57 protein-coding genes (2 of these 57 running past the window's edge) are annotated in these 56,690 nt (G+C 63.8%); 4 read left to right on the top strand and 53 right to left on the bottom strand.

Features of this window, described 5'->3' with window-relative positions; genetic code table 11:
- The 15 genes from HU751_RS25490 to ccmA form a co-directional block, all read right to left on the bottom strand.
- On the bottom strand, positions 1-122 hold the 5' end (the start) of the coding sequence (locus HU751_RS25490; RefSeq protein WP_186732943.1) for a histidine phosphatase family protein. The gene continues 541 nt to the left of window position 1, outside the view; the window shows 122 of its 663 coding nt (coding positions 1-122); it begins with the start codon at positions 120-122; the stop codon falls past the left edge of the window.
- A 723-nt stretch (positions 123-845) separates the two neighbouring features.
- Positions 846-1,184 (bottom strand): FKBP-type peptidyl-prolyl cis-trans isomerase, encoded by a 339-nt coding sequence (locus HU751_RS25485; RefSeq protein WP_186715347.1) that lies wholly within the window; start codon positions 1,182-1,184, stop codon positions 846-848.
- A 73-nt stretch (positions 1,185-1,257) separates the two neighbouring features.
- Positions 1,258-1,671: a GFA family protein gene (locus HU751_RS25480; protein ID WP_186732944.1), complete on the bottom strand. Its 414-nt coding sequence runs from the start codon at positions 1,669-1,671 to the stop codon at positions 1,258-1,260.
- An 849-nt stretch (positions 1,672-2,520) separates the two neighbouring features.
- Positions 2,521-3,309, bottom strand: a complete 789-nt coding sequence (locus tag HU751_RS25475) for a PhzF family phenazine biosynthesis protein (protein ID WP_186735505.1) — start codon at positions 3,307-3,309, stop codon at positions 2,521-2,523.
- 50 nt (positions 3,310-3,359) lie between these two features.
- Positions 3,360-4,298, bottom strand: coding sequence for a 2-hydroxyacid dehydrogenase (locus tag HU751_RS25470; RefSeq protein WP_186735503.1), 939 nt, complete (start codon positions 4,296-4,298; stop codon positions 3,360-3,362).
- A 147-nt stretch (positions 4,299-4,445) separates the two neighbouring features.
- Entirely contained in the window at positions 4,446-4,868 is a 423-nt protein-coding gene (locus tag HU751_RS25465) for a hypothetical protein (RefSeq protein WP_186735501.1), read from the bottom strand.
- A 12-nt stretch (positions 4,869-4,880) separates the two neighbouring features.
- Positions 4,881-6,068 carry a c-type cytochrome biogenesis protein CcmI gene (gene ccmI / locus HU751_RS25460; protein WP_186735499.1) on the bottom strand — a complete coding sequence of 396 codons (1,188 nt, stop codon included), beginning with the start codon at positions 6,066-6,068 and terminating at the stop codon, positions 4,881-4,883.
- Positions 6,061-6,537, bottom strand: a complete 477-nt coding sequence (locus HU751_RS25455) for a cytochrome c-type biogenesis protein (RefSeq protein WP_186735497.1) — start codon at positions 6,535-6,537, stop codon at positions 6,061-6,063. Before HU751_RS25455 ends, ccmI begins: the two co-directional genes overlap by 8 nt.
- On the bottom strand, positions 6,534-7,070 hold the full coding sequence (locus tag HU751_RS25450) for a DsbE family thiol:disulfide interchange protein (protein ID WP_186735495.1): 537 nt from the start codon (positions 7,068-7,070) through the stop codon (positions 6,534-6,536). The genes HU751_RS25455 and HU751_RS25450 overlap by 4 nt, the downstream gene beginning before the upstream one ends.
- The gene (locus HU751_RS25445; RefSeq protein WP_186735507.1) at positions 7,067-9,040 is read right to left on the bottom strand and encodes a heme lyase CcmF/NrfE family subunit; all 1,974 of its coding nucleotides are present in this window, start codon (positions 9,038-9,040) and stop codon (positions 7,067-7,069) included. Before HU751_RS25445 ends, HU751_RS25450 begins: the two co-directional genes overlap by 4 nt.
- An 11-nt stretch (positions 9,041-9,051) precedes the next feature.
- The gene (gene ccmE, locus HU751_RS25440) at positions 9,052-9,507 is read right to left on the bottom strand and encodes a cytochrome c maturation protein CcmE (protein WP_186735493.1); all 456 of its coding nucleotides are present in this window, start codon (positions 9,505-9,507) and stop codon (positions 9,052-9,054) included.
- Positions 9,504-9,680: a heme exporter protein CcmD gene (ccmD, locus tag HU751_RS25435; RefSeq protein ID WP_011534872.1), complete on the bottom strand. Its 177-nt coding sequence runs from the start codon at positions 9,678-9,680 to the stop codon at positions 9,504-9,506. The genes ccmE and ccmD overlap by 4 nt, the downstream gene beginning before the upstream one ends.
- Positions 9,677-10,444, bottom strand: a complete 768-nt coding sequence (locus HU751_RS25430; protein WP_186735491.1) for a heme ABC transporter permease — start codon at positions 10,442-10,444, stop codon at positions 9,677-9,679. The genes ccmD and HU751_RS25430 overlap by 4 nt, the downstream gene beginning before the upstream one ends.
- Positions 10,445-10,490: 46 nt before the next feature.
- The gene (ccmB, locus tag HU751_RS25425) at positions 10,491-11,159 is read right to left on the bottom strand and encodes a heme exporter protein CcmB (RefSeq protein WP_028691018.1); all 669 of its coding nucleotides are present in this window, start codon (positions 11,157-11,159) and stop codon (positions 10,491-10,493) included.
- On the bottom strand, positions 11,156-11,788 hold the full coding sequence (ccmA, locus tag HU751_RS25420) for a cytochrome c biogenesis heme-transporting ATPase CcmA (RefSeq protein ID WP_186715329.1): 633 nt from the start codon (positions 11,786-11,788) through the stop codon (positions 11,156-11,158). Before ccmA ends, ccmB begins: the two co-directional genes overlap by 4 nt.
- Before the next feature lie 186 nt (positions 11,789-11,974).
- On the opposite strand from ccmA, the gene fliK reads away from it, so the two are divergent.
- From fliK to HU751_RS25400, 4 genes are all read left to right on the top strand, one after another.
- Positions 11,975-13,537 carry a flagellar hook-length control protein FliK gene (fliK, locus tag HU751_RS25415; RefSeq protein ID WP_186735489.1) on the top strand — a complete coding sequence of 521 codons (1,563 nt, stop codon included), beginning with the start codon at positions 11,975-11,977 and terminating at the stop codon, positions 13,535-13,537.
- On the top strand, positions 13,534-13,878 hold the full coding sequence (locus HU751_RS25410; RefSeq protein WP_186735487.1) for an EscU/YscU/HrcU family type III secretion system export apparatus switch protein: 345 nt from the start codon (positions 13,534-13,536) through the stop codon (positions 13,876-13,878). The genes fliK and HU751_RS25410 overlap by 4 nt, the downstream gene beginning before the upstream one ends.
- A gap of 120 nt (positions 13,879-13,998) precedes the next feature.
- Positions 13,999-16,707, top strand: a complete 2,709-nt coding sequence (locus tag HU751_RS25405) for a dermonecrotic toxin domain-containing protein (protein WP_186735485.1) — start codon at positions 13,999-14,001, stop codon at positions 16,705-16,707.
- A gap of 116 nt (positions 16,708-16,823) precedes the next feature.
- Positions 16,824-19,532 carry a dermonecrotic toxin domain-containing protein gene (locus HU751_RS25400; RefSeq protein ID WP_186735483.1) on the top strand — a complete coding sequence of 903 codons (2,709 nt, stop codon included), beginning with the start codon at positions 16,824-16,826 and terminating at the stop codon, positions 19,530-19,532.
- 32 nt (positions 19,533-19,564) lie between these two features.
- Here the strand turns inward: HU751_RS25400 and HU751_RS25395 are convergent, their stop codons facing one another.
- The 38 genes from HU751_RS25395 to fliD form a co-directional block, all read right to left on the bottom strand.
- Positions 19,565-19,960, bottom strand: a complete 396-nt coding sequence (locus HU751_RS25395; RefSeq protein WP_023630608.1) for a DUF2802 domain-containing protein — start codon at positions 19,958-19,960, stop codon at positions 19,565-19,567.
- Between the two features lies 1 nt (position 19,961).
- Entirely contained in the window at positions 19,962-20,441 is a 480-nt protein-coding gene (locus tag HU751_RS25390; RefSeq protein ID WP_003254393.1) for a chemotaxis protein CheW, read from the bottom strand.
- 67 nt (positions 20,442-20,508) lie between these two features.
- Positions 20,509-21,429, bottom strand: coding sequence for a CheW domain-containing protein (locus HU751_RS25385; protein WP_186735481.1), 921 nt, complete (start codon positions 21,427-21,429; stop codon positions 20,509-20,511).
- Positions 21,429-22,217 (bottom strand): ParA family protein, encoded by a 789-nt coding sequence (locus HU751_RS25380; RefSeq protein WP_028691011.1) that lies wholly within the window; start codon positions 22,215-22,217, stop codon positions 21,429-21,431. Before HU751_RS25380 ends, HU751_RS25385 begins: the two co-directional genes overlap by 1 nt.
- A 78-nt stretch (positions 22,218-22,295) precedes the next feature.
- A complete protein-coding gene (gene motD, locus HU751_RS25375) occupies positions 22,296-23,153 on the bottom strand; it encodes a flagellar motor protein MotD (protein ID WP_186735479.1) in 858 nt (285 codons plus the stop codon).
- Between the two features lie 3 nt (positions 23,154-23,156).
- Complete coding sequence (locus tag HU751_RS25370; RefSeq protein WP_186735477.1) at positions 23,157-23,897, bottom strand: flagellar motor protein; 741 nt, start codon at positions 23,895-23,897, stop codon at positions 23,157-23,159.
- Entirely contained in the window at positions 23,897-25,021 is a 1,125-nt protein-coding gene (locus HU751_RS25365) for a protein-glutamate methylesterase/protein-glutamine glutaminase (protein ID WP_186735475.1), read from the bottom strand. Before HU751_RS25365 ends, HU751_RS25370 begins: the two co-directional genes overlap by 1 nt.
- Positions 25,022-25,066: 45 nt before the next feature.
- Positions 25,067-27,295, bottom strand: coding sequence for a chemotaxis protein CheA (locus HU751_RS25360; RefSeq protein WP_186735473.1), 2,229 nt, complete (start codon positions 27,293-27,295; stop codon positions 25,067-25,069).
- Between the two features lie 12 nt (positions 27,296-27,307).
- Positions 27,308-28,096, bottom strand: coding sequence for a protein phosphatase CheZ (locus tag HU751_RS25355; protein WP_186715311.1), 789 nt, complete (start codon positions 28,094-28,096; stop codon positions 27,308-27,310).
- 19 nt (positions 28,097-28,115) lie between these two features.
- Positions 28,116-28,490, bottom strand: coding sequence for a chemotaxis response regulator CheY (locus HU751_RS25350; RefSeq protein ID WP_023630863.1), 375 nt, complete (start codon positions 28,488-28,490; stop codon positions 28,116-28,118).
- Positions 28,491-28,593: 103 nt separating this feature from the next.
- Entirely contained in the window at positions 28,594-29,334 is a 741-nt protein-coding gene (gene fliA / locus HU751_RS25345; protein WP_050706656.1) for an RNA polymerase sigma factor FliA, read from the bottom strand.
- Positions 29,331-30,164 carry a flagellar synthesis regulator FleN gene (gene fleN / locus HU751_RS25340; protein ID WP_016393812.1) on the bottom strand — a complete coding sequence of 278 codons (834 nt, stop codon included), beginning with the start codon at positions 30,162-30,164 and terminating at the stop codon, positions 29,331-29,333. The genes fliA and fleN overlap by 4 nt, the downstream gene beginning before the upstream one ends.
- Before the next feature lie 114 nt (positions 30,165-30,278).
- Positions 30,279-31,592 carry a flagellar biosynthesis GTPase FlhF gene (flhF, locus tag HU751_RS25335; protein ID WP_186735471.1) on the bottom strand — a complete coding sequence of 438 codons (1,314 nt, stop codon included), beginning with the start codon at positions 31,590-31,592 and terminating at the stop codon, positions 30,279-30,281.
- 11 nt (positions 31,593-31,603) lie between these two features.
- A complete protein-coding gene (gene flhA / locus HU751_RS25330) occupies positions 31,604-33,733 on the bottom strand; it encodes a flagellar biosynthesis protein FlhA (protein ID WP_186735469.1) in 2,130 nt (709 codons plus the stop codon).
- Between the two features lie 1,019 nt (positions 33,734-34,752).
- Entirely contained in the window at positions 34,753-35,895 is a 1,143-nt protein-coding gene (flhB, locus tag HU751_RS25325; protein ID WP_050706660.1) for a flagellar biosynthesis protein FlhB, read from the bottom strand.
- A gap of 2 nt (positions 35,896-35,897) precedes the next feature.
- Positions 35,898-36,674 carry a flagellar biosynthetic protein FliR gene (fliR, locus tag HU751_RS25320; protein WP_186734742.1) on the bottom strand — a complete coding sequence of 259 codons (777 nt, stop codon included), beginning with the start codon at positions 36,672-36,674 and terminating at the stop codon, positions 35,898-35,900.
- Positions 36,675-36,681: 7 nt separating this feature from the next.
- On the bottom strand, positions 36,682-36,951 hold the full coding sequence (fliQ, locus tag HU751_RS25315) for a flagellar biosynthesis protein FliQ (protein WP_050706662.1): 270 nt from the start codon (positions 36,949-36,951) through the stop codon (positions 36,682-36,684).
- 21 nt (positions 36,952-36,972) lie between these two features.
- Positions 36,973-37,728: a flagellar type III secretion system pore protein FliP gene (gene fliP / locus HU751_RS25310; RefSeq protein ID WP_186714830.1), complete on the bottom strand. Its 756-nt coding sequence runs from the start codon at positions 37,726-37,728 to the stop codon at positions 36,973-36,975.
- On the bottom strand, positions 37,728-38,174 hold the full coding sequence (fliO, locus tag HU751_RS25305; RefSeq protein WP_050706664.1) for a flagellar biosynthetic protein FliO: 447 nt from the start codon (positions 38,172-38,174) through the stop codon (positions 37,728-37,730). Before fliO ends, fliP begins: the two co-directional genes overlap by 1 nt.
- A complete protein-coding gene (gene fliN, locus HU751_RS25300; protein WP_050706705.1) occupies positions 38,175-38,639 on the bottom strand; it encodes a flagellar motor switch protein FliN in 465 nt (154 codons plus the stop codon).
- A 46-nt stretch (positions 38,640-38,685) separates the two neighbouring features.
- Positions 38,686-39,654, bottom strand: a complete 969-nt coding sequence (gene fliM / locus HU751_RS25295; protein WP_110738568.1) for a flagellar motor switch protein FliM — start codon at positions 39,652-39,654, stop codon at positions 38,686-38,688.
- Between the two features lie 10 nt (positions 39,655-39,664).
- Positions 39,665-40,162, bottom strand: a complete 498-nt coding sequence (gene fliL, locus HU751_RS25290) for a flagellar basal body-associated protein FliL (RefSeq protein ID WP_050706666.1) — start codon at positions 40,160-40,162, stop codon at positions 39,665-39,667.
- A gap of 146 nt (positions 40,163-40,308) precedes the next feature.
- Positions 40,309-41,655 carry a flagellar hook-length control protein FliK gene (locus tag HU751_RS25285; protein WP_186734743.1) on the bottom strand — a complete coding sequence of 449 codons (1,347 nt, stop codon included), beginning with the start codon at positions 41,653-41,655 and terminating at the stop codon, positions 40,309-40,311.
- Between the two features lie 67 nt (positions 41,656-41,722).
- Complete coding sequence (locus HU751_RS25280; protein ID WP_186734744.1) at positions 41,723-42,070, bottom strand: Hpt domain-containing protein; 348 nt, start codon at positions 42,068-42,070, stop codon at positions 41,723-41,725.
- A 50-nt stretch (positions 42,071-42,120) separates the two neighbouring features.
- Positions 42,121-43,812 carry a fused response regulator/phosphatase gene (locus HU751_RS25275; RefSeq protein WP_186734745.1) on the bottom strand — a complete coding sequence of 564 codons (1,692 nt, stop codon included), beginning with the start codon at positions 43,810-43,812 and terminating at the stop codon, positions 42,121-42,123.
- 8 nt (positions 43,813-43,820) lie between these two features.
- Positions 43,821-44,126: an STAS domain-containing protein gene (locus tag HU751_RS25270; protein ID WP_050706670.1), complete on the bottom strand. Its 306-nt coding sequence runs from the start codon at positions 44,124-44,126 to the stop codon at positions 43,821-43,823.
- A 79-nt stretch (positions 44,127-44,205) separates the two neighbouring features.
- The gene (gene fliJ / locus HU751_RS25265; protein ID WP_186734746.1) at positions 44,206-44,658 is read right to left on the bottom strand and encodes a flagellar export protein FliJ; all 453 of its coding nucleotides are present in this window, start codon (positions 44,656-44,658) and stop codon (positions 44,206-44,208) included.
- Between the two features lie 6 nt (positions 44,659-44,664).
- Entirely contained in the window at positions 44,665-46,020 is a 1,356-nt protein-coding gene (fliI, locus tag HU751_RS25260) for a flagellar protein export ATPase FliI (protein ID WP_038706560.1), read from the bottom strand.
- Positions 46,010-46,783, bottom strand: a complete 774-nt coding sequence (gene fliH, locus HU751_RS25255) for a flagellar assembly protein FliH (protein WP_186734747.1) — start codon at positions 46,781-46,783, stop codon at positions 46,010-46,012. Before fliH ends, fliI begins: the two co-directional genes overlap by 11 nt.
- 177 nt (positions 46,784-46,960) lie before the next feature.
- Positions 46,961-47,980 (bottom strand): flagellar motor switch protein FliG, encoded by a 1,020-nt coding sequence (fliG, locus tag HU751_RS25250; RefSeq protein ID WP_023631000.1) that lies wholly within the window; start codon positions 47,978-47,980, stop codon positions 46,961-46,963.
- Positions 47,973-49,751, bottom strand: coding sequence for a flagellar basal-body MS-ring/collar protein FliF (gene fliF, locus HU751_RS25245; RefSeq protein ID WP_050706673.1), 1,779 nt, complete (start codon positions 49,749-49,751; stop codon positions 47,973-47,975). The genes fliG and fliF overlap by 8 nt, the downstream gene beginning before the upstream one ends.
- 15 nt (positions 49,752-49,766) lie before the next feature.
- The gene (gene fliE / locus HU751_RS25240; protein WP_050706674.1) at positions 49,767-50,099 is read right to left on the bottom strand and encodes a flagellar hook-basal body complex protein FliE; all 333 of its coding nucleotides are present in this window, start codon (positions 50,097-50,099) and stop codon (positions 49,767-49,769) included.
- Positions 50,100-50,206: 107 nt separating this feature from the next.
- Positions 50,207-51,583, bottom strand: coding sequence for a sigma-54-dependent transcriptional regulator (locus tag HU751_RS25235; protein WP_186734748.1), 1,377 nt, complete (start codon positions 51,581-51,583; stop codon positions 50,207-50,209).
- Positions 51,580-52,797, bottom strand: a complete 1,218-nt coding sequence (locus HU751_RS25230) for a sensor histidine kinase (protein WP_186734749.1) — start codon at positions 52,795-52,797, stop codon at positions 51,580-51,582. Before HU751_RS25230 ends, HU751_RS25235 begins: the two co-directional genes overlap by 4 nt.
- A gap of 165 nt (positions 52,798-52,962) precedes the next feature.
- On the bottom strand, positions 52,963-54,438 hold the full coding sequence (fleQ, locus tag HU751_RS25225; protein WP_186734750.1) for a transcriptional regulator FleQ: 1,476 nt from the start codon (positions 54,436-54,438) through the stop codon (positions 52,963-52,965).
- Positions 54,439-54,604: 166 nt separating this feature from the next.
- Positions 54,605-54,901 (bottom strand): flagellar protein FliT, encoded by a 297-nt coding sequence (gene fliT / locus HU751_RS25220; RefSeq protein WP_186714840.1) that lies wholly within the window; start codon positions 54,899-54,901, stop codon positions 54,605-54,607.
- A 14-nt stretch (positions 54,902-54,915) separates the two neighbouring features.
- The gene (gene fliS / locus HU751_RS25215; protein WP_186734751.1) at positions 54,916-55,311 is read right to left on the bottom strand and encodes a flagellar export chaperone FliS; all 396 of its coding nucleotides are present in this window, start codon (positions 55,309-55,311) and stop codon (positions 54,916-54,918) included.
- A 131-nt stretch (positions 55,312-55,442) separates the two neighbouring features.
- Positions 55,443-56,690: the 3' portion of a flagellar filament capping protein FliD gene (gene fliD, locus HU751_RS25210; RefSeq protein ID WP_186734752.1), read on the bottom strand. It continues 156 nt past the right edge of the window; only the last 1,248 of its 1,404 coding nucleotides appear in the window; its start codon lies off the right edge, out of view; the stop codon is at positions 55,443-55,445.

Here is a 56,690-nt window from a genome sequence, read left to right as displayed (position 1 = left end):
GTGCCATCCACGGGTTGCGCGCGACTCTCGACCACAGCCAAGGCCAACGGCACGGCCGCAGCGGCGAGCGTCAGGCTCAGCAACAGGTGACGACGACGGCGAAGGAAGGTGGGCAGCTTCATCTGGGACGGACTCTTGTGGCAAGGGGTACTGGGTTGCCCCGCCACATGGTCCGGCAGCCTTGGCTGCTGGTCGTCCCTGTCGTGAATGCCATCCGTGGCAGCGAGTGAGGGTCAGAGTGCCCTCGACCCGTTTGGTTCCTCCCTGGGCGCACATGCCGTTCCATCGAAAAAGGCCACGTTATCGCATGTGTGTTGCTGAATTATTGCTCGTTGCTCAATCGTCGCGGGTCAGCACAGTTCCGGTCTATCGCAGGACCGGTGAGCCCCGAATGCTTAAGTCAAAGTGTTGGGAGCAACGTCACGTCGCATCCTTGTAGCGGTCGCTGAATACAATCAGGCATACACCCAGCACGATAGCGAAAGACTTCCACAGCACCACATCAACACCATTGAGCGTTTCACGGTGCAAGAACAGCATACCGAGCCCCCCATAGTGAGAAGACTCACGCCAAGCCAGGTACGCAGCCGGGGTGACCTCAACCAGCGATCAATCGCAAAGCCTATGAACAGCGACAGGGCGATCTGAACAGGATCCTCGTACATCAATGGCTCTCAGGCAGTTAGGCTCTGGACAAAGAGCCAGGAGAACCTGGGACGATACCTGTGGAAATACCACTCCATATGCCAGCCAACGCCTGACAAGCAGGTAGGAAATTTCCCAGATCAAGCAGCCAATACTCCAGCACAAGGTTTTCATCACCCGGTTCCCAACCATCGTGCGCCTCAATCGTCCCGGGTCAGCACCTCCAGCAGCTCGATCTCGAAGGTGAGGTCCGAATTCGGTGGAATCGAACCGACCGAGCGCTCGCCGTAGCCCAGGTGCGCCGGCACCAACAGTTTGCGTTTGCCGCCCACGCGCATGCCCATCAGGCCCTGGTCCCAGCCCTTGATCACCCGGCCGGTGCCGATCACGCACTGGAACGGCTTGCCGCGCGACCAGGACGAATCGAACTCGCTGCCGTCGGCCAGGGTGCCGCGGTACTGGGTGGTGATCAACGCGCCCTTGACCACGGCCTTGCCGTCGCCTTCCTGTAGATCGATGACTTGCAGCTCACTGCTCATGGCAGGTTCCTCGAGACGGTTTTGGTGGGCGCCCTTTTCTCAGGAATGCGTGGGTTTGGCAAGGCGGGTCGGCTCAGGACGGGGCGAACTGTTCGAAGATCTGTTGGCCGGTGAGGTCCTTGGTTTCGTTCTTGAAGCAGTACCAGGCGGGTTTTTCGTCGATGAAGATCTGCTCGGTGAAGGTCCAGTTTGCCTTACCGTCGAGCAGGCCGACCGGCACAACGTAGAGGTTGCTCTCTTTCAGGCGGTAGAACAGGTGCGTGCCGCACTGGCCGCAGAAGCCGCGCTGGGCCCAGGGGGAGGAATCATAGACGTTCGGGGTTGGGCCTTCGAACAGCGGGGGTTCGGCGCAATGGACGGCCAGCAGTGGGCCGCCGGTCCATTTGCGGCACATGCTGCAGTGGCAGGCGCTGACGTGGTTGTTATCGACCTTGACGGTCAGTTTGGTGGCTTGGCATAGGCAGGTGCCTTGGTTTTCCTGGGGCATGGGGGGCTCCTTGCTGTTGTTTTTGGGAGTTGGAGTATAGGTGGTGGGTTCGGGGTGATTGTTTTGATTTTTTATGCGCATTCATTGGCGATGGTGACGCATAGTCACCTTTCCGCCCTTACGGCGGGTCCCTTTTTGAAGGATCAAAAAGGAACCAAAAAATCCTCGCTCCATTCATCCGGCCCCTACGCTTCGCTCCGGGGTTCCCTCGCTCCGTTCTTGCTCCCGGGAGGACCGCGCTGAACGCCCCATCCTGGGGCGCAGCGCTTGACGGCCATCCATGGCCGTCACCTCCCTCCGCAAGAACTCCGCTCGGCCTCCTGAAGTCGCAATTGGTGGCGCCTGAACTATCGCGCGCTTAGAAGCAAGAGCAAGAGCAAGAGCAAGAGCAAGAGCAAGAGCAAGAGCAAGAGCAGAAAATGCGAAGTTGGCTATTTGACAGTTAGTTATATATTGGTTGCCCCGCGAAACGATCGAGAGATTATTTAATCTCCAACTAGCGACAGCTGCGCCAGTCCAGGCGCCGCCCGTAACTTCGCGACTTCAGGAGGCCGAACGCAGGACTTGCGGAGGGAGGTGACGGGCATGGATGCCCGTCAAGCGCTGGGGCCCAGGATGGGCCCTGCAGCGCGGTCCTCCCGGGAGCAAGACCGGAGTGAGGGAACCCGGAGCGAAGCGGAGGGCCGGATGAATGGAGCGAGGATTTTTTGGTGACTTTTTGATCCTTCAAAAAGTTACCCGCCGTAAGGGCGGAAAGGTGACTATGCGTCGACATCGCAAATGAATGCGCCTACAACTACCAAAACCATCACCCCCATAAACCACAACTAGCAACTAGCAACTAGCAACTCAAACAAAAACCACCCCCCGCAAATAAAGCGCCCCCCGCCCACTGATAATCACCCGCCCATTCCCAGGCAAATCACATTGCAACTGCCCCTTGCGCGCCCCACCCTGCTCACAGCGCAAGCTGCTCTTACCCAACCGCTGCGCCCAATACGGCGCCAAGGACGTATGCGCCGACCCGGTCACCGGGTCTTCATTGACCCCAACCCTGGGCCCAAACCACCGCGTGACGAAATCAAACCCACGCCCCGCCGCCGTCACCGCAATCCCCCGCACTTCAAACGCCGACAACGCCACGAAATCCGGCTTGAGCCCCTCGATCAGCGACACATCGTCAATCACCAGCACGTAGTCGTCGGTCCGGTACAACGCCCGAGCCTCACTTAACCCAAGCGCCTCCAGCAACCCCGCCGGAATCTCGACGGCCACCGGCTGCTTAGCCGGAAAATCCATCGCCAGCAGGCCATCGGCACCACGCCGAACCCGCAACTCCCCGCTACGGGTATTGAAACGCAGCACCTCGGCCTGCTCACCCAGTTGCTCGAACAACACCCAGGCCGCCGCCAACGTCGCATGCCCACACAGGTCAACCTCCACCGCCGGCGTGAACCAACGCAGGTCGAACGCTTCACCGTTACGCACGAAGTACGCCGTCTCGGACAGGTTGTTCTCTTCGGCAATGCGCTGCAGCACTTCATCGGGCAGCCACTGCTGCAGCGGAATCACCGCTGCGGGATTGCCGCCGAACGGCACGGATGAAAAAGCGTCGACCTGGAAGATCTCAAGTTGCATGCAAAAGCTCCTCAGGCCCGGCAGCGCGCCGGGCGGACTTCAGAAAGGATTCAACCGCGAACCGGCGTCAACACCGGCTCGCCGGCAAAGAACGCCTGCAGGTTGCGCAGCACCAGGGTCACGGTATCGCGCGCCGCTTCCGGAGACTGCCCCGCCACATGCGGGGTCAGCACCGTGTTGCCCAGCGCCTTGAGCGCATCAGGCACCGCAGGCTCGTCATCGAACACATCCAGCGCGGCCCCGGCGATCACGCCCCGCTCCAGCGCGCCGACCAACGCCGTGGTGTCCACCACGCTGGCCCGGGCGATGTTGACCAGGTACCCCTCGGCGCCCAGGGCCTCCAGTACCGGACCATCGACAAGATGCCGGGTACCACTGCCACCGGGCGTCGCGACCACCAGGATGTCCACCGCATCCGCCAGGTGCAGCGGGGTGTCGTACCAGGTGTAGGGCTGGTCTTTGCGAGGCGTGCGGCTGTGGTAGCTGACATTCATGTCGAAACCTTGGCTCGCACGGCGGGCGATGGCCTGGCCGACCGCGCCCAGACCGATGATGCCCAGGCGCTTACCGCTGACCGAGGGGCTGATCACCCGGTTCCACTCACCGCGTCGGGTACTGGCATCGGCACGGGGGATATCGCGCAACAGCGCCAGCAGCATCGCCATGGCGTGGTCGGCGACGGGCCCGGCGTTGGCACCCGCGCCATTGGTGACGGTAATGCCGCGCGCCGCGGCGGCCTCGAGATCGACCTGCTCGTAGCCGGCGCCGATCACGCAGATGATCTGAAGTTGGGTCAGCATGGCAATTTCGTCGGCCGTGAGGCCCAGCGGGCCACGGGTGAGCACGGCGTCGATCTCGCCGGCGTGACGGGCGATGGCGTCGGCGCGCATCTGCGGCGACGGTGCGCGGATCAGGCGATAGCCGGCCCGTTCCAATAGCGGCAGGTAGTCATCGACGGTTTCCACCAGCACCAGGACTGTCTTGCTCATGCCACCCTCCGGTTGAATGCGAAGGGGGATTATGCCAGCTGTTGGCGCCGCCGGACCTATCGCGGGGCAAGCCCGCTCCCACGCAATTGACGACGAGCGTTACTGGCGTGGGAGCGGGCTTGCCCCGCGATAGGGCCTCTACGGCAATTACTGGCCGAACGCCCTGCCCAACCCGCCCGGCACGCCACTGCTGTCGGTGTCCTGCCATGGCCCGTTGGGGCTCAGCGACCAGCTCCAGCCATTGTTCCAGCGGTAATAGGTGCGCTGGCGGTAGAAGGTGTTGGGCTCCTTCTCCAGCACATAGACCCCCAGCTTCGGGTCCCAGTGGCTGGCGCCCCCCGGTGGCGGCGCGAAGCTGGCGGAGGTACGCGGCATGGGCTTGGGAATCGCCGCCGGCTTGCTCGGCTGGGTGCCGGGCTGGCCACCCGGCAAGGGCTTGACCACCGGTCCCTTGTGCGGCGGCGTGGTCTCGATCGGCGGCAGCGGCTCACGCTCCCCGGGCTGATGCACCGTACACGCGGAAAGACCCAGGGCCAGGGAAATCAGGGTCAGGCGGACAGTGCTGTTCATGGGGAAGCTCTCTTATGAGTCGGGGCTGTCGATGGTCACATGCTGGGTGCCCCGGGTGCCGGTAGCCAGCGGGGCGCTCTGGCCCTTCCATTCACCTTGGGTGGGCTGCCCGGCGCGCGAGACCCGGGCAACCAGTTGGACTTCGGCGAAGTCCGACAGTTTCATCTGCGGCATCATCGCATCGGCATCGGACAGCTCCACCTCGATCGGCAGCTGCGCCACCGTCACCCGCTTGGCCGCCAGCGGCATGGGCGGGCCATTGCTGGCGCGGGCGAAGATGAACACTGTGTCGTCCGGGCGCACTTTGTCCTTGAGCCCCGCGGCCAGTTCCACCCGCACCTTCAGGCGCGCTGTTTCGGCCACCTTGCCGCCACCGGCCTTGAGCTTGTCGGCGGCGCGGTCGATGCCGCCCTGCAGCGCGTCGCGGGACGCGTCACCCTGCGGCAACTGCGCCAGCAGACGCTGCCAGTAGTCGATGGCCTCCTGGTAGCGCTCGCCCTCGAAGGCGGCGATGCCGCGCAGGCCAAGGCTGGTGACCTCTTGCGGGTCGGCCTTGAGCGCCTCATCGGTGAGTGCCTGCAATTGCGCCGACCACTGCTTGTCGGCGGCGAAGTACAGCGACTGCGCCCACTGGCCGAGCAGCTCGGGCTGACGCCCGGCCAGGGCCACGGCACGCTCGAAGGCCTTGGCCGCGTCGGCTGGGCGCTGCTCGGCCATATAGGCACGACCGAGGAAGTACAGGCCTTCTGCAGAGTCGGGCTGGGCCTGCACCGCACGCTCCAGGCGCGTGGTCATTTCCGTCATCGACTGTGGCGCGCGGGCGAACTCCTGGGTCAGTTCGACCTTGTCCGCGGCGCCGAAGTGCAGGTACAGCCCAAGAGCCATGGCCGGCACCAGCACCGCCGCCAGCAGCGGCACGGCCTTGCCCAGGTGGCCCTGACGCGTCACCTCGCCGCGCTCGGTGTCGGCCAGCAGCTCACGGGCGGCCTCGTCGCGGCCATTGGCCAGTTGCTGTTCGTCGAGAACGCCTGCCGCCTGCTGGGCGGCCAGTTCGGCAACGCGCTCTTCATAGAGCGCGACATTGAGGGCGGTACGATCCTGCTCGGCCTGCTGACGGCGACGACCGCGCAGGATCGGCAGCAGCAGGAAAGCCAGGGCGGCGAGCAACAGCAGGCCCGCGCTAAGCCAGAATTCAGTCATGGGTACGTTCTTTATCCAGCAGTTTGGCCAGACGCTCGCGTTCGTCGGCGGACAGTTCGGTGTTGCCGGCCACGGCCTGGCCACGGCGACGGCGCACGATCAGCGCCAGCACCACGAAACCTCCGGCCAGGAGAATCCCCGGGCCGAACCAGAGCAGCCAGGTGCGCCCGCTGAGCGCCGGCTTGTAGCGCACGAAGTCGCCATAGCGATCGACCATGAAATCGACGATCTGCTGGTTGTTCTTGCCCTCGCCCAGCATGCGGAAGATCTCGCGGCGCAGGTCGGCGGCGATGGGCGCGTTGGAGTCGGCGATATCCTGGTTCTGGCACTTGGGGCAGCGCAGCTCCTTGGTCAGTTGCTGATAGCGCTCGCGCTCGGCGTCGTCACGGAACTGGTAGGTGTCGATGGCCGCCTTGGCCACGCCGGCCAGGCTCAGGCCGAGCACGGCGGCCGCCAGCCAGCGCCTCATGGCCGGGCCTCGTCGACCAGGCCCTGGTACAGCGGCGCCAGCTGTTCGCGCCACACCGTGGCATCGACCACGCCCACGTGCTTGTAACGGATGATGCCGTTGGCGTCGATCAGGAAGGTTTCCGGCGCGCCGTACACGCCCAGGTCCAGGCCCAGCGAGCCTTGCTGGTCGGCGATGTTCAGCTGGTACGGGTTGTGGAAATCGGCCAGCCACTTCAGCGCGGCGGCGTTGTCGTCCTTGTAGTTGACCCCGTGGATCACCACGCCCTGCTCGGCCAGCTGGTTCAGGTACGGGTGCTCGACCTTGCACGACGGGCACCAGGTGCCCCACACGTTGACCAATGCCGGGCGGCCAATCAGGTCGGCCTGGGTGAGGCTGCGATCGCCCTGCACGCTCGCCAGCGCGAACGCCGGGAACGGCTTGCCGATCATCGCCGAAGGCAGTTCGTCGGGTTTCAAGAACAACCCCTTGTAGAGAAAGACCGCCACCAGCAGGAACACCGCCAGGGGCACCACCATGATCCAACGCTTCATGCAGTCGCTCCAGACACGCCCAGGGCCTCACGCACCCGGGTCTTGACCTTGACGCGGTAGCGTCGGTCGAGGGCCGCCAGCAAGCCGCCCAGGCCGGTCAGCAGACCGCCCAGCCAGATCCAGCGGACATAGGGTTTGATATGCACCCGTACCGCCCAGGCGCCGTTTTCCAACGGCTCGCCCAGGGCGACATACAGGTCGCGGGTGAAGCCGGCGTCGATGCCGGCCTCGGTCATCATCGACTGCTGCACGGTGTACAGGCGCTTTTCCGGGTGCAGCACGGACACTTCGCGGCCATCGCGCGAAACGCGCACGGTGCCCTTGTCGGAAATGAAGTTCGGGCCTTCGAAGTGCTTGGCGCCCTCGAACAGGAAGTGATAGCCACCCAGCTCGACGGTTTCGCCCGGCGCCATGCGCAGGTCGCGCTCGGCGCTGTTGTTGCTCGACAGCACCACGCCCAGGGCGCACACCACCAGGCCCAGGTGCGCCAGGTGCATGCCCCAATAGCTGCGACTCAGGCCCGCCAACCCCTTGGCCAGGCCTTTGTGACGGGTCTTGTCGAGGATGTCGCGTACGCCGCTCAGGACCACCCAGGCGGCCAGGGCGAACACGCTCAGGGCCGGCCAGTCGAAGTCATCGACGATCAGCCCGGCGACCGGCGCCAACACCGCGCTGCCGACCAGCACCGGGGTCAGCATGCCCGCCAGCCACTTGCCCGGGGTGTCCTTCCAGCGCACCACCACGCCCACGCCGAGCACCACCATCAGCAGCGCCATCAGCGGCAGGAACAGGGCGTCGAAGTAAGGCGGGCCGACCGACAGCTTGGCCCCGGTCAGGGCGTCGAGCACCAGCGGGTACAGGGTGCCCAGCAAGATCATCGACGCGGCCACCACCAGCACCAGGTTATTGGCCAACAGCAGGGTTTCACGGGACCACAGGGCAAAGCCCACCTGACTCTTGACCACCGGCGCACGCAGAGCGAACAGGGTCAGCGAGCCGCCGACCACGAACAGCAGGAAGATCAGGATGAACACGCCACGGGACGGGTCGGCGGCGAACGCATGTACCGAGGTCAGCACGCCGGAACGCACCAGGAAGGTCCCCAGCAGGCTCAGGGAGAATGCGGCAATGGCCAGCAGCACGGTCCAGCTCTTGAACACCCCGCGTTTTTCGGTGACCGCCAACGAGTGGATCAGCGCCGTACCCACCAGCCAGGGCATGAACGAGGCGTTCTCGACCGGATCCCAGAACCACCAGCCACCCCAACCCAGCTCGTAATAGGCCCACCATGAGCCGAGGGTGATGCCCACGCCGAGGAAGGCCCAGGCGACAATGGTCCAGGGCCGCGACCAACGGGCCCAGGCGGCATCGAGGCGCCCGCCGAGCAAGGCGGCGATGGCGAAGGCGAAGGCTACCGAGAAACCCACGTAGCCCATGTACAGCATCGGCGGGTGGACGATCAGGCCGAAGTCCTGCAGCAGCGGGTTGAGGTCGCGACCATCGCCCGGCACCTGCGGCAGCAGGCGCGAGAACGGGTTGGAGGTGATGATCAGGAAGCTCAGGAAGCCCACGCTGATCATGCCCATCACCGCCAGCACCCGCGCCAGCATCACCTGCGGCAACTGCCGCGAGAAGATCGACACGGCGAAGGTCCAGCCGCCGAGGATCAGTGCCCACAGCAGCAGCGAGCCCTCGTGGGCGCCCCATACGGCGCTGAACTTGTAGTACCAGGGCAAGGCGCTGTTGGAGTTGCTGGCGACATAGGCGACCGAGAAGTTGTCGGTCATGAAGGCATGAGTGAGGCAGGCGAAGGCAAACGCCAGGAAGGCGAACTGCCCCCAGGCCGCCGGCCGCGCCAGGCCCATCCACAGGCTGTCACCGCGCCAGGCGCCGAGCAGCGGCACACTGGCCTGCACGGCGGCGAAGCAGATCGCCAGGATCATCGCCAGCTGGCCGAGTTCGGGGATCACCAGGGCCGCATTCATGGCTTGGCTCCCGCGTCGCTGGCGGCCTGGCCGCTTTCCTTCAGGGCCTTGGTGACTTCCGGCGGCATGTACTTCTCGTCGTGCTTGGCCAGCACCTCGTCGGCCACCACCACGCCATCGGCGTTGAGCTTGCCGAGGGCGACGATGCCCTGCCCTTCGCGGAACAGGTCGGGGAGGATGCCGCGGTAGGTGATCGTCACCGACTTGGTGTAGTCGGTGACCACGAAGCGCACGTCGAGCGAATCGGCCGAGCGCTGCACCGAGCCTTTCTCGACCATGCCGCCAGCGCGGATGCGGGTGTCCAGCGGCGCTTCGCCATTGGCGATCTGCGTCGGGGTGTAGAACAGGTTGATGTTCTGCTGCAGCGCGCTCAGGGCGAAGCCCACGGCGACGCCGACACCGGCCAGCAGGCCGAGGATGATGAACAGGCGTTTCTTGCGCTGCGGATTCACGGTTTGCTCTCCCGGCGCAGACGACGCGCCTCTTCTTGCAGGTAGCGACGGCGGGCCAGCAGGGGCGCGGCGACATTCAGCGCCAGCACCGCCAGGCAGATGCCGTAGGCCGACCAGACGTACAGGCCATGGTGGCCCATGGCGAGAAAATCACTGAAGGACGCAAAGCTCATCGTGCCACCTCCCGTCCGAGCTGGCCCAGCACCTCATCCTTGACCCAACTGGCGCGGGCCTCGCGCTTGAGCACTTCGAGGCGCATGCGCAGCAGCAGCACGGCGCCGAAGAAACAATAGAAGCCCAGCGCGGTGAGCAGCAGCGGTAGCCACATCTCAACGGGCATTGCCGGTTTTTCGGTGAGGGTGAAGGTGGCGCCCTGGTGCAGGGTGTTCCACCACTCCACCGAGTACTTGATGATCGGGATGTTGACCACGCCGACGATCGCCAGCACCGCGCAGGCCTTGGCCGCGCTGTCGCGATTGCTGATGGCCTGGCCCAGGGCGATGATGCCGAAGTACAGGAACAGCAGGATCAGCATGGATGTCAGGCGCGCGTCCCAGACCCACCAGCTACCCCAGGTGGGCTTGCCCCAGATCGCCCCGGTAACCAAGGCTACCGCGGTCATCCAGGCGCCGATGGGCGCCGCGCACTGCAGCGCGACGTCGGCCAGTTTCATCTTCCACACCAGCCCCACCACACCCGCCACCGCGAGCATCACGTAGCACGACTGGGCGAGCATGGCCGTCGGCACGTGGATATAGATGATGCGGAAACTGTTGCCCTGCTGGTAGTCCTGGGGGGCGAAGGCCAGGCCCCAGGTGATGCCGACCAGCAGCAGCACGATTGAGGAAACGGTCAGCCACGGCAGCATGCGGCCGCTGATGGCATAGAACCATTTGGGGGAACCCAGCTTGTGGAACCACGTCCAACTCATTTTCATCAGGGTACATCCAGGGTATTGGCCGGGCTGCGGTGCCCGGGACTCGTTATTCGCCGACGCTGATCTTCAGGCCGGCCGCGATCGCAAAGGGTGCCAGTGTCACCGCCAGCGCCGTCAGGCTGGCGAGCCAGAGCAGATGGCCGGTGGCTGGCATATTCTGCAACGCCGCCTGCAACGCACCACTGCCCAGGATCAATACAGGGATATACAACGGCAGAATCAGCAACGCCAGCAGCAGGCCACCGCGCTTGAGACCAACCGTCAGCGCCGCGCCCACCGCGCCCAGCAGGCTCAGCACCGGCGTGCCCAGCAGCAGGGAGGCGAGCAGCACCGGCAGGCAGGCGCTCGGCAGGCCCAGCATCAATGCCAGAAGTGGCGCCAACAATACCAGCGCCAGCCCGGAAAAGATCCAGTGCGCCAGCACCTTGGCCAGTACCAGCAAGGCCAGCGGGTGCGGTGAAAGCACCCATTGTTCAAGCGAACCGTCCTCGAAATCGCTGCGGAACAACCCGTCCAGCGACAGCAGCACCGCCAGCAGGGCCGCAACCCAGACCAGTCCCGGCGACAAGGTTTGCAACAATTGTGTCTCAGGACCGACCGCCAGCGGGAACAGGGCGACGACGATGGCGAAGAACACCAGCGGATTGGCCAGCTCCGCCGGACGGCGGAACAACAGGCGCGCCTCGCGGCGCAACAGCAGAAGGAATACGCTCATGCCGCCCACTGCCCCAGGTTCAGCTCACGGTAGCCGGAGGGCTTGCGCTCGAGCGTATGGTGGGTGGTCAGCACCACGGTGCCGCCCTGCTCGCAGTGGGCCGCGAGGTGGGCCTCCAGTTGGGCCACGCCCTGCTTGTCGAGGGCAGTGAACGGTTCGTCGAGGATCCACAGCGGCGGGCTGTCCAGGTACAGCCGGGCCAGGGCGACCCGGCGCTGCTGGCCGGCGGACAGGGTGTGACAGGGCACATCCTCGAAACCGCGCAGGCCGACGGCCTCCAGCGCCCGCCAGATTGCCTCGCGGCCGGCCGGCCGGTGCAGGGCGCAGAGCCAGGCAAGGTTCTCTTCGGCGGTAAGCAGGTCCTTGATCCCGGCGGCATGGCCGATCCACAGCAGGATGCTGGCCAGGGCATGGCGTTGTTCGGCCAATGGCTGGCCGCCGAGCAGGATCTGCCCGGCGGTGGGTTGCATGAGCCCGGCCAGCAGGCGCAGCAGGCTGGTCTTGCCGCTGCCGTTGGGGCCGGCGATCTGCAGCATGTCGCCAGGGTGCAGTTCGAAGTGCAGGTGCTCGAACAGCAGTCGCCAGTCGCGCTCGCAGGCCAGGCCTGCGGCTTGGAGGTGAAGGGTCACGGTTTCGCCTTATCTTTGTAGGGCTTCGGGGCGGTGTCGCCTGCTTCGCGGGTAACGCCGCTCCAAAGCCCCTATGTCTCAAGTCGCCCGCCGCGCTGCCGTTATACTGGCAACAATGGGCGGTCGGCATTATTACACGCGTCACCGCGCTGCCAAGAGGCCGAGTTCGACAGGTTGTATACAATCATGACTGAAATCAATAGTCTCGGCGCACAAACCGTGCCAGGCCCCCAGGCGGCCAAGGCGGCCATGACCGGCGAGCTGCTGCGCCTGCTGCAACCGCAACCCGGCCTGCTGGCCCCGGGTGAGACGGCACGTGCCGAGGTCATGTCGATGCGCCAGGTCGGCGTGGATTTCCAGCTGTTGCTGCGTCTGACCCAGGGCAACGGCAACCAGACCCAGTTGCAGGCCAATACCAGCCAACCCCTGCCCCAGGGCAGCCAGGTCACGGTCACGCAGACTGAAAGCAACCGCCTGGCGGTCATGGTGCAGCAGGTCCACGCCAACAACATCACTACCCTCACCCGCCTGGACACCAGCCAGGTTCCAGTCGGCACACTGCTGCAAGGCAAGGTCCTGACCAGCCAGCCCCTGCCGCAGAACGCAGGCGAGATCGCCAGTTTCCGCTCGCTGGTAAGCCTGCTCAACAGCAGCCAGGCCGGCGCCACCCTGGCCATCGACAGCCCGAGGCCACTGCCCGTCGGCAGCCTGCTCAGCGCGCTGGTACAAGGTGACCAGTCGCTGCGCTTCGTTCCCTTGAGCGGCCGCCAGGATCAACTCGCCATTGCCCAGCAGCTGGTGACCCAGCAAGGCCGACAGGCCTCGCTGCCTGGCTTGCTCAATGCCCTGCAGCAGATCGCCACCTCCGGCGACGCTGGCACGCAACTGCGCGCCAGCGCCGAACGCCTGCTGGCCAGCCTGCCCGATGCCCGCCAACTGGGTGATGCGAAAAACCTGGCCCAGGCCCTGAACAACAGTGGCGCCTTCCTTGAAGCCAAGCTGCTGGGCGGCCTGGCAAGCGGCGTGGCGCCCGACCTGAAGACACAACTGGTCAGGCTGATCGCACAGTTGCCCAATCCCCCCACGGGACAGGCGCTCACGCCCGCACAGACCAGTACGTTGGCCCATGCCCTGCCTGGTTTCGCCCGCAGCGCGCTGGGCATGCTTGGCCAGGTCAGCCCGCGCCCGCAACCTGGAGCCTTCCCCCTGCCCTCGCGGCTGTTGCAAAACCTGGAAAACGAAGGCGACCTGCAGCAATTGCTGCGCCTGGCCGCCGCCGCCATCTCGCGCCTGCAGAGCCACGCACTGTCCAGCCTGCAGCAATCCGGACCACTGGAGAACGGCAACCAGCAGACCACCTGGCAGACCGAGATCCCCATCCGCCACGGCCAGGAGTTCATTCCCCTGCAGGTCAAGCTGCAGCGCGAGGAAACGCCGGAGCAGCAAGCGGATCGCGAACGTGAAGGGCGTGATCCGCTGGAGGCCATATGGCGGATCGAACTGGCCTTCGACCTGTCACCGCTCGGCCCGCTGCAGGTCCAGGCGCAACTGCTGCAAGGACGTCTGTCGGGACAGCTGTGGGCAGAGCAGGAACAGACCGCCCGCCTGATCGACAGTCAGCTCGGCACGCTGCGCGAGCGCCTGCTGGCCCGCGGCCTGGATGTCGGTGACCTGGAGTGCCACCCCGGCACGCCACCGCAAGGCCCACGCACACGCCTCGAACAACGCTGGGTGGATGAGACCGCATGACGCACAAGCAGCCACGCCAGGCCATTGCCCTGAGCTACGACGGCCAGCAGGCCCCGACCCTGAGCGCCAAGGGCGACGACGAACTGGCCGAGGCCATCCTCGCCCTGGCCCGCGAACATGAAGTGCCGATCTACGAGAACGCCGAACTGGTACGCCTGCTGGCCAGGCTGGAGCTAGGCGAGCAAATTCCCGAGGCGCTGTACCTGACCATCGCCGAGATCATCGCCTTCGCCTGGCAATTGCGCGGCAAAGTACCGGTGGGCTTCGACGACCAGCCTGCGCCGCCACGGGATATCACGCCCGAGCAGCTGTTCCTGCCGGCAGGCGTGGATACCCACTGAACCTGCGTGGCTACCCTCCTTGAGGGGCCATGCCATGCTTGCGCGATAATTCATTACCGCTCCCCGAGATAAGGGTTGAGTCACCGTTGCACCTGGTTTCCCACACAGGTCGACTCAACCATGCCTCAACCTTTCGTCAACAACCTGGGTGTACAGCTCGTCCGCGATCACCTGCAGGCCATTCCCCGCCCCGACAAACACGCGGCCCAAGCCATCCGTGACTGGGCCAAACGCCAGGGATCGGACCTGGATCCGGATCAGACCGACGTCGTCACCCTGCACTACCGAGGCCACCAGGCCGTCGTCGCCCAACGCCTGTCACTGACCGAGGCGGTGCTCTCGAACTGGCAAGGCGAGACCGACAAGAACCTGCTCGGCCAACTGCTCCCGGGCCACTGGTCCGGTACACTGCCATCCGGTCCGCTGCAGATCGTCGATCGACTGCCAGCTCGCGGACCGTGGGTGAACGGTGCCGATCACTCGGTGTTCAATGGCCTGTTTCGCCGGACCGGCAGCGGCCAATACGACAGCACGACGCATCTTGCCGTGGATGTCGAAGCCCTGCAGCGCTTCATCTGGAACCTGGATTTCCACACCCGCTTCACCGCCATGCTGGACGACTACTGGCAGCGCGCCCTGCATGGCCACCAGCTGTCCATGCGGATCAGCTTCATCACCGCCTGCAACAAGCAGGTGAGCGAAGGCTCCTTGAGCGATGGGGCACGCCAGCTGGCCTGGCAGGCTGCAGGCCTGGCCCCCCGGACGGTCGGCCTGCGAATCAGGCCACTGAACGTCTACGGCTACAGCGCCACCGATCTTCTATACATCACTGACAAGGCTCGGCCTTCTGTCCTGCTCTACCTGCCTGGCAACGCCTCACCCATCCACGAGTTCGCCAACATGGCAGCGCTTCAGGACTGGTTCGCCAAGCAGTGCCAAGACAGCGATAAACGCCAGCGCCTGCGCCAGCACTTCAGCTTGGACGACACACCCGATGGGTTGGACTTCAGTGGCCTGGACACTGCCCTCGAAGGCCTGGGCGCTTACCCAGGCATTCACTATCGTTCGGCAAACCGACCGGGATTTACCACCGACGGCCGTTGGCCCCCCAGGGACTACGTCAACTACCGTCCGGACAAATACAGCCCGAAGCTTGACGGCGACCTGTTCGAAGCCTTGAGTCTGCGCCAGCGCAAGCGCAGCTTTGCCGACGCCGACTTCACCATTACCAGCAACCAGGAAGTCACCAAGGCGCGCTGGCGCGGCTATGTGGTCAGCACAATCAATCTGCTGGCCCCCTTGGCCGTGGTGCTGCCGGAACTGGCACCGCTGCTAGCCCTCGGCGGCATTGCCCAGTTCGCGGCGGGAATCGATCAGGCAGTCAACGGCAAGTCACTCAACGACAAGGCCGAGGGCGTGACGAACATCGAGTTCGGGCTGATGAACGCAGCACCACTTGCCTTGCGGCCATTGGCGCGAGCGCGAGTGCTGTACCCCGCCAAAGGCAGGCGTTTTATCCTCCCCAGTCGGGTGAATGAACAACTGGGCTACCCATTGAGCCCGATCACGCCCCCGGCGCTGCCCGAACGCCAGCTGGTCGGTCTGTTCGGCTCGACAGTCCCCCCCTTGCCCGGCGGCGACACCGCCATCACCCAATGGCTGGCGCGCGTGCCGGTCTCTGCGGACTCGGAGGCGCAGCTTCAATCCGTGTTGAATGGCTACAACACACTGGTCCTCTACGACAGTGAACATGATGCTTTCATCCTCGAGTCCGAGGCGAACGAGATAAGGCCAACTTACTACCGGGTGTCGCCAGAAGGCCACGGACTTGTCGAGATGACCCCGAACGCCCACACAGTCACCGACCCGATGCGCATGAGCAGCCTGCGAGCCATGGGCGTGGATGTACAGCTGCCTTTGGAAATCCCGCCCTTCGAGGCACAGCTGCGCCAGCCGATTCCGCGCCAGATCTCGAGCATCTGGGTAGGCGACAAGGTGATCGCGCCCAAACTGTTGACCACGCTGGCACGCAACCAGCAGCGCCTGACAAACAGCCAGTATGCCTACAGGCTGTTCCTGTCCAACGCCAATGCCCAGGCCTTCAGCGAGAACCTGAGGCTACTGGCCGCACACGCACCGCATCTCGATGTGCTGACCCTGGAGGAGCAGCCGTTCTTCGCAAGGTTGCGCGACAGCAAATACTTCGAGCAGTATCAAGATGCCGTTGGCGGCGCAGGTGCAAATTTCTCCTCGGCATCCGACATCCTGCGCTATCCCCTGCTCGCTGAAGAAGGCGGTTTGTACCTGGACGTCGACGATACCTTGCTCGCCGACCCGGTTCATCCGGACAATCCCAACCGCGCCGCGATCGACTCGGTGACCCTGGCCACCACACCGGACAGCCTCATTTTAGGTGTCCCGATGAACAACGACGCCCTGGGGATGTACTGCCAGTACAACACCAACATGATCGCCAGCCATGCCGGCAACCCGACGCTACAGGCGATTTCGGACACCATGCACGAGCGCTACCTGGCCAACCGTGACTTCTACGGCAACAGGCCAGTAGTGAAGGGCCCCGAATTCGATGCCTATGCCTTGCGCCTGAGCCACATGACCGGGCCTGGCCTGCTGAACGATGTCATCGACCAGCGCTTGCCACGGCTGCGGGCATTACGACAGATCATCAACCTGCACGCCTTGCCGCAGCACAATGCGATGTACCTGGTAGCCCCCGTCGAGCAGCCCTTGCGTGAAGCCGCGACAGGCGACATACCGCTCAACCATGTAGCCGAAGTCGGCAACTACCACTCTTGGGCCAAGCCCTGATGCAGCCGGGGCGGCCTGACGGCCGCCTTTATCATCCTGGTGGTAAACATATACGTAAGCTTGGGTAATCGCCGTCGCTACCGTGGAGCCTCATTTATCCACGCGGATCGATTCCAATGGCTTCCACTTTTGTAAACAACGCGGGCGAACAGTTCATCCGCCGCCACCTGCAGAATATTCCCAGTCCTAACCTGTATGCCGCCAAGGCAATCCGTGAATGGGCTGAGCAGGAGCAGCATCAGCTTGACCCCGACCAGACCGACGTCGTCACCCTGCACTACCGGGGTAATCAGGCCATGGTTGCCCAGCGACTTTCGCTCACCCAGGCGGTGCTCTCGAACTGGCAAGGTGAAAACAACAAGGACCTGATCGGCCAGCTGTTCCCGGGTAACTGGGCAGGTACCTTGCCAGACGGCCCGCTGACCATGGTCAAGCATCTACCAGCGCTCGGACCGCTCGACAACAGCGCGCGTTTCTCTGTCTTCAACGGCATCTTCCGCAGGTCCACCCCGGCGCGCTACGACAGCACCACGCACCTGCCGGTCGATGTCGAGGCCATGCAGCAGTTCATCTGGAACCTGGACCTGCACGCCGGCTTCGTCACGATGCTGGACGAGTATTGGCAAAAGACCAGGAAAACCCATCCACAGTCTCTGCAGATAAGCTTTATCGCCGCCTGCAACAAACAGGTCCAGGAAGGCTCCTTGAGTGACGCTGGCCGTCAGTTGGCCTGGCAAGCGGCGGGACTCATGCCGAGAGCTTCCGGCCTGGAAATCAGGCCTTTGAATGTCTATGGCTACACCGCCACCGATATCATCCAGATTGCTGACCCAGCACATCAGCAAGTACTGCTGTACCTGCCAGGAAATTCATCACCCTTCCATGAGTTCGACGGCATGAACGCCCTGAAGGATTGGTTCGCGGAACAGTGCCGTGACAGCGAAAAACGCCAGCGCCTGCGTCAGTATTTCAAACTGGCCGACACCCCCGACGGCCTGGACTTCAGCGGGCTGGATACTGCACTTGATGGCCTTGGCACCTACCCGCACTTCCACACTCGCTCCCCCAACCGACCAGGCTTTACCGTCGATGGTCCTTGGCCGCCCAGGGATTACGTCAACTACAAGGCCCACAAGTACAGTCCGCTGATCGAAGGTGACTTGTTCGAAGCCCTCACGCTGCGCCAGCGCAAGCGCAGCTATGCCGATGCCGACTTTCTCATCATCAGTAAAACGCAAGTGACCAAGGCCCGCTGGCGTGACTACCTGGTGACCTCGATAAACCTGCTGGCGCCCCTGGCGCTGGTGGCTCCTGAACTCATACCGCTGCTGGCCGTCGGTGGCATCGCGCAGTTTGGCCTGGGGATCGACCAGGCAATCAACGGCAAGACGCTTGAGGACAAGGCTGACGGAGTGAGCAACATCGAGTTCGGCCTGCTCAATGCCGCGCCTTTGGCCCTGCGAGCAGCGACTCGCGTGCGCAGGCTCTTCACCGGAAGAAGTGTGGAGCTCGTCATGCCCCAGCGAGTGAATGATCAGGTGGGCTATCCCCTGAGCCCGATTGATCCGCCTCGGTTGCCCGCAGAGCAGGAGATGGAACCCTTTTTCTCCCTGCGCGTACCGGTAGCGCTTCCAGAAGATAGTTATTTATCCGAGTGGATCACCCGATTCCTTGATGGCGACGGCGTCAATCAAATGGAGGCTGTATTAGGGGAAGATCGGGTCGCAGTACTCTACGACAGTGAGCACGATGCCTTCATTGTCAAATCGGATAAAGCGAAGAGGCAGCCCACCTATTATCGAGTCATAGATCCGAATGATGGCCTGGTTGCAATCGAGGCACCGCCGCCGGCCACAGATGAGATGCGCATGGAAACATTGCGCGCGTTGGGAGTCGACTTGAGGCTACCCATCAAGATTCCCCAGGTCGCCCCCTCCGAGTGGAGTGACCTTCCCAAGAAGATTTTTAGTATCTGGGTTGGAGACAAAACTATCCCCCAAGACATGCTGGACAACCTCGCAAGCAATGTCGAAAGTTTGGCAGGGGATACCCGGTTCAGATATCGAATTTACCTTTCAAATGCCCATCCAGATGCATACCAGAGCAACCTTGCGAAACTTTCTGGATACCCAGATCAACTACAGGTGGTAACGCTGGAAGAAGAAGCCTTCTACACGGACTTCAAAAACACTGAGTATTTCGAACAATACGATCTGGCCCTCACCAAGAAACACTACGCTTCAGCTAGCGATGTACTTCGATACCCACTCCTCAAAATTGAAGGCGGATACTACATTGACCTTGATGACACCTTGATCATTGACAAGGAATTTCCGGGCAATAGAGCGTTGATCACCAGAGTTCCCCTCAAGGCGACTCCCGATGGTCTGCTGCTGAGCTCCCCAACGAACTATGACCTCCTGGAAATGCATTGTGACTACAACAACACCCCCATCGGAAGCCATGCAGGCAATGACACCCTGGATATAATCTCTGAAGCGATGCGCGAACGCTTCATTGATGAGTCGACGTTCTATGACAGCAGACCACTCAAAGGCGAGTCCGGCTTCGATGCATACACCAAGAAATTGAGCAGGATGACTGGACCTCGCCTGCTCAACGATGTGATTGACAATGCGGACAATGTGGACCTGTCCAGGCTGCGTATCATGCGACACATCGTAAAACTGAAATCACTCCCTCAGAAAGATGGAAATTTCCTTCTGACGGACTCACTTCCTGCCACTATAGACATCGAGAGCCACGAACTGGCGCTGCGTAACGCAGTGAAGATCGGTGACCTCCATTCCTGGCATAACGCCTGAAAATAGCCGGGCGAATTGCGTCGCCCGGTTCATCACTCGCCGCGGTGCAGCTTGCTCATCAACTGCGCCTCGGCCTGGGTCAACCCGCAGGTCTGGGTCAGCTCCTCGACGCTCGCGCCCATCCCCACCAGCTTGGCGGCCTGGGCGAAGGTGACGCTGTTGGGGTCGCGCTGCTCCAGTTGCTGCAGCTTCTCGGGCAACGGCGCAACCACCGCGCGCAGTTCATGGATCGCCTCGCCCATGCGCACGGTGCCGTTCTGATAGTCGTCCAGGCGCTTGGCCAGGTCCTTGATGCGCTGGTCACGCAGCGCATCGCCCTGGGCCTGCTGGGCGGCCAGCTCGCGCTGGCGCTTGCTGTAGTTGAGGAAGAACCACAGGCTCAGCGCCCAGAGCAGCGCCAGGAAGATGACAGCAACCTCGAAGATCAACTCAGATGTTCTCCAGCTCGGACCACTCTTCCTCGGTCATCATCTTGTCCAGCTCGACCAGGATCAGCAGCTCGCCGTTCTTGTTGCAGACGCCCTGGATGAACTTGGCCGACTCTTCGTTGCCGACATTAGGCGCGGTCTCGATCTCCGACTGACGCAGGTAGACCACTTCGGCGACGCTGTCGACGAGGATGCCGACTACTTGCTTGTCCGCCTCGATGATGACGATGCGGGTGTTGTCGGTGACTTCAGTCGGCATCAGGCCGAAGCGCTGGCGGGTGTCGATCACCGTCACCACGTTGCCGCGCAGGTTGATGATGCCCAGGACGTAGCTGGGTGCGCCCGGAACCGGGGCGATCTCGGTGTAGCGCAGGACTTCCTGCACCTGCATGACGTTGATACCGTAGGACTCGTTGTCCAGACGGAAGGTTACCCACTGCAGGATCGGATCTTCGGAACCTTGTGCAGACGACTTTTTCATTCCCCTAGCCCTCAAAATCCGCCATCGGCGGTGTGCTCTGTGTTGCCGCGGCAGTAGCGGCGTTGATTCAGTTGTGTTTGGTGTTCAGCTGCTTGACCGCGCCACTGGCGATCAGCTCGGCCAGTGCGGCGACATCGAGCAGCGCACACATGTGTTCGATCACCGTGCCGGCCAGCCACGGGCGTTGGCCGCGCTGGCTACGCCACTTGATCTCGTTCGGGTCAAGGCGCAGCGAGCGGCTGACCTGGTGCACGGCCAACCCCCACTCATAACCCTGCACGGAAATCACGTATTGCAGGCCCTGGCGGAAATCGTCGCGGTAGCGGTCCGGCATCACCCAGCGCGCCGTGTCGAGCACCTTGAGGTTGCCCGCCTGGCAGGTGAGGATGCCGAGGAACCAGTCCGGCTGGCCGAACAGTGGTGTCAGCTCCTGGCCGGCCAGGGTGTAGATCGAACCCAGGCATACCAGCGGTACTGCCAGGGTCAGCCCGGCGACATCGAACAACAGGCATTCGAACGGCTCGGCGGCCCAATCCGGACGGCCATCGACGCTGGCCGGCGGCGTTGGCGCGGCGGGTGCCGCCGGCACATGCAGTTCCACCAGCGGCGCCACGGGTTCGATGATCTGGGTTTCACTCAGGACCGGAATGCTGGCTTCGGCCAGCACCTCGGTCTCGACCACGGCGACCACCGGTTCCACCACCGGCGTGGCAGGCGGCAGCACGGTCGGCAGGACCTTCGCCTGCGGCTCGGCAAAGGGCCGCGCCGCAGGCAGGGCCGGGGCCACCTGGCGCTGGGCGTCACGAGCCTGTTCCTCGCGGACCGCGGCTTCGAAGTCATCGCCTGGGGCCTGCTCGACAGGCTCCTCGACGGGTGCCTCCAGCTCCGCCGGCAGCTCGAACGACTCGGTGGCCTCCTGGAGCAGCCCATCGAGGTAGGACTGCAAGGCCATCTGTGGCTTGGTGGTGATCTGCCGTGCCTGGTTCATCACGCCACCTGCAATGCGGAGCGGTAGGTGAGCAGGTGCTTGAGCAGCGCCCGGTAGGCCACCACGCCACGGCTCTTGCCGTCGAACTGCGAAGGCGTGACGCCGTTGCGGCTGGCGTCACGCAGGCGCGTGTCCACCGGAATGTAGCCCTGCCAGACCTGGTCGCCATAGGTGTCGCGCAGCACCTTCAAGGTGCCCAGCGACGCCTGGGTCCGGCGGTCGAACAGGGTTGGCACGATCTGGTAGGGCAGCGCTTGCTTGCGCGAGCGGTTGATCATGCCCAGGGTGCTGACCATGCGCTCCAGGCCCTTGACCGCAAGGAACTCGGTCTGCACCGGGATCACCAGCTGCTGGCTGGCGGCCAGGGCGTTGACCATCAGCACGCCCAGCAAGGGCGGGCTGTCGATCAGGGCAAAGTCGAAATCCTGCCACAGCTGCGCCAGACTCTTGGCGATCACCAGGCCCAGGCCACTCTGCCCCGGCGACTGGCGCTCCAGCACCGCCAGCGCGGTGCTCGAAGGCAGCAGCGAAATACGCTCGTCGCTGGTCGGCAGCAGCAACTGGCCCGGCAAGCCCTCGGGCACCGTGCCCTTGTGCAGGAACAGGTCGTAGCAGCTGTGCTCGAGCGCATCGGGGTTGTGCCCGAAGTAGCTGGTCATCGAGCCGTGCGGGTCGAGGTCGACCACGACCACGCGCTTGCCCGCCTCGGCCAGCAGGCCGGCCAGGGCGATGGTGGTGGTGGTCTTGCCGACGCCACCTTTTTGATTGGCTACTGCCCAGACTCTCATCGTGCGTTGCTTCCTCCCGGTATGGCCGCCTGCCCTGCCGGGAACGGTGTGAAATTCAGTGACGGGGATTTGACGAAATCAGCCCCCGGTCGACGGTGCTGGCGAGGCTGGTGCACTTTGTGTGCCAGCCCGGCGCATCGCCGCATCCGGGGTGGCATTGGCGCTGCCGCTGCCGGTCAGGCTGCGACGCACCTCCAGGTTGCGCGAGATCACCAGCACCACCCGACGGTTGCGCGCACGCCCGTCGGCGGTGTCGTTGCTGGCCACCGGCTGGTACTCGCCATAGCCCACCGAGGCCATGCGCCCCGGGCTGACCCCTTCCATGGCCAGCAGCCGGACGATGCTCGCCGCCCGCGCCGACGACAGCTCCCAGTTGGTCGGGTACTGGGCGGTGCGGATCGGCAGGTTGTCGGTGAAGCCCTCGACGTGCACCGGGTTGGCGAACGGCCTGAGGATCTTCGCCACCTTCTCGATGATCTCGAAGGCGACATCGCTGGGCATGGCGTCGGCGCTGGCGAACAGCAGCGAGGAGTTGAGCTCGATCTCCACCCACAGTTCGTTGCCACGCACGGTCATCTGGTTGGACTTGATCAGGTCGCCGAAGGCGTCGCGGACATCGTCGGTGATGGTCTTGAGCGGATCGACGCTGGTCTGCGCCAGGCCCGCGTCGGTCTGCTCGCTGTCCTTGATCAGCGGCTCGGCGGGCTTGACGCTCAGTGGCCGCTCGTCACCGATGGGGATCGGCTTCATGCTGCGTTCGGGGTCATTGAAGACCCCGATCAGCGCCTGGGAAATCTGCTTGTACTTGCCCTCGTTGATCGACGAGATCGAGTACATGACCACGAAGAAGGCGAACAGCAGGGTGATGAAGTCGGCATACGAGACCAGCCAGCGCTCGTGGTTCTCGTGCTCTTCGATCTTGCGACGACGGGCCATGGCTTACTCCATGAAGCCTTGCAGCTTCAGCTCGATCGAGCGCGGGTTCTCGCCTTCGGCGATCGACAGCAGGCCCTCGAGCAACATCTCGCGGTAGCGCGATTGGCGCAGGGTGATGGCCTTGAGCTTGTTGGCGACCGGCAGCAGGATCAGGTTGGCGCTGGCCACGCCGTAGATGGTGGCGACGAAGGCCACGGCAATGCCGTTGCCCAGCTGCGACGGATCGGCCAGGTTGCCCATCACGTGGATCAGGCCCATCACCGCACCGATGATGCCGATGGTCGGCGCGTAGCCGCCCATGCTCTCGAACACCTTGGCAGCCTGTATGTCGCGGGCTTCCTGGGTCAGGAAGTCGACTTCAAGGATGCTGCGGATGGCTTCCGGCTCGGCGCCGTCGACCAGCAGTTGCAGGCCTTTGCGCGCGTAGGGATCGGGCTCGGCGTCGGCGACGCCTTCCAGGCCCAGCAGGCCTTCCTTGCGTGCGGTCAGGCTCCAGTTCACCACCCGGTCGATGCCACCGGGCAGGTCCACCCGCGGCGGGAAGAAGATCCAGCGCACGATCTGCAGCGCGCGCTTGAACGACGACAGTGGCGACTGCAACAGCGCCGCCGCCAGGGTGCCGCCCAGCACGATCAATGCCGCCGGGCCGTTGATCAGCGCACCGACGTGGCCGCCCTCGAGGAAGTTGCCGCCGACAATGGCGACAAAGGCGAGGATCAGGCCGATAAGGCTCAACACATCCATCAGACGCAGGCCTCGACCAGGTGCTTGCCGATCTCGTCAAGGCTGTACACGGCATCGGCCAGGTTGGCCTTGACGATGGCCATGGGCATGCCATAGATCACACAGCTGGCTTCATCCTGTGCCCATACGGTGCTGCCGCCCTGCTTGAGCAGGCGCGCGCCTTCGCGACCGTCGGCGCCCATGCCGGTGAGCACCACCGAGAGCACCTTGTCGCCATAGGACTTGGCGGCGGAACCGAAGGTGATATCGACGCAGGGCTTGTAGTTCAGGCGCTCGTCGCCCGGCAGGATCTTCACCGTGCCACGGCCGTCGACCATCATCTGCTTGCCACCCGGGGCCAGCAGGGCCAGGCCCGGACGCAGCACGTCACCGTCCTCGGCTTCCTTGACGCTGATCTTGCACAGCTTGTCCAGGCGCTCGGCGAAGGCCTTGGTGAAGGCCGCCGGCATGTGCTGGATCAGCACGATCGGCGCCGGGAATCCGGCGGGCAGCTGGGTCAGCACCCGCTGCAGCGCCACCGGACCACCGGTGGAGGTGCCGATGGCGACCAGCTTGTACGGCTTGCGCTTGGGCGCTGGCGAATGCGCGGCAGCCGGTGCCGCGGCACGGACCGGGGCGGCCGTGCGCGCAGGGGCAGTGCTGGCGAAGCTGCTGGCCGGCGCATGGCTGCTGGCCGGGGCCGGCGTGGCAGCCGGCGCCGGGCTGGAATAGGCGCTGAAACGGCGGTTGCTGCGCGAGATAGTGTGGACCTTCTCGCAAAGCATCTGCTTGACCTTTTCCGGGTTGCGCGAGATGTCCTCGAAGTTCTTCGGCAGGTAGTCGACCGCACCGGCGTCCAGGGCGTCGAGGGTGACGCGGGCGCCTTCGTGGGTCAGCGAGGAGAACATCAGCACCGGCGTCGGGCAGCGCTGCATGATGTGCCGCACTGCGGTGATGCCGTCCATCATGGGCATTTCATAGTCCATGGTGATGACATCGGGCTTGAGCGCCAGCGCCTGGTCGATCGCTTCCTTGCCGTTGGTCGCGGTACCCACGACCTGGATCGTCGGGTCCGCCGAGAGAATTTCCGAGACACGGCGGCGGAAGAAACCGGAATCATCCACCACCAGGACCTTGACTGCCATAAACACTCCATTAGGCGGCGCACCCGCCAGGGCGCGCCACCGAAATCAAATACGCCGGGCGGCGTAACGCTTGAGCATGCTCGGGACGTCGAGGATCAGCGCGATCCGGCCGTCACCGGTGATGGTCGCGCCGGACATGCCCGGGGTGCCCTGCAGCATCTTGCCCAGTGGCTTGATCACCACCTCCTCCTGGCCGACCAGCTGGTCGACGACGAAGCCGATGCGCTGGGTGCCGACCGACAGGATCACCACATGGCCTTCGTGCTGCTCCTCGTGCTCGTGGTCCTGGACCAGCCAGCGCTTGAGGTAGAACAGCGGCAGCGCCTTGTCGCGCACGATCACCACTTCCTGGCCGTCGACCACGTTGGTGCGCGACAGGTCGAGGTGGAAGATCTCGTTGACGTTGACCAGCGGGAAGGCGAACGCCTGGTTGCCCAGCATCACCATCAGGGTTGGCATGATCGCCAGGGTCAGCGGCACCTTGATGACGATCTTCGACCCCTGGCCCTTGGCCGAGAAGATATTGATCGAGCCGTTGAGCTGGGAAATCTTGGTCTTCACCACGTCCATGCCGACGCCGCGGCCGGACACGTCGGAGATCTCGGTCTTGGTCGAGAAGCCCGGGGCGAAGATCAGGTTGTAGCAGTCCGACTCGCTCAGGCGATCGGCCGCGTCCTTGTCCATCAGGCCCTTTTCCACCGCCTTGGCGCGCAGGATGCTCGGGTCCATGCCCTTGCCGTCGTCGGAGATCGACAACAGGATGTGGTCGCCCTCCTGCTCGGCGGACAGCACCACCCGGCCCATGCGCGACTTGCCGGAGGCTTCGCGCTCGTCGGGCATCTCGACGCCATGGTCGACGGCGTTGCGCACCAAGTGCACCAACGGGTCGGCCAGGGCCTCGACCAGGTTCTTGTCGAGGTCGGTCTCTTCACCGACCAGCTCGAGGTTGATCTCTTTCTTGAGCTGGCGGGCCAGGTCGCGAACCAGGCGCGGGAAGCGGCCGAAGACTTTCTTGATCGGCTGCATGCGGGTCTTCATGACCGCGGTCTGCAGGTCGGCGGTGACCACGTCGAGGTTGGACACGGCCTTGGACATGGCCTCGTCGCCGCTGTTGAGCCCCAGGCGCACCAGGCGGTTACGCACCAGCACCAGTTCGCCGACCATGTTCATGATCTCGTCCAGGCGCGCGGTATCGACCCGCACGGTGGTTTCTGCCTCGCTGGCGCCGTGCTTCTCGGCGGCCGGCGCCGGGGCGCGGGCCGGAGCGGCAGGCTTGGCGGCAGCTGGAGCAGGAGCAGGAGCTGCAGCAGGCGCGGGGGCCGGCTTGGCAACTGGCTTGACCTCGGCCTTGGCCGCGACAGGTGCGGCAACGGCAGCGGCAGGTGCTTCGGCGGTGACTGCGTCACCGGAGAACTTGCCCTTGCCGTGCAACTGGTCGAGCAGCGCCTCGAATTCGTGTTCGCTGATGCTCTCATCGCCCGCAGCGGGTGCGGCACTGGCCGCTGGCGCAGCGGCGCCTGGCAGTGCGTCGACGGCGAAGGTGCCTTTGCCGTGCAACTGGTCGAGCAGCGATTCGAACTCATCGTCGGTGATCTCGTCGCTGGCCGGAGCGGCTGCCGCAGGCGCGCTGACGGCGGCATCGGCCGAGAACTGGCCCTTGCCGTGTAGCTGGTCGAGCAGCGACTCGAACTCGGCATCGGTGATCTCGTCACCGCCACCGCTAATTTCTTCACCCTGCAGTTGCTCATGAGCCTGGGCTTCAGCCTTGACCGCATCGAGCGAGTCAAGCAGTTGCTCGAACTCGGTATCGGTGATGTCGGGCTCGGCAGCCGCGGTTTCCACCACGGGCGCCGCCTCGACCACCGGGGCCGGGGCTTCGGCGCCACCGGGCTCGGCCAGACGCGACAACGCAGCCAGCAGTTCCGGCGTGGCCGGCGTGACATCGGTACGCTCGCGCACCTGGCCAAACATGCTGTTGACCGTGTCGAGGGCCTCGAGCACCACGTCCATCAGTTCCGCGTCAACCCGGCGCTCACCTTTGCGCAGGATGTCGAACACGTTCTCGGCAATGTGGCAGCACTCCACCAACTCATTGAGCTGAAGGAAGCCGGCGCCCCCTTTTACAGTGTGGAAACCGCGGAAAATCGCGTTGAGCAGGTCCGCGTCATCAGGCCGGCTTTCCAGCTCGACCAATTGCTCGGACAGTTGCTCGAGGATTTCGCCGGCTTCTACCAGGAAATCCTGAAGGATTTCTTCATCGGCGCCGAAGCTCATTAAACGTGCTCCTTAAAAACCCAGGCTGGACAACAGATCGTCGACATCGTCCTGGCTGGACACGACGTCTTCACGCTTATCGGCATGAATCTGCGGACCTTCACCCCGAGTCGGATGTTTTTCTTGATCTTTTTCAGCGCGCAGCTGCTGGTGGTCATGTTCGATCCCGGCAAAGCGGTCGACCTGGCTTGCCATCAGCACGAGCTTGAGCAGATTGCTTTCGACTTCGGTGACCAGCGTGGTCACCCGTTTGATCACCTGGCCGGTGAGATCCTGATAATCCTGGGCCAGGACGATATCGTTGAGATGGCCGGCGACCTTCTGGTTACCTTCGGCGCTGTGCGCCAGGAAACTGTCCACACGCTTGACCAGCTCACGGAATTCCGGCGCTGCCACCTCGCGGCGCATGAAGCGCTGCCAGTCGGCGGACAGGCTCTGGGCCTCGGCGGCGAGGTCGTTGAGCACCGGGGTGCACGCCTCCGCCAGGTCCATGGTGCGGTTGGCCGCACCTTCGGTGAGGCGAACCACATAGGAGAGGCGTTCGGCGGCGTCGGTAATCTGCGACACTTCCTCGGCCTGCGGCATGGACGGGTCGATCTGGAAGTTGACGATTGCACTGTGCAGTTCACGGGTGAGCTTGCCAACCTCCTGGTACAGCCCGCGGTCGCGGGTCTGGTTCAGTTGGTGGATCAGCTGCACCGCATCACCGAAGCGGCCGCGCTCGAGGCTCTCGACCAGCTCCTGGGCATGCTTCTTCAGGGTTGATTCGAACTCACCCAAAGAGTTGTTGGTTGACTCCATTGCGCCCCCCAGACGTGACTCAGCCGTTGACGCGTTCGAAGATCTTCTCGATCTTTTCTTTCAGCGCCAGGGCGGTGAAAGGCTTGACCACATAGCCGTTTACGCCGGCCTGGGCAGCTTCGATGATCTGCTCGCGCTTGGCTTCGGCGGTGACCATCAACACCGGCAGGTGCTTCAGGCGCTCGTCGGCGCGAACCGCGCGAAGCAGGTCGATACCGGTCATGCCCGGCATGTTCCAGTCGGTCACCAGGAAGTCAAAGTGCTCACTGGTGAGCATCGGCAGTGCCGTGTTGCCGTCATCGGCTTCCTTGACGTTGGTGAAACCCAGATCACGCAACAGGTTCTTGATGATCCGCCGCATCGTCGAAAAGTCGTCAACGATGAGGATTTTCATGTCTTTGTTCAATTAGACCTCCAAGCAGTCTTAAACGCGCTCGGCGCCGAGCGCGCACTCAATCAATTCGGCACCACAAAAAACGACTGCATCGAACCTTGGCTCAACGCGCCCGCCATTCACCCAGGCGACTGCGCAGACGTGCCGCGCACTGGCTGTGCAACTGGCTGACACGCGATTCGCTGACCCCCAGCACCTCACCGATTTCCTTGAGGTTCAGCTCTTCGTCGTAGTACAGCGCCAGGACCAGGCGCTCGCGTTCCGGCAGGTTGGCGATCGCTTCGGCCAATGCGGCCTGGAAGCGTTCGTCCTCCAGGTCCCGCGCCGGCTCCAGCTGGTTGCTGGCGCCATCCTCGTGCAGCCCCTCATGTTCGCCGTCCTGCAGCAGGTCGTCGAAACTGAACAGGCGGCTGCCCAGGGTGTCGTTCAGAATCCCGTAGTAATCATCGAGACTCAATTGGAGTTCGGCAGCAACCTCGTGATCTTTAGCGTCGCGCCCCGTCTTTGCTTCAACGCAGCGAATCGCGTCACTGACCATGCGCGTGTTGCGGTGCACCGAGCGTGGCGCCCAGTCCCCCTTGCGCACCTCGTCGAGCATGGCGCCGCGGATGCGGATGCCGGCATAGGTCTCGAAACTGGCGCCCTTGCTGGCGTCGTACTTGTTGGCCACTTCCAGCAGGCCGATCATCCCGGCCTGGATCAGGTCCTCGACCTGGACGTTGGCCGGCAGCCGCGCCAGCAGGTGGTAGGCGATACGCTTGACCAGTGGCGCGTAGCGTTCGATCAGCTCGTACTGAGCGTCCTTGGCGGCCTTGCTGTACATCTTGAAACCACTCGCGTTCATAACACCGGCCCTGCACTGGTGGGCTGCACCAGGCGCTCGACGAAGAATTCCAGGTGCCCGCGCGGGTTTGCAGGCAACGGCCAGCTGTCGACCTTCTGCGCGATGGCCTTGAACGCCAGCGCGCACTTGGAGCGAGGGAAGGCCTCGTAGACCGCCCGCTGCTTCTGCACGGCCTTGCGCACACACTCGTCGTACGGCACGGCGCCAACGTATTGTAGGGCGACGTCAAGGAAGCGATCGGTGACCTTGGTCAACTTGGCGAACAGGTTGCGCCCTTCCTGCGGGCTCTGGGCCATGTTGGCCAGCACGCGGAACCGATTCATCCCGTAGTCGCGGTTGAGCAGCTTGATCAGGGCGTAGGCGTCGGTGATCGAAGTGGGCTCGTCGCACACCACCAGCAACACTTCCTGGGCGGCGCGGACAAAGCTGACCACCGAGTCACCAATACCCGCAGCGGTGTCGATCACCAGCACGTCAAGGTTGTCGCCGATCTCGCTGAAGGCCTGGATCAGGCCGGCGTGCTGGGCGGGCGCCAGGTGCACCATGCTCTGGGTGCCGGAAGCTGCCGGGACGATGCGCACGCCGCCGGGACCCTGCAGCAGCACATCGCGCAGCTCGCAGCGACCCTCGATGACGTCGGCCAGGGTGCGCTTGGGCGTGAGCCCCAGCAGAACGTCGACATTGGCCAGGCCCAGGTCGGCGTCCAGCAACATGACCCGGCGGCCGAGCTCGGCCAGTGCCAGGGACAGGTTCACTGAAACGTTAGTCTTGCCGACGCCACCTTTGCCACCGGTCACGGCGATCACCTGTACGGGATGCATGCTACCCATGTCTGTTCTTTACCTTGTCTCGCTTGGACCCAGGCCACATGAGGGGCTGAACGTTCAAGGCCACGGTCCGGCCGGGCAACCCCATGATGTAGGTACTTTGCACAGTATTCACCCTCAACCCGCACGCTTGCCAGGGTTGTGGTAGAGATCAGCGAACATGTCGGCCATGGCCTCGTCGCTGGGCTCGTCCTGCAACTGCACGCTGACCGCGCGACTCACCAGCTGGTGCTTGCGCGGCAGTTGCAGGTCGTCAGGAATGCGCGGCCCATCGGTCAGATAGGCCACCGGCAGTTCATGACTGATGGCAAGGCTCAGCACTTCGCCGAGGCATGCCGTTTCATCGAGCTTGGTCAGGATGCAACCGGCCAGGCCGCAGCGCTTGTAGCTGTGGTAGGCGGCGGTGAGCACCTGCTTCTGGCTGGTGGTTGCCAGCACCAGGTAATTCTTGGCGGCAATACCGCGCCCGGCCAGGGTCTCGAGCTGCATGCGCAGCGCCGGGTCGCTGGCCTGCAGGCCGGCGGTATCGATCAGCACCACGCGCTTGCGCAGCAGCGGTTCCAGCGCCTGGGCCAGCGACTCGCCCGGGTCGACGTAGGTGACCGGCACGTTGAGGATGCGCCCCAGGGTCTTGAGCTGCTCCTGGGCGCCGATGCGGAAGCTGTCCATGCTGACCAGCGCCAGGTTGTTCGCGCCGTACTTGAGCACATAGCGGGCAGCCAGCTTGGCCAGGGTGGTGGTCTTGCCCATGCCGGCCGGGCCGACCATGGCGATGACCCCGCCCTCCTCGATCGGTTCGATCTCGGGGATGTCAATCATCCGCGCCAGGTGCGCCAGGACCATGCGCCAGGCATGACGCGGGTCTTCGATTTCGGCAGTGAGGTCGAGCAGCTCGCGGGCCAGGCCACCGGACAGGCCGAGGCGCTGCAGTCGGCGCCAGAGGTTGGCCTGCTGTGGCTTGCTGCCCTGCAGCTGGCTCCAGGCGAGCGAGCCGAGCTGGACTTCCAGCAGCTCGCGCAGGCCGGTCAGCTCGGAGCGCATGGCATCGAACAGACGCGGATCGACGGGAGCCGCTGCCGGCACAGCCGCGACCACCGGCTCATCGACGTGCGGTTCGATCAACGGCTCGGACGCAGTCAGCGACTGGCCGGCAAACAATTGCCGGTTGCCGCCTTCGACGGCATCACCGCGCCCGGTCAGTTCGGCCTGGGCGGTGACGATGCGCGACTGCGTCTTGCGCAGCTCGTCCTCGAGCTCCGCATTGGGCACGCGTGGGGCCAGGGCGGACAGCTTGTAGTCCAGCGCGGCCGTCAGTTCGACACCGCCAGCGATGCGGCGGTTGCCGATGATGGCGGCGTCGGAGCCGAGCTCATCCCGGACCAGCTTCATGGCCTGACGCATATCGGCGGCGAAAAAACGCTTAACTTGCATAACCCACTACCTCAGCCGTTGGGGCCCACGGTGGCAACAATGGTGACTTGCTTGTTGTCAGGTATTTCCTGATACGCCAAAACATGCAAATTCGGTACAGCCAGGCGACCGAAGCGCGACAGCATGGCGCGGATCGGGCCGGCGACCAGGAGGATGGCCGGCTGACCCTGCATTTCCTGACGCTGGGCCGCCTCGATCAGCGAGCGCTGAAGCTTCTCGGCCATGCTCGGCTCAAGAAGAACACCATCTTCCTGACCCTGCCCGGCCCTTTGCAAACTATTGAGCAAGATCTGTTCCAACCTTGGCTCCAAGGTAATCACAGGCAGCTCGGACTCAACGCCGACAATGCTTTGCACGATGGCGCGGGACAATCCGACGCGCACCAGCGCCACCAGCGCGGCGGTATCTTGACTCTTAGCTGGGTTGTTGGCGATGGCTTCGGCAATGCTGCGGATGTCACGCACCGGTACCTGCTCGGCGAGCAGCGCCTGCAGGACCTTGAGCAGGCCCGACAAGGAAATGACACCCGGCACCACCTCCTCGGCCAGCTTCGGCGAGACCTTGGCCAGCACCTGCAGCAGTTGCACCACCTCCTCGTGCCCGATCAGCTCGTGGCAGTGCTTCTGCAGGATCTGGTTGAGGTGGGTGGCGACCACGGTGCTGGCATCAACCACCGTGTAGCCCAACGATTGCGCCTGGGCGCGCTGGCCGACATCGATCCACACGGCTTCCAGGCCGAAGGCAGGATCGCGCGAGGCGATACCATTGACCGAGCCGAACACCTGGCCCGGGTTGATCGCCAGCTCCCGATCCGGGTAGATCTCGGCCTCGGCCAGGATCACCCCCATCAGCGTCAGGCGGTAGGCACTGGGCTGCAGGTCGAGGTTGTCGCGGATGTGCACGGTCGGCATGAGGAAGCCCAGGTCCTGGGAGAGCTTCTTGCGCACACCCTTGATCCGCGCCAGCAACTGGCCACCCTGGTTGCGATCCACCAGCGGAATCAGGCGATAGCCGACCTCAAGGCCGATCATGTCGATGGGCGTGACGTCGTCCCAGCCCAGCTCCTTGGTGTCCATGGCGCGCTGCGGCGACGGCAGCAGGTCCTGCTGGCGCTGGGCCTCCTGCTCAGCCACGACCTTGGCCTTCTGCTGCTTCTTCCACACCAGGTAGGCGCCACCGCAAGCCAACCCGCCCAGGCTGAGGAAGGCGATGTGCGGCATGCCGGGCACCAGGCCCATGACGATCATCAACGCGCCGGAGACCGCCAGGGCCTTGGGCGAGTCGAACATCTGGCGGTTGATCAGCTTGCCCATGTCCTCGGACCCCGAGGCGCGGGTAACCATGATCGCGGCGGCGGTGGACAGCAGCAACGATGGCAATTGCGCCACCAATCCGTCACCGATGGTCAGCAGGGCGTAGACCTTGCCAGCGTCGCCGAAGGTCATGCCGTGCTGCAGCATGCCGATCAGCATGCCGCCGATGAGGTTGATGAACAGGATCAGCAGGCCGGCGATGGCGTCACCGCGGACGAACTTGCTGGCACCGTCCATGGAGCCGTAGAACTCGGCTTCCTGGGCGACCTCGGCGCGGCGCGACTTGGCCTGGGCCTGGTCGATCAGGCCAGCGTTGAGGTCGGCGTCGATGGCCATCTGCTTGCCGGGCATGGCGTCAAGGGTGAAGCGCGCGCTCACCTCGGAGATACGCCCGGCACCCTTGGTCACCACGACGAAGTTGATGATCATGAGGATGGCGAACACCACCGCACCGACGACATAGTTGCCGCCGATCACCACTTCACCGAAGGCCTGGATCACCTTGCCCGCGGCGCCGTGGCCTTCCTGGCCGTGGAGCATGACCACGCGGGTGGAGGCGACGTTCAGCGCCAGGCGCAGGAGCGTTGCCACCAGCAGGATGGTGGGGAACGCGGCGAAGTCCAACGGGCGCAGGGCGTAGACGCAGACCAGCAGGACCACGATCGACAGGGCGATGTTGAAGGTGAAGAACACGTCGAGCAGGAACGGCGGGATCGGCAACATCATCATTGCCAGCATCACCAGCAGGAGCAGCGGCACGCCGAGGTTGCCCCGGCCGAGACCGGCCAGGTTGTTGCGGGCGTTGCTGATTAACTGAGTGCGATCCACCGCGATTCCTCTTCAAGCAAAACTTTGACGCCTGTGTGGCGGCTGGCGCTGCCTTTGCAAGAAGCTTTCCAACTTTTCTGGGGGTGGGGGTTTTCGGGGGCTCGGGTTCGGGTTCGGGTTCGGGTTCGGGTTCGGGTTCGGGTTCAAGGATTACTGTTTTGATTTTTTTATGCGCATTCATTGGCGATGGTGACGCATAGTCACCTTTCCGCCCTTACGGCGGGTCCCTTTTTGAAGGATCAAAAAGGAACCAAAAAATCCTCGCTCCATTCATCCGGCCCCTGCGCTTCGCTCCGGGTCCCCTCGCTCCGTTCTTGCTCCCGTGGGTACCGCGCTGTACGGCCCATCCTGGGCCGCAGCGCTCGACGGCCATCCATGGCCGTCGCCCCACTACGCAAGAACTCCGCTCGGCCTCCTGAAGTCGCAATTGGCGGCGCCTGGACTATCGCGCGCTTAGAAGCAAGAGCAAGAGCAAGAGCAAGAGCAAGAGCAAGAGCAAGAGCAAGAGCAAGAAATCTAAGTTAGTTGTTTGACAGTTAATTATGTATTTGGCTGTTCCGACCCTTTCGCGGGGCAAGCCCGCTCCTACAGAGATCTATATAACGACGACTATTGCGTGGGAGCGGGCTTGCCCCGCGATACGATCGAGAGATCAACTAAGCCTTCAACTAGCGACAGCTGCGCCAGTCCAGGCGCCGCTCGTAACTTCGCGACTTCAGGAGGCCGAACGGAGGTCTTGCGGAGGGAGGTGACGGGCATGGATGCCCGTCAAGCGCTGGGGCCCAGGATGGGCCCTGCAGCGCGGTCCTCCCGGGAGCAAGGCCGGAGTGAGGGAACCCCGGAGCGAAGCGCAGGGGCCGGATGAATGGAGCGAGGATTTTTTGGTGACTTTTTGATCCTTCAAAAAGTTACCCGCCGTAAGGGCGGAAAGGTGAATAAGCGTCGACATCACAAATGAATGTACATACAACTTTCAACACAACCGCAACCAAACCAAACCAAACCAAACCAAACCAAACTCAACTATCCCGCCGCAAATCATCAGGAATCGGCAAGTCCTCTTTCAAAGGCTCCGGCGCCTTCCCCTTGCCCGCCCGATACTGCCGAATCTGGAACACATAGGCCAACACCTGCGCCACCGCCAGGTACAACCCCGCCGGAATCTCCTGCTCCATCTCGGTAGAGTAATAGATCGCCCGCGCCAGGGCCGGCGACTCAAGTATCTGCACGTTATGCTCGACCCCGATCTCCCGCATCTTCAAGGCGACAAAATCGGTCCCCTTGGCCACCAGCAGCGGCGCCGAGCCCCCCTTCTCGGGGTCATACTGCAAGGCCACGGCATAGTGAGTCGGGTTGGTAATGATCACATCCGCATCCGGCACCGCCGCCATCATCCGGCGTTGCGACGCCTCGCGCTGCAGCTGGCGAATACGTTGCTTGACCTCGGGCTTGCCCTCGCTGTCCTTGTACTCGTCCTTCACTTCCTGCTTGGTCATCTTCATTTTCTTGTGGGTCTGCCACAGCTGGAACGGCACATCGGCCGCAGCAATCAGCAACAACCCAGCCGCCATCCACAACGCGCTCCAACCCACCACCTGCACCGAATGGATGATCGCCTGCTCGAGCGGTTCGTTGGCAATCGCCAGCAGCGCCTGGCGATCCCCAGCCAACACCACCAGCGCCACGATCAGGATCACGAAGAACTTGGCCAGCGCCTTGAGCAGCTCGGTCAGCGCATTCATCGAAAACATGCGCTTGATCCCCGACAAAGGGTTCATGCGACTGAACTTGGGCTGCAGCAGGCTTCCGGAAAACAGGAAGCCGCCCAACGCGATCGGGCCGACGAATGCGATCACGAACAGCAGGATCAGCACCGGCTGCACCGCCCAGATGGCCATCTTGCCCGAGGCCAGCAGGAACGCCGCCATGCTCCCCTCGTCCACCACCACCTCGCGGGTTAGGCTGAAGTTCATGCGCATCAGCGCCATCAATTCTTCGGCCAGGTGCCCACCAAAGGCCAGCAGCCCCCCGGCGCCAGCCAGGGTCACCGCCACAGTGTTCAATTCCTTGGAGCGGGCGACCTCACCTTTTTCCCGCGCGTCGCGCTTGCGCTTGTCGGTGGGTTCCTCTGTCTTGTCCTGACCGCTTTCGCTTTCCGCCATGTTCAGCGCGCCCGTGCCAGCTCACGCAGCCACTGCAGCGCTTCGCTGGCCAGTGCCTGGTAGTGTGAAAGGATATCGGCCAGGCCGATCCAGAAGATCACCATGCCCAGCACCAGCGTAAGCGGGAAACCAATGGAGAAGATGTTCAATTGCGGGGCCGCGCGGGTCATCACGCCAAACGCAATATTGACCACCAGCAGCGAGGCGATCGCCGGCAGGATCAGCAGCAACCCGGCCCCCAGCACCCAGCTCATGCGCCCGGCCATTTCCCAGAAATGATCGACCACCAGCGCGTGCCCCACCGGCAACGTGGTGAAACTCTCGGTAAGGATCTCGAACGCGACCAGGTGGCCATTCATCAGCAGGAACAACATGCTCACCAGCATGGTCATGAACTGACCGATAACCGCGACGTTGACGCCGTTCGCTGGATCGACCATGGAGGCGAAGGCCATGCCCATCTGCACCGCGACGATCTGCCCCGCGACCACGAAAGCCTGGAACAGCAACTGCAAGGAGAATCCGAACAACGCCCCGACAATCACCTGCTCGGCGCACAGCAGCACGCCGCGCAGGCTCAACGGATCGATTTCAGGCAGCGGCGGCAGGGCCGGCACGATCACCACGGTAATGGCAATAGCGACGTACAAGCGTATCCGGGCCGACAGCATCTTGGTGCCGATGATCGGCATGGTCATCAGCAAGGCGGTCACCCGGAACAACGGCAGGATGAAGGTGGCGACCCAGGTGCCGATCTGCGTGTCGGTCAATTCCAGCATCGTGGCGTCAACCGACCAGCTGCGGAATGCTGGTGTAGAGGCCGATGAAATACTCCATGAACTTCTGCGTCAGCCACGGACCGACGACGATCAACGTGACCAGCATCACCAGCAGGCGCGGGAGAAAGCTCAGGGTCTGTTCGTTGATCTGCGTCGCCGCCTGGAACATGGCCACCACCAGGCCCACCAGCAGGCTCGGCACCACCAGGATGGCGACCATCATGGTGGTCATCCACAACGCTTCGCGGAACAGGTCGATGGCGACTTCGGGTGTCATGCGAGGCTCTCCTTGACGGCGTCAGACACCGCCGAAACTTCCGGCCAGGGTGCCCATGATCAGCGCCCAGCCATCGACCAGGACGAACAGCATGATCTTGAACGGCAGCGAGATGATCAACGGCGACAGCATCATCATACCCATGGCCATCAGCACGCTGGCGACCACCATGTCGATGATCAGGAACGGGATGAAGATCATGAAGCCGATCTGGAATGCGGTCTTGAGCTCGGAGGTGACGAACGCCGGCACCAGGATCGTCAGTGGCACCTGGTCGGGCCCGGCGATGTCGGTGCGCTTGGACAGGCGCATGAACAGGTCGAGATCGCTCTGCCGGGTCTGTGCCAGCATGAAGTCCTTCAACGGCACCTGGGCCTTGTCGATCGCCTGCTGGGCGGTCATCTGCTCGGCCAGGTAGGGCTGCAAGGCGTCCTTGTTCACCCGATCGAACACCGGCGCCATGATGAACATGGTCAGGAACAGCGCCATGCCGGTAAGCAACTGGTTCGAAGGGGTCTGTTGCAGGCCAAGGGCCTGACGCAGGATCGAGAAGACAATGATGATGCGGGTGAAGCTGGTCATCAGGATGACGAACGCTGGAATGAAGCTCAGCGCCGTCATGATCAGCAGGATCTGCAGGCTGACCGAATACTCCTGCTGCCCGTCCGCCCCACTGGACAGGGTGATGGCCGGAATCGACAACGGATCGGCGGCCAGGGCCAGCGGCGCGGCCAGCAGCAGCGCCAGGGTCAACAGAAAGCGCACTGCGCCGCTCATCACTTCTTGTCCTTCTGGTCCTTGCCCATCAGCTCGAGCAGCCGCTGGGCGAATTCCGGCGTGGCCTGGCGCGCCGAGGCGGGCACATCCACGGGTTCGGCCAGCACGTGCAGGGCCTCGATGCTGCCGGGGGTATGGCCGATCAGGATCTGCTCCTTGCCGACCTGCACCAGCAGCAGCCGATCACGCGGACCGATGGCCCGGGTGCCGATGACCTCGATCACCTGGGCGCCCTGCTGCGCGCTGCCCTGCATGCGTCGCAGCAGCCAGGCCAGGAAGAAGATCAGCCCCACCACCAACAGCAGGCCGATCACCGTTTGCGCCAGCTGCGCGCCCAATCCACCGGGCGCCGCCGTCGATGCAGCAGCAGGCTCGGCGGCGGCGATCACCGCCTCGCTGACCAGCAATGCCCCGACAGCCGTGATGCCCCGAACCATGCCCTTCACTCAGCGCAGCTTCTTGATACGTTCGCTGGGGCTGATCACGTCGGTCAGGCGGATGCCGAACTTCTCGTTGACCACCACCACCTCGCCATGGGCGATCAGCGTGCCGTTGACCAGCACGTCCAGCGGCTCACCGGCCAGGCGGTCGAGCTCGATGACCGAGCCCTGGTTGAGCTGCAGCAGGTTGCGGATGCTGATCTCGGTGCTGCCCACTTCCATGGAAATGCTCACCGGGATATCCAGGATCACGTCCAGATTGGGGCCTTCGAGGCTGACATGCTCGTTGGGCTTGGGCGAGCTGGCGAACTCTTCCATTGGCAGGCGGCCGGCGCCGGCCGAAGCGGCGTCGGCGGCCAGCAGCGCGTCGATGTCGGACTGACCGGCATCACCGGTCTCTTCCAGGGCGGCAGCCCACTCATCGGCCAGGGCCTGTTCCTCGGGAGAGTTGATCTCGTTTTCGTTAGCCATGATTTCCTCGACAGGCATTCAATACGTTGGAGCGACCGGCACGCCGTCAGCGGCGTTCGATCGGGTCGATGATCTGCAGCGACAGGGTGCCCTTGTGCGAACCCAGCCGCGCCTTGAACGACGGCACGCCATTGGCGCGCAGCACCAGGTGCTCCGGCAGTTCCACCGGAATCACGTCGCCCGGCTGCATGTGCAGGATGTCACGCAGCTTCAGCTGGCGACGGGCGACCGTGGCCGACACCGGCACGTTGACGTCCAGCACGTCTTCGCGCAGGGCCTTGACCCACCGCTCGTCCTGGTCGTCCAGGTCGGACTGGAAGCCGGCGTCGAGCATTTCGCGCACCGGCTCGATCATCGAATACGGCATGGTCACGTGCAGGTCGCCGCCACCGCCGTCGAGCTCGATGTGGAAGGTCGAGACCACCACCGCCTCGCTGGGGCCGACGATGTTGGCCATGGCCGGGTTGACCTCGGAGTTGATGTACTCGAAGTTGACCGGCATGATCGCTTGCCAGGCTTCCTTGAGGTCGACGAAGCACTGGTCCAGGACCATGCGCACCACGCGCAGCTCGGTCGGGGTGAACTCGCGACCCTCGATCTTGGCGTGACGGCCGTCGCCACCGAAGAAGTTGTCCACCAGCTTGAACACCAGCTTGGCGTCGAGGATGAACAGCGCGGTGCCGCGCAACGGCTTGATCTTGACCAGGTTGAGGCTGGTGGGCACGTACAGCGAGTGCACGTACTCGCCGAACTTCATCACCTGCACGCCGCCCACCGCCACGTCGGCGGAGCGACGCAGCAGGTTGAACATGCTGATACGGGTATAACGGGCGAAACGCTCGTTGATCATTTCCAGGGTCGGCATGCGACCCCGCACGATACGGTCCTGACTGGTCAGGTCGTAGCTCTTGATGCTGCCGGGCTCGCCAGAGCTCTCGGTTTGTACCAGCCCATCGTCCACCCCATGCAGCAGGGCGTCGATCTCATCCTGGGACAGCAGGTCCTGCACGGCCATCTATGTGCTCCTACTGCAATACGAAATTGGTGAACAGCAGCTGGTCGACGACCGGCCTGCCGACTTCCTTCTGCGCCACTTCCTGCACCACCGCGGTGGCCTTCTGGCGCAGCATCTCCTGCCCGACGGGGCTGGCGGCAAGGGTGTCGAAGCCCTGGCCGGAAAACATCATCACCAGGTTGTTGCGAATCACCGGCATGTGCACCTTGAGCGCTTCGAGGTCGGCCTGGCTGCGCCCCTGCATGGTGATGCTCACCTGCATGTAGCGCTGGCGGCCGTTCTGGTTGAAGTTGACCACGAAGGCCGGTGCCAGCGGCTCGTAGATCGCCGGCAGCTTGACATTGCTCTGCGCGGCGTCGGGCGCTGGCGCCGACTCGCTCTTGTGCATGAAGAACCAGGTAGCGCCTACCGACAGGCCGACCGCCAGGAGCAGGGCCAGCACCAGCAGCAGGATCAACTTGAGTTTGCCTTTAGTGGCGGGGTCTTTCACTGCGTCACTCTTCGCCATGCCAATAATCCGTCGTCCATCGGGGTTTCAAGGAAGGATGACGTGGCTTGAGCAAGTGTTATGCCAAATCTGCTCGTGTCGGAAAGTACCAACCCCGTCGCGGGAAGGTACCCGCCCGACGGGGCATGGCCAGGGCCGGGGGAAGATCAGGCGTAGTAGTCGACCATGCTGCTGCCGATCACCGTCTGCTGCTCGACGGGATGCGCGGCATCGGCCAGTTCGCTGCCCTCCCCGGCCGCCTCGGCGCGGCGCGCCGCGACGCCGGACAGGTTCGACCCACCCTGCTGCGCCTGCTGCTGTTGCTGCTGCTCGCGGGACTGATCGGCCACGCTGACGTCCGGCTGCGCCAGGCCTTGCTGGGCGAACAGCTCGCGCAAACGGAAGGCCTGGCTGTCGAGGGCATCGCGCACCCCGGCGTGGCCGCTGACGAAGTGAATCTGGGTGGATTGATCCGCCGCGACATTGACACGAATGTCCAGACGACCCAGCTCGGCAGGTTCAAGCTGGATATCCGCCGACTTCAGGTTCTGGCTGGACAGGTACATGACCCGATTCACCAGACCTTCGGTCCAGGCGCCCTGGTTCATCGCCAACGGCTGCTGCAGCGGGTTCGGCGCTACCGGCACGGCATTGGCGGTCTTGGGCGTCGCCGCTTGCGTCAGGTTTGCCAGACGATTGGCGAAGTCATCCACACGCGTGTCGCTGCTGGCCTCCTTGATGTCCTTGAGGCCATCGTCGATCAGCCCGGCGAACGCCTTGTCGCCACGCTCGGAGTGCCCGGCCTCGGACTCGGCCTTCTCTGTCACATTCGCCAAGGTATTGACGGCAGTCGCGGCCGGGTCGGCCGGCGCCTGGCCATTTTCCGGGCGCACGCTGGCGGCATGCGCCGAAGTCGTACCCTTGGTCTGGGCCTCGTGCTCCAACGCCAGACGCAAGGTTGGCATATCGGCCAGTGGGTCGGCCTCTGGATCGAAGTTTGCGTCCTTGAGGACCTCCTCACCGACCGGCGGAGCCGGCACGGCGGGTTGCGGCGTCTGCACCGCCGCCTGCAAAACCGGCGCGACCGCTTCGGCCTGGGCCTGGATCAACTGCGCGCCGGCCTGGGCATCTGTGATCTGCCCTGCCACCAGATTGGCATCGAGGGAGGGAGTAGTGCTGCTATCAGCCGACTCGTCCGTTTCGCCGGCCGGCTTGGTGTCAGCCGTCGCAGGCAAGTTCTTGCCGTCATCGGCAACCGCTGGCTTGCTGGCATCCTGCGGCTTGCCGCCATTGGCAGGGGCTGTCTGCTCCTTGGGCTTGGCCGGGGTGGCGTCCTTGGTCACCTTGACGTCACGGGAAGGAGCATTGTCGCGCCCCTGGCGAGCCATGACCTGGTCGAAGCCAGCCCCCTGGCTGGCCGGGGCCTGCAGCGGCTTGTCCGCCACTCCGGCAGCCGGGCGCGACGCCGTATTGACGAGGCCGGCTTGCAACAATGGATTGGATGCGACAGGCATTGAAAGGTCTCCGCGGCAGAACAGGTAAAGTGCGTCTGTGCGAAGAAAAGCAAAACTCGCGCCAGCTTTACTCGGCGGCGATTCGCTGACGCTCGCCACGGTAGAAGCGCTGGACCTCCAGGTACTCCTGGTCGATGCGGTTGATCAGGTCCTCGATGCCATACAAGGATTGTTGACGCACTCGCTCCTCGAGCTGCTGACACAGCTCGGCCAGGCCCACGGCCCCCATATTGCTGCTGCTGCCCTTGAAACTGTGTGCGGCAAGGCCCAGCTCGTCGGCATCCTTGGCCTCGTGCAGCTGGTTCAGACGCCGCTCGGAGTCTTCCAGGAAGGTTTCCAGCAACTGCAGGTAGCCATCTTCCATGACCTCCCGCAAGTCACTCAGCACCTTCTGATCAATATGCATGTCCGCCACTTGCTCACTCCTTGATCAAGCCTGATTAGGCCCGAGCCGTGCAATCCGGCTCACCATTGAAACTCCACGCGCGCCAAGCGTCCACCCTCCAACCACTGGGCATTGCCGGCCAACCGCCGCACCAGGCTCACCCCTCGCCCACTGAAGCCCTGCTCCACCGGCGTGGCGACCGACAGGCGCTCCACGTCGAAGCCTGCGCCGCTGTCGCGGACCTCGATGATCAGGCGCCCACCCGCACCTTGAGGTTCCACCCGCAGGGCAATGCCGACGCTGCCGTGCACCTGCCGCCCCAGGCGCTCGGCGCGCTGGCGATAGTACTCGGCGAAGCCTTCGGCGTCGCGTTTGAGCGCCGAGTCCAGCCCCAGTACGCCATGCTCCAGCGCGTTGGAGTACAGCTCGCTGAGCACGCTGTGCAACTTGCCGCTGCTGGGCCTGAGCCCGTGGATTTCTTGCAACAGCTGTACCAGATAAGGAACCGGGTTGAAGCGCCCCAGGCTCTCGCCCCGCAACTCGAACTGCATCGACCAGTCCAGCGGACTGGAACGACCACTGTCGGAGTACACCACCGCCTGCGGTACCACATGGTCAGGCGGCAGCATGCGGATATCGCACAGGCTGATATCGTCTCGAGACTGGCCACCGAAACCGGCCAGCGCCTGCATGACCTCGTCGAACAACACCGCCGGATCGCGGTTGGCCGCCAGCACCTCCAACAGACGCTCCACGCCGAACAGGCATTCTCGGGCATCCCCGGTGTCGACCACGCCATCGGACAACAGGAACAATCGTTCCCCCGCCGCAAGCGGCCTCACCTCGGTGGTATCGTCGAACTGTTCGGGCGGCAGGATGCCCAACGGCAGGTGGCGCGAAGGCAACACCTCGAGCACCTCGCCTTGCGCCGACAACCGATAGCCATCCGGCATGCCACCGTTCCAGAGCTCCACGGTTTCTCGCTGGAAACTCAGGTTGAGCAACAGCGCACAACAGAACATGTCCACAGGCAGGATGCGCTTGAGCTTGGCGTTCATCTCCCGCAGCGTTTCGACCAGGCCGTAGCCCTTGGCGGTCATGCCATAGAACACCTCCGCCAGCGGCATGGCGCCGACCGCAGCCGGCAGGCCATGGCCGGTAAAGTCCCCCAGCAGCACATGCATGTCGCCCGAAGGGGTAAACGCCGCCAGCAACAGATCGCCATTGAACAGCGCGTAGGGCGATTGCAGGTAGCGGATGTTCGAGGCACCCAGGCAACCGGAGTGGGCGACCTTGTCGAACACCGCCTTGGCCACCCGCTGTTCGTTGAGCAGGTGATGGTGATGGCGGGCGATCTGGTCGCGCTGCTCCAGCACCGTTGCCTGCAGGCGACGCAGGCGGTCCATGGCACGAATCTTCGCCGCCAGGATGACGGCGCTGTAGGGTTTGGCCATGAAATCGTCGCCCCCGGCCTCCAGGCAACGCACCAGCCCCTCCTCTTCATTGAGGGAGGTCAGGAAGATGATCGGCACCAGCGCCTCGCCGGCCAGCGCCTTGATCCGCCGCGCCGCCTCGAAGCCATCCATCACCGGCATCAGCGCATCGAGCAGCACCAGCTGCGGCCGCCGCTCGGCAAACAGCGCCACCGCCTGCTCACCGTTCTCGGCCGTGACCACCTCATGCCCCTGGCGCCGGACGATCTGCGCCAGCAATAGCCTGTCCGCGGCGCCGTCCTCGGCCACCAGCACGGTCAACGGCTGATCGGCGGACATGGCCACGCTCAACTGATGTCGAACAGCTTTTCGAAGTTGGAGATCGCCAGGATCTTGCGCACATCAGGACTGGCATGGACCACTCGGATATCCGAGTCCTCGCCACCGACATGGTCGCGCAGCAGCAGCAACATGCCCAACGCCGAGCTGTCGAGATACGTGGCCTCCTTCAGGTCGACCACCACCGAATCCGGGCGCGGGCGCTGATGCTCGTAGGCGTCCCTGAATTCCTGGTGCTTGCCGAAATCGAAACGACCCTTGACCTTGATCGTCAGCTTTTTCCCATCCTGTGAAAAATCAGTTTCGACTGCCATGCGAGCGATTCCTTCGATGATGGCGAATGCGACTTCTGAAGGTTTAGCAGGCGCTGGCGACAGGCGCCAGTCAGGTCGATCAGGGGTGGCTCTGGCGCGGGAGGCGCTGGGACAGCTCGTCGAGCAGTTTCTGCTCGCGCTTGTCCTCGGCCCGGCGCGCTTCGTCCAGGTAGCGCTGGACCAGCTTGCGCAGTCCTTCGACCCGAGCATAAGCCTGCTGCCAGGTGTTGCGGGCGTTGTTCAGGTTGTTCTGGTGCCAGGCCATACTCTGGCGCTGTTGGGTCATCGCCGCCTCCAGCTGCCCGAGGAAGCGCTGGTAGTTGACCAGCCAGTTGCCATCGACGCCCTGGCTGCCGCGATTGATCCACTGCTGCTGATAGGCCTCGCGAAAACTCTCGAGCTCGGCCTGCTTGGCCTGGGCATCGCTGAGCAGCCTCTGGAAATGCCCCAGACGCTGAGCTGCCTTGCGCTCGGCCTCCTCGGCCATGTCCACCACCGGCACCAGGCGTGCCGCTCGGCTGGGCTGAGCCATGGTCTATCAGCCCGCCGGCGGCGCGAACACCGCGGCCAGTTCTTCACGGCTCTGTGCCATGCCGACGTTCTCATCCAGGCGCTGGCGCAGGAAGTCCACCAGCTTGGGTTGCAAGGCGATGGCCAGGTCCGTCTCCGGATCGCCACCGGCCACATAGGCGCCGACGCTGATCAGGTCGCGGCTCTGCGACAGGCGCGACCACAGCTGCTTGAACTTCTGCGCCTGGCGCAGATGATCGGGATCGACCACCTGGGGCATGACCCGGCTGATCGAGGCCTCGATGTCGATGGCCGGGTAGTGCCCTTCCTCGGCAAGGCGCCGGGACAGCACGAAGTGACCGTCAAGCACGCCTCGCGCCGAGTCGGCGATCGGATCCTGCTGGTCGTCGCCTTCGGACAGCACCGTGTAGAATGCGGTGATCGAGCCACCGCCCGGCTCGCCATTGCCAGCCCGCTCCACCAGCTTGGGCAGCTTGGCGAACACCGACGGCGGATAACCGCGGGTGGCGGGCGGCTCGCCGATGGCCAGGGCGATTTCGCGCTGGGCCTGGGCGAAACGGGTCAGCGAGTCCATCAGCAACAGGACATTCTTGCCCTTGTCGCGGAAATACTCGGCAATACGCGTGCAATACATCGCCGCGCGCAGACGCATCAAGGGCGCGTCGTCCGCCGGCGAGGCCACCACCACCGAGCGCTTGAGCCCTTCCTCGCCGAGGATGTGCTCGATGAACTCCTTGACTTCCCGACCCCGCTCGCCGATCAGGCCGACCACGATGATCTCGGCCTCGGTAAAGCGGGTCATCATGCCCAGCAGCACCGACTTACCGACACCGGTACCGGCAAACAGGCCCAAGCGCTGGCCGCGGCCGACGGTGAGCAAGCCATTGATGCTGCGGATACCGACATCCAGCGGCTGGCTGATCGGATCACGGTTGAGCGGGTTGATGATCGGGCCGTCCATCGGCACCCAGTCCTCGGCCTTCATCCCGCCCTTGCCGTCCAGCGCGCGACCGGCGCCATCGAGCACCCGGCCAAGCATGCTCATGCCCATCGGCAGGCGACCGCTGTCGTCCAGCGGCACCACGCGCGCACCGGGAGCAAGGCCGACAATGCTGCCGACCGGCATCAGGAACACCTTGCTGCCGGCAAAGCCCATGACTTCGGCTTCCACCTGCACCGGGTGATAGCTGTCGTCGTTGATCACCAGGCAGCGACTGCCCACCGCAGCGCGTAAACCTTCAGCCTCGAGGGTGAGGCCGACCATGCGCAGCAGGCGCCCTTCGACGATCGGCTGGTCGGGCAGCTTCACCGCGTCGGCGTAGCCCTCCAGGCGCTTGCCGAAGCTGGTGCGGTCAAGGCGCATCGGCTTCACCCGCCGGCACGTCCAGCTCGACGGATATATCCGGCGCAGCAGGGTGCAGGGCCTGGTCGTGGGACTGGTCGAACAGCTGCGTCACAGCCTTTTCGATGCGGGTCTCCATGGTCGCGTCGATACGGCTGTGAGCAGTCTCGATCCGGCAGCCGCCCGGCAGCAACGACTCATCCTCGAGCAGTTTCCAGCTCTCCTCATGACGCTCGCGCAAGGCCTTGGCCAGCTCGAAATCCTGCGGGTTGAGGTGGATACGGATGTTGTCGGCCCCCATCGGCAGCAGTTTCAGCGCCTCACGCAGGACGTGGGTGATCTGGCTCGAATCGCTGCGCAACTCGCGACCGATGACCTGGCGGGTCATGCTGGCGACCAGTTGCACCAGGGCTTTCTCGATCTGGGTGTCCTGCTCGGCGATGGGCTCGAGCAGATGGTTCATGACCTGTTCGAGGCTGGCCAATTTGGCCGCCAGGGCCACTTCGGCCTCCTGGCGAACCTTCAGCTGGGTGCTGTGGAAGCCTTCGCGCTCGCCAGTGGCGAAGCCTTCGTTGTAGGCCTCCTGACGGATGGCCTCGAGCTCTTCGAGGGTCAGCGGCTGGACTTCCTCCAGCGGCACCTCCTCGACTTCTTCCTCGATGACCTCAGGCTCCGGCTCGGGTTGCGGCTCGGGCTCGGGGTCGAAGCTGGGCAGCGCCCACACATCCACGCCCTCGAGGTCGCGGGCACGGATCAGGTCGCTGGGGTGTTCGGTGGTGGACATGTTTTCAGGTACTCAAAAGCCATCTGCAACCAACGCGCTCCCTGTAGGAGCGGCCTTGTGTCGCGAAAGGGCTGCAAAGCAGCCCCTCGATCTCGATGTCACCGCAAAATTGTCGGGGCAGCCTTGCCCTTTCGCGGCACAAGGCCGCTCCTAAAGGGGACCGCGTCGCCCCGAAGATCAGATCATTTCCTCGGCGCCCTTGCCGCCCAGCACGATCTCGCCGGCCTCGGCCATGCGACGGGCGATGGTGAGGATTTCCTTCTGCGCCGTTTCCACGTCGCTGACCCGCACCGGCCCCTTGGCCTCCAGGTCGTCGCGCAGCAGCTCCGACGCACGCTTGGACATGTTCTTGAAGATCTTGTCCTTGACCCGCTCATCGGCGCCCTTGAGCGACACCACCAGCACGTCCGAGGACACCTCGCGCAGCAGCGCCTGGATGCCACGGTCGTCGACATCGGCCAGGTTGTTGAAGACGAACATCAGGTCTTCGATCTGCTCCGACAGGTCGCTGTCGATCTCGCGGATCGAGTCCATGAGCGCGCCTTCCACGGAACTGTCGAGGAAGTTCATGATGTCGGCGGCGCGCTTGATGCCACCCAGGGTGGTGCGCGCGGCATTGGAGTTGCCGGAGAACTGCTTCTCGAGGATCTGGTTGAGTTCCTTGAGCGCCGCCGGCTGCACGGTGTTGAGCGACGACACGCGCAAGACGATGTCCAGGCGCACCTTGTGGTCGAAATTGCTCAGCACCTCGCCGGCCTGGTCGGGGTCGAGGTAGGCGACCACGATGGCCTGGATCTGCGGGTGTTCGTAGCGGATGACGTCGGCCACGGCACGCGGCTCCATCCACTTGAGGCTGTCCAGGCCGCTGGTGTTGCCACCGAGCAGGATGCGGTCGATCAGGCCGTTGGCCTTGTCCTCGCCGAGGGCCTGGTTGAGCATCTTGCGGATATAGCCGTCGGAACCAACGCCCAGGCTGGTCTGGTCGCCGACGATCTCGACGAACTCGCTCATCACCTGCTCGACCTGCTCGCGATGGACGTTGCCCATCTGCGCCATGGCCACACCGACCCGCTGCACTTCCTTGGGCCCCATGTGGCGCAGGACCTGCGCGGCATCGGTCTCGCCGAGCGAGAGCAGGAGGATGGCCGCCTTGTCGACGCGGCTCAGCTTGGCGGTAATGGCTCGATTGTCACTCATCGGCGTTGATCCACTCTTTCACGACCTGGGCCACGCGGCCCGGGTCTTCGGCCACCAGGCCCTTGATTGCGTTGAGCTGTGCCTCGTAACCCTCGCTCGGGCTCGGCAACAGAATGCTTGTCGGGCCACCCAGGCTGACGCGGTCGTTGGCCAGTTCGCCATCCAGACCGATCATGCCGCCCAGCTCCATGTCGCTGTCCGTGGCAGCCTGCTTGCCGCCACCTGTGATGTTGTTGAGCACCGGACGCAGCACGCCGAACACCAGCACCAGGATGAACAGCACGCCCAGCACCTGCTTGACGATGTCCCAGAACCACGGCTGCGAGTAGAACGGAATGTCGACCAGTTCGTCGCCACGGTCGGCGGCGAACGGCACGTTGATCACGGTGACGCTGTCGCCACGGCTGGCATCGAAGCCCACTGCGTCTTGCACCAGGCGAGTGAAGCGCGCCAGGTCCTCGGCTCCCCACGGGGTACGGGTGGTTTCGCCGGTGGCGGCGTCGAGCTTGACCTGGTCGTCCACCACCACGGCCACCGACAGGCGGGTCAGGCGACCTTGCTGCTGACGGGTGTGGCTGATGGAGCGGTCCAGCTCGAAGTTCTTGGTGCTCTGCTGACGCTTGTCGCTCGGGTACGGCGCGAGCATCGGCTGGCCGGTGGCCGGGTCCATGATCTGCTGGCCGTTGGCGTCCACCAGCGGCTGACCAGGCTGGATGGCACCGGCCGGCGTGGCGGCGGCCTTGGCGTTTTCGGGCGCGGAGGCGCCGGCCGGCGGCTGGTTGCTCAGGGCGCCCGGCACACCTTGCGGGCCCTGGCTGCTGGCACGCTGTTCGTTGACCGACTGTTCGCTGCGCAGCGCTGGTTGGTCTGGATTGAACTGCTCGGAGGTGGACTCGACGGCGCTGAAGTCAACGTCGGTCGACACCTCGGCCTTGTAGCGGTCGTTGCCCAGCACCGGCTGGAGGATATTGTGCACGCGCTGGGTGAGCATGCCTTCCATGCGGCGGCTGTAGTCGAACTGCTTGCCCGCCATGGTCAGGGCGGTGTCCTGCAACTGGTCGGAAAGCAGGTTGCCCTTCTGGTCGACCACGGTCACCTGGGACTTGTCCAGTTCCGGAACACTGGTGGCCACGAGGTTGACGATGGCCATGACCTGGCCCGCCTCCAGGGCGCGGCCCGGGTACAGTTCGACCAGCACCGAGGCGCTGGGCTTGCGCTCGTCACGCACGAACACCGAGCTTTTCGGGATCGCCAGGTGCACGCGGGCGGCCTTGACATTGTTCAGGCTCGACACGGTACGCGCCAGCTCGCCTTCCAGGCTGCGACGGTAGCGGGTGGCTTCCATGAACTGGCTGGTACCCAGGCCCTGCTCCTTGTCGAGCAACTCGAAGCCGACGTTGCCATCGCTTGGCGCGACACCGGCGGAGGCCAGTTTCAGGCGCGCACGGGAGAGGTCGTCGGCCTTGACCAGCAGGGCGCCGGAGTTCGGCTCCACGCGATAGGGGATATCGGCGGCGGTCAGGGCATCGATCACCTGCTTGGTGTCGGTGCCCGCCAGGCTGCCGTACAGCGGCCGGTAGTCCGGCTGCTGCGACCACAGCACCACGGCGAAACCGATGGCCACGCTGGCGGCCAGGCCGACCAGCAGGCCGACCTGACGCAGCATGGGCATCTGCGAGATGTTTTCCAGGAACGCCATGCCGAACAGCGGCGGCTTGGCCGCTGGCGGACCACTCTTGGCGGGGGCGTTATCGACGACTGCTTCGGCCATGACTCACTCTCGCCCTTATACCGGCATCTGCATGATGTCCTGGTACGCCTGTACCAGCTTGTTGCGCACCTGGGTCAGGGCCTGGAACGATACCGAGGCCTTCTGCGAGGCGATCATCACGTCGGTCAGGTCGACCCCGCTCTTGCCGATCTCGAAAGCGTTGGACAGCTGGGAGGAGGCCTGCTGCGTTTCATGCACCTTGCCAATGGCCTGGCCAAGCATGTCGGCAAAGCTGCTCTGGCCTGGCGCCAGTTCAGGCGCGGCGACAGCCTTGGGCTGGGACATGGCTTCGGCCTGCATGGCGCGCATGTCCAACATCAGACGATTGAATTCAACACCTTGGGTCATGGACTTCTCTCTCCGGCTGCCGCACTTTTTTTGACACTCGTGCAGCGAATGGGTTGGAGCTAGCAAGAGGAGTGCCAGCCAACCCGAAAATCATTCAAAACGACGCATCAACCGAACAGGCTGGCCTCGACATCCAGGCCCGCGTCACGCATCTGCGCCAGCTTGTAGCGCAAGGTGCGCGGGCTGATTCCCAGACGCTCGGCAGCCTCCTTGCGGCGCCCGCGCTCGGCACGCAGGGTGTCGATGATCATCTGGAACTCATGACGCCGCATGTCGTCGCCCAGCCCGCCAACCTCGGCAACCGGCTCAACGGGTAATGGCTCAATAGTGGCTACTCTCGGCGCCGACAATGGAATGGCGCCAGCCAGACAGAAATCCGCCGCTTCGATCACACCACCCTGCTGCAGGATCAGCGCCCGCTGCACGGCGTTGTCCAGCTCCCGCACATTGCCCGGCCAGGCATACGCCTGCAGGCACGCCTGCGCCTCGCTGGACAGGCAAACCTGGGCATGGCGCATCTTGCGGGCATGGCGCGCCAGCAGGCGCTCGGCCAGCGGCAGGATATCGGCAGGACGCTCGCGCAGGGAGCGCCAGGCCATGGGGAACACCGAAAGGCGGTAGTAGAGGTCTTCACGGAAACGGCCGGCCGCCACCTCCCCCACCAGGTCGCGGTTGGTCGTGGCAAGGATGCGGATGTCCAGGGCGATGGGCTTGCGCCCACCGACGCGCTCGACTTCGCGCTCCTGCAGCACCCGTAGCAGCTTGGCTTGCAAGCCGAGCGGCATCTCGGAGATCTCGTCCAGCAGCAAGGTGCCACCGTCGGCCTGCTCGAACTTGCCCGCCTGGGCGGCGATCGCCCCGGTGAAGGCGCCCTTTTCATGGCCGAACAGGGTCGCCTCGAGCATGTTGTCCGGGATGGCCGCGCAGTTGATCGCGACGAAAGGCTGATCCGCCCGCCGCGACTGCTGATGGATGTAGCGTGCCAGCACTTCCTTGCCGGTTCCCGACTCGCCGGAGATCAGTACGGTCGAGTCGCTTTGCGCAACCCGTGCCGCCAATTCCAGCAATTGCCGGCTGGCCGGCTCGCATGCCACCGGCCCTTCGTCATCGTTGCCAGCAGCGCTGCCGACGGCATGACGCGCCACCAGGCCGTTCAGCGCTGCAGGCTCGAAAGGCTTGACCAGGTAATCGACAGCCCCTTGGCGCATGGCCTCCACCGCCCGCTCCACCGCCGCATGGGCGGTCATCAGCAACACTGGTAGCTGTGGGTGCTGTCGACGCAGCTGGGCGAGCAGTTGATGACCGTCCATGCCCGGCATGTTCACGTCGCTGACCACCAGGCTGAACGACTCTTCAGTCACCGCCAGCAAGGCCTCCTCGGCACTGCCGACGGCACGGTGGCAGAAACCGCCGATCTCCAGGGTATCGACCAACGCCTGGCGCAGAACCCGATCATCCTCGACCAGCAGTACCTTGACGCTCATTGATTGACCTCCCCACGGCCGTCGATCAACGGCAGCAGCACGGTGACACAGGTGCCACGGCCAAGCCTGGAGCGTAGCTGCAGGGTGCCGCGGTGCGCGCGCACCACCGCCTGGACCACCGCCAGCCCCAAGCCGGTGCCGGTCGCCTTGGTGGTCACGAATGGCTCACCCAGGCGCGCCAGCAGCTGCTCGTCGATACCGCTGCCGGCATCACTGACGCACACGCGCAGATTGTCGTCGCAACGCGACAGGTGCACCTTGAGTTTCGCCGGCCCGCTGCTGGCCTGCAGGGCATTCTCGATCAAGTTGAGCAAGGCGCCGACCAGGGTGTCACGGTTGCATAGCAACTCCCCGAGGCGGCTGTCGCACTGCCAGCGCACCGCATGCCCCTCGACATGGGCATGAGCTGCCTGTTGCAGCGCCTGGAACAACGCCTTCGGACTGATGCGGTCATTGAGCGGCAATTCCCCGCGGGCGAACACCAGCATGTCGCGCACCTGGTGTTCGAGCTCGTGGAGACGCTCCTTGAGATTGCCGGCAAAACGCAGCCGGGTCTCGTCCGTCAGAACCTGCTGCGGTTCGGCCAGGTGGCTGGCATAGAGCATTGCCGCCGAGAGCGGCGTGCGGATCTGGTGCGCCAGGGACGCGATCATGCGACCCAGGGACGACAGGCGTTCGTGCCGCGCCAGCTGATCCTGCATGCGGCGGGTTTCGGTCAGGTCGTTGAGCAGCACCAACTGCCCCGGCTCGGCATCCAGCGAGCGCGTCGCGATGGACAGCCGACGCCCGTCACGCAGGGAGACCTCATGACCGTCATCGTCACGCGGCGCGAAACTGCGGGCAATCACCTCGCGCCAGCGCATGCCGATCAACGGCTCGCCGAGCAACTCGCAGGCCGCCGGATTGGCTTCGCGCACACCCCCTTCGGCATCGATCACGATCACCCCGCCCGGCAGCAGGTCGAGCAGGTTCTGCAAGCGATTGGCCAGGCGCTCCTTCTCATCGAGCTCGGCCATGCGCTGCGCACTGACCACCGCCAGCTCGCCCTTGAGCTCGCTGACCCGGGTCTCGAGCATGGTGTAGGACTGGCTCAGCTGGCTGGAAACCTGATCGAACAGGGCGAACGCCTGCTCAAGACCCTGCCGGCTTTCCTGCTCGAGCGGGGTGTGCCCGCGCGGATCGGCGGCATGGGAACGGTGGGCGGCCTGGGGCATCGTGCTCTCTCGCATGGCTGACCGTCATAAAAACGGTATGTTGCCTGCGGTGTAGCAATAGCCGTGCCGGAGATGGGGATAATCGAATGCGGGATCGTTGATCGAAGGCAATGGCCGGGGCTGTCACAGCCCCCCCCCCGACCATTGTGTCCAGGCAAGACGGGATCAGTCGTCCGCCTGCTCCTCGCCACCTTGGCGGCTCATGCCGTACTTGCGCATCTTCTCCACCAGCGTGGTGCGACGGATGCGCAGGCGCTCGGCGGCACGGGCGACAATGCCATTGGCATCGTCCAGCGCCTGCTGGATCAGCCCCTGTTCCAGACTGCCGAGGTAGTCCTTGAGGTCCAGCCCCTCGGGCGGCAGCATGGCGTGGCTGGCGAAGTTCGGCGCATGCCCGTTGATCGCCACGCGCTCTTCGAGATCGGAGCGCAGGCTGTCGACCAGCTGCTCATCCTCGTCATCCACATAACGGAACTTCTTCGGCAGCTCCGCCACGCCAATCACCCCGTACGGGTGCATGATCGCCATGCGCTCCACCAGGTTGGCCAACTCGCGGACGTTGCCCGGCCAACCGTGGCGGCACAGCGACATGATCGACGCGGAGTTGAAGCGGATCGAGCCGCGCTTCTCGTGTTCCATGCGCGAGATCAGCTCGTTCATCAGCAACGGGATGTCTTCAACCCGCTCACGCAATGGCGCCATCTCGATAGGGAACACATTCAGCCGGTAATACAAATCCTCGCGGAAGGTCCCGTCCTCGATCATGGTCTCGAGGTTCTTGTGCGTCGCGGCAATGATGCGCACGTCGATGCTCTGGGTCTTGTTGCTGCCGACCCGCTCGAAGGTACGCTCCTGCAACACGCGCAGCAGCTTGACCTGCATCGGCAGCGGCATGTCGCCGATTTCGTCGAGGAACAGCGTGCCGCCGTTGGCCAGCTCGAAGCGCCCGGCACGACTGGTGATCGCCCCGGTGAAGGCGCCCTTCTCGTGGCCGAACAGTTCGCTTTCGAGCAGCTCTGCCGGGATCGCCCCGCAGTTGACCGGCACGAACGGTGCCTCGCGACGCTTGGAGTGGTAGTGCAGGTTGCGCGCCACCACTTCCTTGCCGGTGCCCGACTCGCCGAGGATCAGCACGCTGGCATCGGTGTCGGCCACTTGCTGCATCATCTGCCGCACATGCTGGATGGCACGGCTGGTGCCCACCAGGCTGCGGAACAGGTTGGGCTCGCGCTGGCGACCACGCTCGCGGGCCTGGTCGTACATCTCGCGATAGACCTGGGCACGGTGCAGGGAGTCGAGCAACTGGCTGTAGCTCGGCGGCATCTCGAGGTTGGACAGCACACGGCGGCGCAGGTCCTCGGGGAAGTCCGCGGAAGAAATTTCACCCAGAAGCAGAACCGGAAGGAACTCATCCCACCCGGCCACTGTCTTAAGGAGCCCCAGCACGCTGGCCGGGGCATTTACGCTACCGATCAGGACACACAGCACTTCACGGCTGGAAGACAAACCCTCGACCACCTGCTGCCAGTCGTCGCTGGAGCAGGACAGGTTTTCTTCGCCGAGAAAATTCAGGACCACCGCCAGATCGCGGCGGCGTTCGCTGTCGTCATCGATCAGGAGAATCTTGGTTTCACGCCACATGCAATAGCAACTTCCCTAGTCATATCGGCGCCCGAAGGCGTGCACGACATCATTCCGACTGAATGGTCAGTGTTCGGACGTCTGAATTTCGAAAACAGCCACTAGTAAAGTCAAAAAACGGCACACAGTCAAATTTATGGCGCGCTGATTTTTGTGTCACCTGTGGTCAGGTGAACAAATGGTATACCTTTGTCGCGTTTTCCGCCTGACGTATCTTCGCCATCTCGTCGACTACCGATTGACGCTCGCCACTTGCAACCTCGATTAGCTGCCGATAGACGGCCTGCAACTGCTCCAGGCTGGCACGCACCTCATCCTCGTTCGACAGCGCCTCGGCCAGCACATCATCGACGCACAGGCGGCACTCCAGATCCAGCTCGCCAACCGCCTCCCAGTCACGACTGGCCAGGGCGGCGAGCAGCAGCTCGCGGGTCTGGTCGATACGCTCGATCACCTCACTCATGACAACCTCCTGGTTCAGGGCGCCGGCTGCTGTTCGCCGATCGCATCCCAGCCTTCCTTGACCGTGATCAGCAGGCGCGCGACTTCGTCGATGATCTCGGGATCGCTCTTGACGTTGGCCTCGACCAGGCGACGACTCATGTAGGTGTACAGGTTATCCAGATCAGCCAGGCTTTCGGCATGGTTTTCCAGGTCGAGACCCTCGCGCAGACCACCGATGATATCGATGGCCTTGCCGATCAGAATACCCTTCTGGGCAACATCCTTGCGGGCAATGGCGCCCTTGGCCTGGGCCAGGCGGTCGAGACCACCCTGCATGAGCATCTGCACCAGACGGTGCGGACTGGCCTCGGAAGTCTGTGCCACGCCATTGACTTTCTGGTATTGCCGAAGGGCCAACATCGGGTTCATGGATCTACCTCGTTGCAGCGAAAAGGTGCATATACCTCTTGTATCGCCGCCGCGTCAAAAAACTTTAGCCGGAAAAGACAAAGCCCGGCACGCTTGCGAGGCGCCGCCGGGCTTTTGTCGTGCTCGATCGATCAGGACTTCTTGGCCTGGGCGTTGATCGCCTCGAAGATCGAGGTGATCTGCTCGCCCTGCTTCTTCATCTTGGCCAGGGCAGTATCAAGCGCGGAGAACTTCTTGGTCAACGATGCCGTCAGCAACTCGGTGCGACGATCCAGCGCCGCCTGCTGGTTTTCCAGATTCTTGGCCGCCTTGTCGAGGTTCGTCTTGCGGGAATCGAGCATGCCACCGGTCGAGTTGTATGGATCGATGGCCTTGTTCATCCGCTCGAACAGACCATTGGTACCCGTGAACAGCTCCTGGATCTCAGAACCCAGCTTCTTGTCGTTCAGTGCAGTGGTGAACTTGGTGCTGTTGAACTCCAAGGTGCCATCTTTCTGGGTATTGATACCCAACTGACTGAGCGTGGTCAGCTTGTCTCCTGCCCCCACTTCCGTCAGCACCTTGCGCACATCGCCCAGCAACGACCGGGTAGTCGGGTCATTGGTCAGCGGACCAAGGCTCTTGACGTTGCCGTTGGCATCCTTCTCAGGCGTGACCAGTGCAGTAACAGCCTTCTGCAGGGTGTTATAGGCATCGACGAACGACTGCACGGATTTCTTCAGGCCTTCGTTGTCCAGCGCAACAGTCGCCTTCGTGGGATTACCGCCCGTGGAGACACCGGTGAGCTCGAGCGTCAGGCCGCTGATGGCCTTGTCCACGGTATTGGTCGGACTGGTCAGTGTCAGGCCGTCAATGGAGAACTTCGCATCCTGGGCTATTGCACTGATGTAACCTGCACCACTACCCGAAATCGGCTGGGCGCCATCGATCACCAAATCCGAGATACCTTTTACGGAAATGTCGCTACCCGCACCGGTCGTGGTGGAGCCGAACACCAAGCGCGAACCACCCGCCTCGTTGATGATGTTGGCGGTGATGCCGTTGGCGCTCATTTCCTTGTTGATCTGGTCGCGCACGCTCTGCAGCGTGGCGCCGCTGGCTACGTTGATCTTGTAGTCCTTGCCGTTCTGGCTGATGGTCAGCTCACCGGCGCCGATCGCCGTGCTGGCACCACCCACAAACTGCTTGCTGGCAACCTTGGAGCTGGTAGCCAACTTGTCGACCTTGATATCGTAGGTCCCAGCGACCGCCGAGTTGCTCGACTTGATCTTGAACACTTTTTCGTCAGCGGAAGTGCCGGCGAAGGCATTGAAGGAAGGCGCGTTCTTGTCGTTCAGCTTCTTCATGGCGTCCTGGAACGCCGTCAAGGCGCTGCGCAG

It is taken from the genome of Pseudomonas peradeniyensis (assembly GCF_014268935.2).
Classification (GTDB): domain Bacteria; phylum Pseudomonadota; class Gammaproteobacteria; order Pseudomonadales; family Pseudomonadaceae; genus Aquipseudomonas; species Aquipseudomonas peradeniyensis.
Note: the sequence above shows the minus strand (reverse complement) of the source record. Positions and strands in the feature narration are given on the sequence as shown.

Excerpts from the sequence above, each read along its gene's own strand:
- HU751_RS25485 (WP_186715347.1), bottom strand. The coding sequence starts at position 1,184 with ATGAGCAGTGAGCTGCAAGTCATCGATCTACAGGAAGGCGACGGCAAG.
- HU751_RS25480 (WP_186732944.1), bottom strand. The coding sequence starts at position 1,671 with ATGCCCCAGGAAAACCAAGGCACCTGCCTATGCCAAGCCACCAAACTG.
- HU751_RS25475 (WP_186735505.1), bottom strand. The coding sequence starts at position 3,309 with ATGCAACTTGAGATCTTCCAGGTCGACGCTTTTTCATCCGTGCCGTTC.
- HU751_RS25470 (WP_186735503.1), bottom strand. The coding sequence starts at position 4,298 with ATGAGCAAGACAGTCCTGGTGCTGGTGGAAACCGTCGATGACTACCTG.
- HU751_RS25465 (WP_186735501.1), bottom strand. The coding sequence starts at position 4,868 with ATGAACAGCACTGTCCGCCTGACCCTGATTTCCCTGGCCCTGGGTCTT.
- ccmI (WP_186735499.1), bottom strand. The coding sequence starts at position 6,068 with ATGACTGAATTCTGGCTTAGCGCGGGCCTGCTGTTGCTCGCCGCCCTG.
- HU751_RS25455 (WP_186735497.1), bottom strand. The coding sequence starts at position 6,537 with ATGAGGCGCTGGCTGGCGGCCGCCGTGCTCGGCCTGAGCCTGGCCGGC.
- HU751_RS25450 (WP_186735495.1), bottom strand. The coding sequence starts at position 7,070 with ATGAAGCGTTGGATCATGGTGGTGCCCCTGGCGGTGTTCCTGCTGGTG.
- ccmD (WP_011534872.1), bottom strand. The coding sequence starts at position 9,680 with ATGAGCTTTGCGTCCTTCAGTGATTTTCTCGCCATGGGCCACCATGGC.
- HU751_RS25430 (WP_186735491.1), bottom strand. The coding sequence starts at position 10,444 with ATGAAAATGAGTTGGACGTGGTTCCACAAGCTGGGTTCCCCCAAATGG.
- ccmB (WP_028691018.1), bottom strand. The coding sequence starts at position 11,159 with ATGAGCGTATTCCTTCTGCTGTTGCGCCGCGAGGCGCGCCTGTTGTTC.
- fliK (WP_186735489.1), top strand. The coding sequence starts at position 11,975 with ATGACTGAAATCAATAGTCTCGGCGCACAAACCGTGCCAGGCCCCCAG.
- HU751_RS25410 (WP_186735487.1), top strand. The coding sequence starts at position 13,534 with ATGACGCACAAGCAGCCACGCCAGGCCATTGCCCTGAGCTACGACGGC.
- HU751_RS25405 (WP_186735485.1), top strand. The coding sequence starts at position 13,999 with ATGCCTCAACCTTTCGTCAACAACCTGGGTGTACAGCTCGTCCGCGAT.
- HU751_RS25400 (WP_186735483.1), top strand. The coding sequence starts at position 16,824 with ATGGCTTCCACTTTTGTAAACAACGCGGGCGAACAGTTCATCCGCCGC.
- HU751_RS25390 (WP_003254393.1), bottom strand. The coding sequence starts at position 20,441 with ATGAAAAAGTCGTCTGCACAAGGTTCCGAAGATCCGATCCTGCAGTGG.
- HU751_RS25385 (WP_186735481.1), bottom strand. The coding sequence starts at position 21,429 with ATGAACCAGGCACGGCAGATCACCACCAAGCCACAGATGGCCTTGCAG.
- HU751_RS25380 (WP_028691011.1), bottom strand. The coding sequence starts at position 22,217 with ATGAGAGTCTGGGCAGTAGCCAATCAAAAAGGTGGCGTCGGCAAGACC.
- motD (WP_186735479.1), bottom strand. The coding sequence starts at position 23,153 with ATGGCCCGTCGTCGCAAGATCGAAGAGCACGAGAACCACGAGCGCTGG.
- HU751_RS25370 (WP_186735477.1), bottom strand. The coding sequence starts at position 23,897 with ATGGATGTGTTGAGCCTTATCGGCCTGATCCTCGCCTTTGTCGCCATT.
- HU751_RS25365 (WP_186735475.1), bottom strand. The coding sequence starts at position 25,021 with ATGGCAGTCAAGGTCCTGGTGGTGGATGATTCCGGTTTCTTCCGCCGC.
- HU751_RS25360 (WP_186735473.1), bottom strand. The coding sequence starts at position 27,295 with ATGAGCTTCGGCGCCGATGAAGAAATCCTTCAGGATTTCCTGGTAGAA.
- HU751_RS25355 (WP_186715311.1), bottom strand. The coding sequence starts at position 28,096 with ATGGAGTCAACCAACAACTCTTTGGGTGAGTTCGAATCAACCCTGAAG.
- HU751_RS25350 (WP_023630863.1), bottom strand. The coding sequence starts at position 28,490 with ATGAAAATCCTCATCGTTGACGACTTTTCGACGATGCGGCGGATCATC.
- fliA (WP_050706656.1), bottom strand. The coding sequence starts at position 29,334 with ATGAACGCGAGTGGTTTCAAGATGTACAGCAAGGCCGCCAAGGACGCT.
- fleN (WP_016393812.1), bottom strand. The coding sequence starts at position 30,164 with ATGGGTAGCATGCATCCCGTACAGGTGATCGCCGTGACCGGTGGCAAA.
- flhF (WP_186735471.1), bottom strand. The coding sequence starts at position 31,592 with ATGCAAGTTAAGCGTTTTTTCGCCGCCGATATGCGTCAGGCCATGAAG.
- flhB (WP_050706660.1), bottom strand. The coding sequence starts at position 35,895 with ATGGCGGAAAGCGAAAGCGGTCAGGACAAGACAGAGGAACCCACCGAC.
- fliR (WP_186734742.1), bottom strand. The coding sequence starts at position 36,674 with ATGCTGGAATTGACCGACACGCAGATCGGCACCTGGGTCGCCACCTTC.
- fliQ (WP_050706662.1), bottom strand. The coding sequence starts at position 36,951 with ATGACACCCGAAGTCGCCATCGACCTGTTCCGCGAAGCGTTGTGGATG.
- fliP (WP_186714830.1), bottom strand. The coding sequence starts at position 37,728 with ATGAGCGGCGCAGTGCGCTTTCTGTTGACCCTGGCGCTGCTGCTGGCC.
- fliN (WP_050706705.1), bottom strand. The coding sequence starts at position 38,639 with ATGGCTAACGAAAACGAGATCAACTCTCCCGAGGAACAGGCCCTGGCC.
- fliM (WP_110738568.1), bottom strand. The coding sequence starts at position 39,654 with ATGGCCGTGCAGGACCTGCTGTCCCAGGATGAGATCGACGCCCTGCTG.
- fliL (WP_050706666.1), bottom strand. The coding sequence starts at position 40,162 with ATGGCGAAGAGTGACGCAGTGAAAGACCCCGCCACTAAAGGCAAACTC.
- HU751_RS25285 (WP_186734743.1), bottom strand. The coding sequence starts at position 41,655 with ATGCCTGTCGCATCCAATCCATTGTTGCAAGCCGGCCTCGTCAATACG.
- HU751_RS25275 (WP_186734745.1), bottom strand. The coding sequence starts at position 43,812 with ATGTCCGCCGATCAGCCGTTGACCGTGCTGGTGGCCGAGGACGGCGCC.
- HU751_RS25270 (WP_050706670.1), bottom strand. The coding sequence starts at position 44,126 with ATGGCAGTCGAAACTGATTTTTCACAGGATGGGAAAAAGCTGACGATC.
- fliJ (WP_186734746.1), bottom strand. The coding sequence starts at position 44,658 with ATGGCTCAGCCCAGCCGAGCGGCACGCCTGGTGCCGGTGGTGGACATG.
- fliI (WP_038706560.1), bottom strand. The coding sequence starts at position 46,020 with ATGCGCCTTGACCGCACCAGCTTCGGCAAGCGCCTGGAGGGCTACGCC.
- fliH (WP_186734747.1), bottom strand. The coding sequence starts at position 46,783 with ATGTCCACCACCGAACACCCCAGCGACCTGATCCGTGCCCGCGACCTC.
- fliG (WP_023631000.1), bottom strand. The coding sequence starts at position 47,980 with ATGAGTGACAATCGAGCCATTACCGCCAAGCTGAGCCGCGTCGACAAG.
- fliF (WP_050706673.1), bottom strand. The coding sequence starts at position 49,751 with ATGGCCGAAGCAGTCGTCGATAACGCCCCCGCCAAGAGTGGTCCGCCA.
- fliE (WP_050706674.1), bottom strand. The coding sequence starts at position 50,099 with ATGACCCAAGGTGTTGAATTCAATCGTCTGATGTTGGACATGCGCGCC.
- HU751_RS25235 (WP_186734748.1), bottom strand. The coding sequence starts at position 51,583 with ATGAGCGTCAAGGTACTGCTGGTCGAGGATGATCGGGTTCTGCGCCAG.
- HU751_RS25230 (WP_186734749.1), bottom strand. The coding sequence starts at position 52,797 with ATGCCCCAGGCCGCCCACCGTTCCCATGCCGCCGATCCGCGCGGGCAC.
- fleQ (WP_186734750.1), bottom strand. The coding sequence starts at position 54,438 with ATGTGGCGTGAAACCAAGATTCTCCTGATCGATGACGACAGCGAACGC.
- fliT (WP_186714840.1), bottom strand. The coding sequence starts at position 54,901 with ATGAGTGAGGTGATCGAGCGTATCGACCAGACCCGCGAGCTGCTGCTC.
- fliS (WP_186734751.1), bottom strand. The coding sequence starts at position 55,311 with ATGAACCCGATGTTGGCCCTTCGGCAATACCAGAAAGTCAATGGCGTG.